We start from the raw sequence: 56,375 nt of genomic DNA, 5'->3' as shown, positions 1-56,375 counted from the left end.
GCCCAGCGGCGCAGTCATAGGCAAGGTGGGCACGCCGCCCATCTTGCGCGCCTCTTCGCTGTGCAGACCGGTGAGAAAGCCCTGCAGATACATTTGCTCGTGCGGTTCCAGGGCCGGGGTCGGCGCGGCTTCTATGCCCAGTAGCCGGGCCAGCGCGTTGATTTGCATGATGTGGTGCTCTCTTGCATGGATGTCCGCAGGATCGGTCGCCTCGCCCAGCATGGACGCCATTGCTGACACGGTGGCTTGCGGTGTGAATTCGCCCACCGGCTTGGCCGCTTCGGCGTCAATGGTGAGCGTGGGCTCGGGGGGCAGGCGGCAAAGCGCCACGGCGCTGAACTTGAATTCGGGTTGCTGCGACAGCGGGTCTATGGCGTCGCTGGTGACGGCGTTGATGGCGAGGTCCTCGCCGTACACGTCGCTCCAGTGAAACGGCGCGAAGCAGTTGCCCGCCCGCACGCGGTCGGTCACCACCGCCGGCAGCACGGCGCGCCCGCGCCGCGAGCGTATCTCGACGCGGTCCTTGCCGCGTATGCCCAGCGCGGCCGCATCCTCGGGATGGATCTCGACGAAAGGGCCGGGGTTGAGCTTGACCAGCGTGGGAATCTTGCCGGTCTTGGTCATGGTGTGCCACTGGTGCTGCAGGCGGCCGGTGTTCAGCACAAAGGGAAAGCCGGCATCGGGCATCTCGGCCGGGTCGCCGTGCGGCCGGGGGAAGAAGACCGCCTTGCCGCTGGGCGTGGCGAAGGCGATGCGCGGCTGCGTGCCATCGTCCCCGAGCTTGAGTGCCTGGCTGATGCCGTCGTTGATGTAGCGGATGGGGTGGCGGGTCTGCGCATCGTCCGCAGGGCAGGGCCACTGCAGCGGCGTCTCGCGCAGCCGGCCATAGCTTGCGCCGCGGATGTCGTAGCCGGTCTTGGGGTTCCAGAAGCGCTTGATTTCCTCGAACACTTCTTCGGCGCATCCATAGCTGAAAGCGTGGCCATAGCCCATTTCGCAGGCGACGCGGGCGATGATCTGCCAGTCGGGCAGGGCCTGGCCAGGCGGGTCTATGGCCTTTTGCATCAGCGTCAGGTTGCGCTCGGAGTTGATCATCACGCCTTCGCCCTCGGCCCACAGCGCGCCGGGCAGCAGGATGTCGGCATGGCGATTGGTCTCGGTCTCGAGGAAGGCGTCCTGGGTGATGACCAGTTCGGCCTTTTGCAGGCCTTCGATCACGTTCTTGCGATTGGGCACCGTCGCCACGGGGTTGGTGCAGATGATCCAGCAGGCCTTGATATCGCCGGCCCGCATGCGCTCGAACATCGCCACGGTGCCGCCGACGAGGCGGGTGTGCAGCGTGCCGCGCGGCACGCCCCAGACGTCTTCGACGAAATGGCGCTCGGCCTCGACCAGCACCGCGCGCTGGCCCGGCAGGCCGGGGCCCATGTAGCCCATCTCGCGCCCGCCCATGGCGTTGGGCTGGCCGGTGAGCGAGAAGGGCCCGCTGCCGGGCTTGCATATCGCACCGGTGGCCAGGTGCAGGTTGCAGATGGCGTTGGTGTTCCAGGTCCCATGGGTGCTCTGGTTCAGGCCCATGGTCCAGCAGCTCATCCAGGCCTTGGCCTCGCCAATCATCTGCGCCGCCTGGCGGATGTCGGCCTGCGCAATGCCGGTGATGGCGCTGACCTTGTCGGGGGTGTAGTCCGCCAGGAACCCGGGCATCGCGTCCCAGCCCTCGGTGAACTGCGCAATGAACTCGCCATCGGTATGGCCGTTGGCATGCAGCAGATGCAGCAGGCCATTGAGCAGCGCGAGGTCGGTGCCGGGCTTGATCTGCATGAACAGATGGGCCTTGTCCGCCGTGGTGTTGCGGCGCGGGTCCACCACGATGAGCTTGGCACCGGCCTTGACCCGGTCCATCATCCGCAGGAACAGGATGGGATGGCAATCGGCCATGTTCGCGCCGATCACGAAGAAGACATCGGCCTGGTCGAAGTCCTTGTACGAGCCGGGCGGGCCATCGGAGCCCAGCGAGAGCTTGTAGCCGCTGCCCGCACTGGCCATGCACAGGCGCGAGTTCGACTCGATCTGGTTGGTGCCTATATAGCCCTTGCACAGCTTGTTGGCGAGATACTGCGCCTCCAGCGACATCTGACCGGAGACATAGAAAGAGATCGCGTCGGGGCCGTGCGTGTCGAGAATGGCCTTCAGGCGCCGGGCGGTCTGCGTGATGGCCTCGTCCATCCTGATCTGCACCGGCTCGCGCTGGCGATCCGTGCGCGCGAAAGCCGCTTCCATGCGCCCGGATTCCCGCAGGGCCTGTGCGCTGGTCGACCCCTTGGTGCACAGCCGGCCGAAGTTGGTCGGGTGGTCCTTGAGCCCCACGACCTTGATGACCTTGGCATTGCTCACCTCCAAGGACATGCCGCAGCCTACCCCGCAATAGGGGCAGACGGTCTTCACAGACGTCGAGGTCAGCGCATTCATTCCATCCTCCGGAACAGCCCCCACCGATGCCGCAAAAGTCTTGCAATGAGCGGCTCGTAGGCTAATCACGTGCGAAAAAAAAGCGTCCGGACATTGTTCCCGCCGCGCGAAGCGGTGAGAGAAATGTACGGACGCCTTTGCCCTTTGGGGTGAGGCCCTGTGTCGGGCCTTCCCCAGCGATCCATGTGGACCTGAAAGGGTCGAAGCAAATCTTGTGCCATCGCTGTATCCAGCCGCGCATGGCGATGGTGAACCAGAACCTGTGCGCAGAGAGGGAAGGCATGCACCACAGCTGCGTCTGCAGGCGCTCGGTCTTGGTGCGCGCATTGCGCAATGCATCCATTCCTGCACCCTGAACAACGTGCTGCCAGAAAAGATGTGCCCATTGCTTCAGCAGCCCATTCGCAAAAGAAATCAGCGGCAGGACGTCTACGATATCTGGCGCTTGCTGGTGTCTGGGTCTGGGTTCGCTGCCGACATCACCTCAATGGCGTAGGAAGACGTGGTGGCCATGGTGCGCAACGGTTGCCAGGAACTGGCGGTCGGCGGGGATGGTCAGCCGGGGGCTGCGTTCAAGAGGGTGTTGGGTCAATGATCGTTAAATCAATCCTTCAGTCTTCTATGCTCGATTAGTCGAGCATAGGTGGATGCCCTGCCTTGATCAGGGTAAGATGATCGTAAAATCGAGCTTTATATCGATATTGAATGATTTTACGATCATGAAATTGCATCAGTCGGCAGTGCTGAGTCCACACCTCGCGCAGGAGCTTGTCCACCTCGGGCATCTTCTCGCACGCTTGCGCCAGGCGCGTAAGGTCAAGCAGGCCGATGCGGCGCTGCGCGCAGGACTTTCACGCAATACGGCCTACCGCCTGGAAAAGGGCGACCCCGGCCTGGCGGTTGGGCAAGTGCTTCGATACCTGGACGCCATCGCGCCAGGCGCCACGCTGGCAGACCTGCTGAGGCAAGCCGATCCCGCGCTGACTGCCCTGCAGGCTCGGGAATCGACGAAGCGCGTTCGTGACCTGAGCGCTGCGGAACTCGACGACTTGAACTTCTAAATCCAACCTCGTACCAGTAGTGCCTTTCATCTCAGCGGGATTTTCATGGCGGCCAAAGAACTGAAATTGATGACCTTCGCGTACCTGGGCGAAGGCTGGGCGCCTTGCGGTCAGCTCACGCTGACTGAGCAAGGCCATGAGTTGCTGGCATCGCGCTTCGCCTACGGTTTGAACTATCTGAATCGCACGGATGTTCTGGAGGTGGATCCGGTCAGCCTGGCTATCCGTGGGCCGCAGCCCGTAAAGGGCAAGCTGCTGCTACCCGCAAACAATTTGGTGAGCTTCGGCGGCATCCGCGACGCCGCACCAGACTCCTGGGGGCGCCGGGTGATCGAGGCCAAGCTCAAAGTACCTGCCAACAGCCTGGCGGAGTCGCAATACTTGCTTCACGCTGGCAGCGAGAGGGTCGGCGCGCTGGACATCCGTTCAAGCATTTCTGATGCGCCAACGGGCGCTACCAGCAGCGTTCACGCGCTCGCTTACTTGATGGAGGCCGCGGATCGCATCGAGGCCGGAGAGGATGTTCCGGCCCATCTCGAAACCATCTTCATGGCAGGGACAGCGCTTGGCGGCGCCCGGCCCAAGGCGTCCGTGCGCGATGAGAGCGGTGTCCTCTGGCTTGCGAAGTTTCAAAGCAGGAGCGACGCCTTCGATACCCCTGCGGTCGAATGTGCTGCGCTGGTGCTCGCCCGGGAGGCTGGCTTGAACGTGCCTCCCGTAACCACGCGCATTCTCGGTGATCGCCGCATCATGATGATTCGTCGTTTCGACCGCTACTGGCTGGCGCCGGGGACACTGCCCACCAGAACCACGGATTTGATGCTCCCGCCCACCGGCGGCTTGACCGAGCGCCGCATGGGTTTCGTGAGCGGTCTGACCCTGGTGGGATGTGAGGAGACCGAGTCGCGAACCAAATCGTATGCCGACCTGGCCGCTTCCGTGCGCCGATACTGTCATCCGAGCGTGATTCGCGCGGACAACGAAGAGCTTTTCAAGAGGATGGTATTCAACATCTTCGCGAGCAACGACGACGACCACCTGCGCAATCACGGCTTTCTCTGGGATCCCCGGTTGCCCGGATGGCGGCTCAGCCCCCTCTACGATGTACTGCCGCGGCCAAGCCTCGCGACCGAGCGCTTCCTCCACCTGGGTATAGGGTCCCAGGGCCGGCTCGGGACGCTTGACAACGCATTGGATGGGCACCAGATGTTCTCCTTGAGCCGGGCCCGCGCTTGTGAGCTGATTGACGAGGTCTGGCGGGTCCTCCGTGAGTGGAAGGTGTCGTTCGAGCGCTCGGGCGTCTCGGCCGACGACATTGCCAAGATTGCACCCGCATTCAGGCACCTGGATGACATTAGCACGGCGGGCACCCGCAAGCTGTTGCCTTGATGCGCCGCTCCCGGCCTGAACTCTCCCCACTGCAGTAGGCAAATGCCGGCCTCACGCCCGGGCGCGCTCAAACGCCTCGGGGCTGACGCCGCCCGGATAGTGCAAGTTTGCCCGGCTCGCTGGCAAGGGCTGAGTGCAGTGACTCATTGAACAGCGCTCCATGGCGCAGCCGGGAGCAATCCTTCGCGCTCGTAGAAGCGGATGGCCTCGATTTGCGGGGCAGCCAGCGCCGCCAGCTCGCCGATTTTCATGGCTACCCCCCTGAGTTGAGAAGATGGCTTGACTCTATAGCGACTACAGGGTTTTAAATCCAGCCATGGAAAAGACCTTGCCCCCTACCCACGGCTCAGACAACGCGTCAACGGCCTCATGCTGCAACGCTGCCTGCGCAAACGTGCCGCCCGCCGCCGCGCCCACCATGTCGTCCCTGATGCCCGGACTGCACCGCTACCGCATTGCCAACATGGACTGCGCGTCCGAAGAGTCGGAAATTCGCCACGCCCTGGAACCCATTGCCGGCATAAGGCAGCTGCGCTTTGATCTTGGGCAGCGGACGGTTTCCCTGGAGGCCGAGCCGGCTGTGCTGGCCGCTGCGCTCGCGGCGATTGAGCGCATAGGCTACAAGCCGCAGCCCCTGAACATCGCGGCGGCGGCCACCCAGCCTGGCGCGCAGGATGAACCTGATCTTCCGCAGGTGGCGTCAGGTCTTCCACGCCTGATCGCGGCCCTGGCATTTGCCGTGGCAGCTGAAGCCGTGGCTTTTTTTGCACCGGACACCGTGCTGCTCAAAGGTGTGCAGATGCTGCTCGCCCTCCTGGCTATCTTCCTGGCCGGTTTCGGCACCTATCAAAAAGGATTGCACGCCCTCAAGGCCGGGCGTCTCAACATCAATGCATTGATGACGGTTGCGGTCACAGGCGCCTTCGTGATCGGTCAATGGCCTGAGGCGGCCATGGTGATGGCGCTGTATGCCATTGCCGAGCTCATTGAAGCGCGCGCGGTGGACCGTGCCCGCAACGCCATCAAGAGCCTTTTGGACCTGACACCGCAGGATGCCGAGGTGCAGCAAGCCAAGGGGCAATGGCAGCGCATGCTCACCACGGCCGTGGCGGTGGGAGCCATCGTGCGCCTGCGGCCTGGCGAGCGGGTACCTCTGGACGGTGTCGTGACAGCGGGGGCCAGCGCCATTGATCAAGCACCGGTGACCGGTGAAAGCGTTCCTGTGGACAAAAGCGTCGGCGACGAAGTTTTTGCCGGCACGATCAACCAGAACGCCGCGCTGGAGTTTCGCGTCACCGCGCTGTCTGCCGATAGCACCCTGGCACGCATCATCCATGCCGTCGAAGAAGCGCAGGCCACGCGTGCGCCGACCCAGCGTTTCGTGGACCGTTTTGCCGCCATCTACACCCCCGGCGTATTCGTCCTGGCGCTGGCCGTGGCCGTGCTGACGCCCTGGTTGATGGACTGGACCTGGATGCAAGCGATATACAAGGCCTTGGTGCTGCTGGTGATTGCCTGCCCCTGCGCCCTGGTGATTTCTACGCCTGTGACCGTGGTCAGCGGCCTGGCGGCGGCGGCCCGCCGCGGCATCCTGATCAAGGGCGGCGTATATCTTGAGGAAGCCCGCGCACTCAAGGCGGTAGCGCTGGACAAGACCGGCACCATCACCGAAGGCAAGCCCAGGCTGGTTGCCCAGGAGCTCGTGCGCTCGGGCGTTGACCCGGCGCTGGTGGCGCAGGTCGCCTTGAGCATCTCTGCGCGATCTGACCACCCCGTCTCCAAAGCCATTGCCACGGGTCTCGCACAGCAGAGCGAAGCCGTCGAAGTCGCCGAGTTCACGGCTGTCGTGGGCCGGGGCGTCCAGGCCCGCCTGGGCGCGCAGGCCTATGTGCTTGGCAACCACCGCTGGATCGAAGAGCGCGGCCAGTGCTCTGCAGCCATTGAGGCGATGCTGCGCCAGCACGAGCAGGCCGGCCGCACGGTGACCCTGCTTGCAGATGAGCAAGGTGTGCTGATGCTGTTCGCCGTGGCAGACACGATCAAGCCGTCCTCGCGCAAGGCCGTGCTTGAACTGCTTGCGCTTGGCGTCACACCGGTGATGTTGACGGGCGACAACCAGGCCACAGCGCAGGCCATAGCCCACGAGGCTGGAGTCGCCCAAGTCCGCGGAAATCTGCTGCCGCAGGACAAGCTCGATGCCATCGTCGAACTGCAAAGCCGCTATGGACCGACCGCCATGACTGGCGACGGCATCAACGATGCGCCGGCCTTGGCCAAGGCCGACATTGGCTTTGCCATGGGCGGTGCGGGCACGCACACGGCAATGGAAGCCGCGGATGTGGTCGTGATGAATGATGACCTGCAGCGTCTGCCCGAAACCATACGCCTGTCGCGCCGCACGCATGCGGTGCTTTGGCAGAACATCAGCCTGGCTCTGGGCATCAAGGCGGTTTTCCTGGTAGCCGCGGTTTTTGGCAACGCAAGTATGTGGATGGCGGTGTTCGCGGACATGGGAGCCAGCCTATTGGTGGTGTTCAATGGCCTGCGATTGCTTCGCCACAAGGCATCCTCATGATTCATGATTGCCCGAAAGGCTGGGCGGCAGTTCCTCTGTCGTGATGGGGGCGCATGGAGGAAGCGCTTGGGCCCTGCGAACTGCACCGGCGATGCCGGCACCGTGCCCTGGGGCTTGTTGAGGAACACATCCCGCCACACGCTCAGTCCTGCGCCTCGACTGCGGACGAAAAAACGTACCCCTCGCTGCGCACGGTCTTGATGTACCGCGGCTCGCGCGCATCATCGCGCAGCCGCTGGCGCAGCCTGCTGACAAGCAGGTCGACCGACCGCTCGAAAAGCTCCGCATCGCGGCCTTGCGTCAAGCCCAGGAGCTGGTCGCGGCTCAGTACCTTCTGGGGGTGATCGAGAAACACGCGCAGAAGCCTGTATTCGGCGCCGCTGAGCGGGACCATGACGCCGCTCGCATCGATGAGATGCCGCTCGATGGTGTCCACCTGCCAATCACCGAACGCCAGCCTCTTCGCCGCGTCGGTTGACCGCATATTGGGCGGAAGCATGCGCGTGCGCCGCAGGACGGAGCGCACTCTTGCGAGCAGCTCCCGCGCGGCAAACGGCTTGACCAGGTAGTCGTCCGCTCCCATTTCGAGACCGAGAATCCGGTCGGCTTCCTCGCTGCGGGCCGTCAGCATCAGGATGGGAATGGTCTTGAACTTGCCCGAGCGCAGATCGCGGCACAGCGAAAGCCCGTCTTCGCCCGGAAGCATCAGGTCGAGAATGATCAGATCGAAGGGCCCCGACGTCTCCAGCGCCACCCGCATGTGGCGGCCCGTCGGTGCAGTCGCCACGCGTACCCCGTTCTTGGTCAGGTACATGCCGAGAAGGTCGCGGATTTCCCGGTCATCGTCGACGATGAGAACGTGATCGCTCGGTGCTGGGGTCATTGCATGGTGTCTCAAGGGGCGGTGGGTTGCAGGCAGGGCGTGGGGCCTCATGAGAGATGACTTATAGACCTTGGGAGAGTTCAAGTCCCTGATCCATGTATTCCTCTGTATCTGGCTGGCTGAAGCACACAGTAGGTTTCATACGCGTTCCCATGGGGCGGTGCCTTCAACTGCGCCCGACAGGTCCAGGTTGCCGCAATCAATCCCTCCATCGCAATACGATTTGTCGATATGCTAATCTTAGCACCATGAACGACCTGCTCAGCAAGGCCAGCGCGCTGTCCAACGCCAAACGCCTGCAAATACTCGAGTGGCTGAAGAACCCCAAGCAGCATTTCGGACCCGAGCAGCCGGTGGACGAGAGCGAGGGCGTGTGCGGCCTCTATATCGCGCAGAAGCTGGGCATCTCGCCTGCCACCGCGTCCGTACACCTCAAGGTCTTGACGCAGGCGGGCTTTGTTCGACCGCTGCGGATCGGCAAGTTCACCTACTTCAAGCGGGTCGAAACGGCATTCGCCGACTTCGCCCGCCTGATCCAGCAAGCCTGACGGCCCACCGGAAAAGAGCGATTCTGATGCACCACCCGCAAGGGCAAGGGCCTGCCGACGCCAGTCGCTGGATGGTCGTGCTGCTCGGATTTCTGACGCTGGCGTTCGCCTTCACGGTGCGCGGGTCGCTCTCGCTTGCCATGCCGGCCTGGCAGGCGGAGTTCGGCTGGTCGCGCAGCGCCATCTCCGGCATTGCTGCCGTCGCCTTGCTGGTGATGGCCACCGTCGCCCCGTTCGCGGGGCATCTGGTGGACCGCCACGGTTCCCGGCTACTGCTGGTCGCCGGCCTAGGCGCCATCGGCATCGGCGTGGGCATGGTCATCCTGGCGCGGCCGGGTGCCAGCGCCTGGCTCCTGCCCGTGGGCTTTGCGGCGGTGGCGGCGATCGGCTTCGGCACCATCGCGCAGCATGTGATCGCGGCGGCGATCGCCCAGCGCTTCGACCGGCATAGAGGTCTCGCCACCGGCATCGGAACGGCGGGCTCGACCGCCGGGCAACTGCTCCTGATGCCGGTGCTCGCCTGGCTGATGCAGGCAGGGCAATGGCGCAGCGCCTTCTGGCTGCTGGCGGCCGGCTGCTTCGCACTGATTCCGTTCGCGTGGTTCATGCTGCGAGAGGCTGGGCCGCAAGCAGCGACGAACGTCCGGTCCACTGCGTCCCATGCCGATGCGCGTGCCACAAGCCTGGGCGGGAACCTCGGGCTGATCCTGCGCAGCCCGGTGTTTCATGCCATCTTCTGGAGCTATGCCATCTGTGGCTTCACCACCAGCGGCGTCATTGAAACCCATCTCATGCCCTATGCCGCGATCTGCGGCTTCGGCCCTGTGCCCAGCGCCACAGCCTATGGCGTTCTGTCCGGCCTCAACCTCGTCGGCATGATCGCTGCCGGCTGGCTCTCCGACCGCATGCACAGGCCACGGCTGCTCGCGATCATCTATGTCGTGCGCGCCGTGAGCTTCCTGCTGCTGATGTTCGTGGCCGACAACTACCCGCTGCTCATCGTCTTCGCGATCCTGTTCGGTCTCGTCGACTATTCCACCGTGCCGGTGACGGCGAGCTACATCGCGAGCCGCCTCGGGCTCAAGGTGCTGGGTCTGTCAATGGGACTGCTCTCGGCGGGCCATGCCATAGGGGGTGCGGCTGGCGCATGGGCGGGCGGCGCGTTCTTCGATTGGAGCGGCAACTATGGCGTACTGTGGGGCCTTTCGACCACCATGGCCATCGCCGCCGCGGCGCTGGTGGTGGGGCTGAAGGACGAGGGGCGGCGCATGTTGATGGGCGCCGGCTTATCCCCCCGCCTCTCGGTCCGTGCCGAGGATGCATGACCGGCGGGGTAACGTAGTGTTTTTCACGCGAGCCACAGATACACCAGCATACGCAAGTCATGGCGATGCGCGAAGGCTTGGCCAAAGATCGTGCCCTCCCTCATCCGGTGCGCGGTCGCGCGTCCCGACGATGGAGTCGATTGCCACTTCCAGCCACAAAGGAGAGCTTCATGAGCCGCACGGTCGACTACTACATTGCCCCTATCAGCCCCTGGTCATATCTCGGGCATCAGCGTTTCACCGCCGTGGTGAAGGCCACGGGTGCCAGCGTCAGGGTCCGTCCCTTCGATATCGGTGCGGTGTTTGCGGCATCGGGTGGTGTGCCGAACGCCCAGCGGCCGGCGCAGCGCCAGGCCTATCGGCTTGTCGAAATCGCGCGCTTTTCCACGGCGCTCGAGATCCCTATGCATCTTCATCCGAAGTTCTTCCCCGTCCCCGGCGATGCCGCTGCGCGGCTGATCATTGCGGTCGAGCGCTTCGATGGGCAAGATGCGGCCCTGAGAATCACAGGCGCCGTATTCGCCGCGGTCTGGGCGCAGGAGCGCGACATTGCGAACCAGACCGTGCTGTCCGAGCTGCTCGCCGAATGCGGCCTGGCGGCCGAGCGAGCCCAGCAGGCGCAGGCTCCCGACATCCAGGCGCTGTACGAGGAGTTCACACGCCAGGCGATAGAGGCGCAGGTCTTCGGCGCTCCCAGCTATGTCATCGACGGCGAGATTTTCTGGGGCCAGGACCGCCTCGATTTTGTACGCAAGGCGCTGGGCGGCCAGCCATCACCCTGACCATTGAAGTGGAGCAAGCATGTCATTGACCGATTTTCCTAGCCTCGAACGATTTCCTAGAGTTCCATTGCTCGATGGGCCAACGCCCATTCAGCGCCTGCACCGGCTGGAAGCCGCGCTGGGGGATGCGCTCGGCGGCGTGCAGATATTCGTCAAACGGGACGATCACATGTCCCTCGGGGGCGGTGGCAACAAGCTGCGCAAGCTGGAGTACCTGATCGGCGCCGCGCAAGCCGAAGGGGCCGACACCATCGTGACCGTGGGTGGCCTGCAGTCCAACCATGCCCGCCTGACTGCGGCCGCGGCCGCACGCGCGGGGCTGGCGTGCGAGCTGGTGCTGGGACGGCCAGTGCCGCGCGACGATGGGGACTATGAGCGCAATGGCAATGTGTTGCTCAACGGAATCTTCGGGGCCACCGTGCACACCTTGCCACCGGGCGAGAACGCATTGGCTGCCGCGCAGATGCGTGCTGCTCAACTGCGGTCGCAAGGGCGCCGCGTCTTCCTCATGCCCACGGGCGGCTCCACCCCCGTGGGTGCCTTGGGCTACATGCGGTGCGCACAGGAAATAGGGGCGCAGGCGAAGGCCATCGGCGCCGAATTCGCAGAGATCGTTGTCGCCAATGGCAGCGCGGGAACACATGCCGGCCTGGCGGCGGGGCTTTACGCGGCGGGCAAGCCGGCTTCGACGGTGCGCTCCTTTTCCACCCTTGCCGATGGCGAGCAGGCCAGGCGCACTACCCTGGAACTGACAGAGGCGACATTGCGCCTGGTGGGCATCGAGGCCTCGCTGGGCGATGCGGACATCCAGGTCGATGGCCGCCAGCGCGGGGCGGGCTATGGGATCCCCACGGCGCAAATGCGCGATGCGCTCAGGATGATGGCGCGAACGCAAGGGCTGCTGCTCGATCCCGTCTATTCGGGCAAGGCCTTCGCCGGGCTGCTGGCGGATCTTCGCGCTGGCCGGTATGCGGCGGGCCGGCAGGTTCTGTTCGTGATGACGGGGGGGACGCCGGGCCTGTACGCCTACCGCAGCATCTTCGATGCGCAGTGAGAGCGGTCCACAGGCTGATGAATCCCCCACTTTTCAGGACATGATGACGAAGCGTATTGGCATGCTGGTTTTCCCCGGTTTCCAGATTCTGGACCTCGCCGCGGTCGCGGCCTTCGAGCTTGCGAACGCCTGCGTCGGCAAGCCCGTCTATGAGGTGGTGCTGCTTTCCGAAAACGGCGGTCTTGTGCCCAGCTCATCGGGTATTGCCACCGACACCCGCCGCTTCGATACGTCGAAGTTCGACACGCTGATCATGTGTGGCGGCCTGACCATCGCCCCCACATCGCCGGCCATGTGCGAGTTCCTGCGCGCCGGGCACCGCGCTTCTCGTCGCGTGGCGAGCATTTGCACGGGCGCATTCGGTCTGGCCGATGCCGGACTGCTCGACGGCCGCCGTGCGACCACGCATTGGGCCTTTGCCCAGGAGCTGCAAAAGCGCCACCCACTCGTCAACGTTCAGCCTGACCGCATCTTCATCAACGACGGTTCGCTGTGGACATCGGCCGGAATGACCGCAGGCATCGATCTCGTGTTGGCCCTCGTCGAAAACGACATCGGCGACGAAGCCGCACGCCTCATCGCCAAGAAGCTGGTGGTCTACCACCGCCGCGCGGGCGGGCAGTCGCAATACTCGGCCTTGCTTGAGCTGGAGCCCAAGTCGGACCGCATCCAGCGAACGCTGGCACATGCCAGGGCGAACCTGAGCGATCCGCTGTCGGTGGAAGACCTGGCCGAAGTTGCGCATCTGAGTCCCCGCCAGTTCAGCCGCGTGTTCAAGGCGGAAACAGGCTGGTCACCCGCGCATGCCGTCGAGAGCCTGCGCGTGGAGGCGGCACGGGCCATGATTGATGCGGGCAGCCTGACGCTGGGCGTGGTGGCCCAGGAAGCCGGATTCGGCGACCTCGAACGCATGCGCCGCGCCTTCCTGCGCACCCTGGGGGTGCCGCCGCAAAGCGTGCGCAGGAAGGCCAGGCAGCTGGCCGCCACCACGCATTGAAGGGGGGCTGGCATGTCATAAAAGGTGGCTTATATGACATTTACGCCATCCGGCATCAGGAGGAAGATTCTTGGGTCCACTTCACTATTACCCAAGGAAATCCCCATGACAGCAAGCAAGAAACCAGGAACAGCCCTGATCACCGGGGCTTCCTCCGGCATCGGCGCCGTGTATGCGCAACGCCTGGCGCGACGCGGCTATGACCTGGTTCTGGTCGCGCGCAATCGCAGCCGCCTCGATGCATTGGCCGGCAAGCTCAAGGAAGAAAGCGGGCGGCAGGTCGAGACGATTGCCGCGGACCTGACCAACAAGGCGGACATCGCACGCGTCGAGGCCGCCATTCGCGGCAACCGCGACCTGACGGTGCTGGTCAACAATGCCGGCGTCGGATCGGCTTCACCCTTGCTCGGCTCGGACATCGAGAAGATGGAAGCGATGATTGCGATCAACGTGAACGCGCTCACGCGCCTGACCTATGCGGCCGTGCCGGCCTTCGTCGACCGCAAGGCCGGGACCATCATCAACATCGCCTCCATCGTGGCGGTCTCGCCCGAGACGTTGAACGGCGTATACGGTGGCTCCAAGGCCTTTGTCCTGGCCTTCAGCCAGTCGTTGCAGCATGAGCTGGGCGACAAGGGCGTTCGGGTGCAGGCGGTTCTTCCCGGGGCGACGGCGACGGAGTTCTGGGGCATTGCGGGCGTGCCCATCGCGCATCTTCCCAAGGAGATCGTCATGAAGACCGACGACATGGTCGATGCGGCCCTGGCCGGCCTTGACCAGGGGGAGCAGGTCACCATTCCATCGCTGCCGGATCTGGCGGAATGGAGCGCATTCGACGCGGCGCGCCGTGCCATGTCGGACAAACTCTCCCGCGTGCTTCCCGCCGCGCGTTATGGCGTTGGCAGCGTTGCCGCCGCGGCCTGAGCCGTATGGAAGCGGGGGCCATGGCCACCCGCTTCACCAGGGGTGCTGCGCCAGACCCCTGCTACGTATGCCAGTAACGGGCCAGCAGCCGGTCCGCGCAGCGCGCGGATGGACATGTCCGCCCACAGCAAGGACCGCGCCTTGCTGCGGGCGCCAAGGTTCCGTGCGCCGTTGACGCCCACACCGAGCACCGCATCCCGTACGAAGCGCATCTTTTGCAGCTTCCGCCGTCGCAAGCCCCGCGTCTGCCTGCCTGTTGCCCGATAGCGCGCAGCTTGTCGCGCCGAAGATCCAGCCCGCAGCAGCCTGAGCGCAGTTCGCTGTCGCCACTTTCGGGATGTTCTCTGGCTCCGGCGCTTGCCCTCTCTGTTATCCACGATGGGCCCGGCTTGCACGGGACGCAGGCCGGGAAGGCCCTCTCGCCATCCGATGGCGCGCTCGCAGTGAAATGTATTGTGTTGCAGGCGCAGCTGGATACACGGGCGTACAAGCCACCGTGCTTTCCCGTGCTTCGCGGCTTATAAACCCATTTGTGTGATTCCTCGCACGCCTGGCGACTGATCTTCGGCAGTCAGGGAACCTTCGGAGCCACGCCTTATATGCACATCGAAGCCTTGGCGGGATTGCGGCGAGCCATCGTCCCCCGGTCCCTTTTTGCCCGCGTGACGCTGATCATCGTCGTGGGCCTGGCTGTGGCGCAACTGCTGACCTTCGCGCTGATCCGCTATGAGCGCGGGGTGGCGATGCGCGAACTGATGATGAGCGGACTGGAGCGCGATATCGCCAGCTCGATCGCGATCCTGGATCGCGTGCCCAGCGCAGAGCGCCCCAGTTGGCTGGATGGGCTGGAACGCCGCAACTACCGTTTCATGCTGGGGGGCAGCGTCGAAGGCCCGGAGCCCGAGGAGCCTATGCAGCAGCAATTCGCTGCCGCCATCGTCAACGCGCTGCGGCTGTTCGAGGTGGTGAAGGTGGCCCAGGTCGCCGAACCGTCCGCGGGCCTGCGGATTCAGGTCGGCTTGACGGACGGGAGCACCGTGATCGTCGATGCCCGGCGGGTGGACATGCCGGTCTCGCGCTGGGTCCTGTGGGTGCTGTTGACCCAGTTGGCCGTGCTTGCCTTGTGTGCCTGGCATGTGGTCCGACTGGTCACGCGGCCGCTGGCCCGACTCGCGGCGGCGGCCGACCGGCTGGGACCGGACCTCAAGGGCGAGACGCTGAGCGAGGATGGCCCCACGGAAGTGGCGCATGCCACGCGCGCATTCAACGCCATGCAGCAGCGCATTGGCGGCTACATGGCCGAGCGGGTGCAAATCCTGGCCGCGATCTCGCATGACCTGCAGACGCCGATCACCCGGCTGCGCTTGCGTACCGACCTGATGGACAACGAGGCAGACAGGGTGAAGTTCCGTCAGGATCTGGAGGCCATGAGCGCGCTCGTGCGGGAAGGCGTCACCTATGCGCGCACGCTCCACGGCGCAGCCGAACCACCGTGCCGCGTCGATGCCGATGCGCTCCTGGAAAGCATGGTCGCGGACTATGCCGATGCCGGCGAGGACGTGCAGCTGCAAGGGCGTGTCGGCTCTGCGATCGTGACGCGTCCGAATGCGCTGCGCCGCATCCTCATGAACCTGATCGACAACGCGGTGAAGTACGCCATCGACGTGCGGGTCGGCGTGCACGCCGATGCGGACCGCCTGGTCATCGTCGTGCTCGACAACGGCCCAGGCATCCCGCCCGATGAGCTGGACGCGGTGCTCAAGCCCTTCTATCGGGTAGAGGGGTCCCGCAACCGGAGCACCGGCGGCACAGGCCTCGGGCTTGCCATTGCGCACCAGTTGGCGCTGGCGGTGGGGGCAAGGCTGAGCTTGCACAACCGGGCCGAAGGCGGCCTGGAGGCCAGGCTTTGCATGGCCATCCGAGCCGACGACCCTGGCTGACGCGGCGCGGCTTCCCATTTCTCTTTCCACACCGACCAGCGCGACGCCTTTCGGGCACGCCGCGAAGGCCTCGCACATCCCAAAACATCCATCTCCATCACCAGGAACTCGACATGATCCACACAAGCAAACGCGTGTTCATCGCAGCCGGCGGCGCCACGCTTTTCTACGGCATGGCCAGCTTGTTCAACCCGGGACTGCGCTCGGCTGGCGCGGCGAACCGGAGAAGCTTTGCCGTGACCCGCACGGACGAAGAGTGGCGCAAGCTGTTGACGCCGCCGCAGTATGCGACCCTGCGCAAGGGGCAGACCGAACGTCCCTTCACCAGTGCGCTGAATGGCGAGCATCGGCCAGGCCGGTTCACCTGCGCCGGTTGCCAGGCCGACCTGTTCAACGCCAGCGCCAAGTTCGACAGCGGCACGGGCTGGCCGAGCTTCTGGCAGGCCTTGCCGAACGCGGTGCTCGAGCTCTCCGAAACGGCCAACCCGTTCTACGGCACCGAAGTCTTGTGCGCACACTGCGGCGGGCACCTCGGCCATGTGTTCAACGACGGACCGAAACCCACCGGCCTGCGCTACTGCATGAACGGTGTCGCCCTGGGTTTCAAGCCTGGCCCGGCCTGACGGTCCCATCCCGTCTCACGACATCGCCACAGAGCAGATCATGACCCTTCTCATCATTGCCTACCTCGGTGGGGTGCTGACCATTGTCAGCCCTTGCATTCTTCCTGTCCTGCCCTTCGTGTTCGCGCGCGCGGACAAGCCTTTCGTCCAGAGCGCACTGCCTTTGCTTGCCGGCATGGCACTGACCTTTGCGGCCGTGGCGTCGCTCGCTGCCGTGGGCGGCGGCTGGGCAGTGCAAGCCAATCAATACGGGCGCATCGCGGCCCTGGTGCTGATGGCCTTCTTCGGCCTGAGCCTGCTGGTTCCGCGCCTGGCCGATACGCTGACCCGGCCGCTGGTGGCGGCGGGGCACCGGCTGTCGCAATCGGCCGGACGCGACCCGAACCCGTCGTTCGTCTCCTCGGTGCTCCTCGGCGTCGCCACGGGCTTGCTGTGGGCGCCCTGTGCCGGACCGATCCTGGGCCTGGTGCTGACGGGCGCGGCGCTGAACGGCGCCAATGCACAGACCTCGCTCTTGCTGCTCGCCTACGCGGCGGGTGCGGCAACCTCCCTGGCTGCGGCGCTGACGGTGGGCGGACGTATTTTCACGGCGATGAAGAAATCCTTGGGTGCCGGTGAGTGGATACGGCGCGGCCTGGGGGTCGCGCTGCTGGGCAGCGTCGCCGCCATTGCGCTCGGCCTCGACACGGACGTACTGGCGCGGCTGTCACTCGGCACCACATCGACCGTCGAACAGGCGCTCATTGACAGGATCAAGCCGCAAGCCGCAGACGAAGCTATCGAGGCGGGGCCTGGCTCCACCGCGATGATGGCGGGCTCCAATGCCATGATGGTCGCCACCACGGCCATGTCCGGCAGCACGGCGATGTCCGCCCAGGGCGGCGTCGCGAATCTGCCCGTCGAATCCACCCGGCCCAGCCTGGGCGGCGCGGTGGAATGGCTCAATTCCCCGCCCTTGACGATGGAGTCCTTGCGCGGGAAGGTGGTGCTGGTCGACTTCTGGACCTACTCGTGCATCAACTGCCTGCGCACGCTGCCTTATGTCCGGGCCTGGGCGCAGAAGTACAAGGACCAGGGTCTCGTGGTCATCGGTGTGCACACGCCCGAGTTCGCCTTCGAGAAGAACATCGCAAACGTTCGCAAGGCGGCCAGGGATCTCCAGGTCGGCTACCCGATCGCGGTGGACAACGACTACGCCATCTGGCGGGCATTCCGCAACCGCTACTGGCCGGCACACTACTTCATCGATGCGCAGGGGCGGGTCCGCCATCACCACTTCGGTGAAGGCAGCTATGCGCAGTCCGAGCGGGTGATACAGCAGTTGCTGGCGGAGGCTGCAAGCACGGCGGCAACGCCCCTGGATCTCGTTACCGTCGATGCGGAGGGTGTCGCGCAAGCACCGGATATGGCCAATGTCCGTTCACCGGAAACCTACCTGGGCCACCAGAAGGCCGAGAACTTCATCTCGCCGGGCGGACTGGTTGCGGATGCTCCCCACACCTATACGGTCGGTACGCCGCGGTTGAACGAATGGGGGCTTGCCGGCGATTGGACCGTGCGGCCCGAACACGCCGAGTCGAACAAGAGCGCGGGTGCGGTTGCCTACCGGTTCCATGCACGCGACCTGCACCTCGTGCTCGGGCCTGGGGCAGACGGCAAACCCGTGCGTTTCCAGGTCACGATCGACGGCGCCGCACCGGGTGACAGCCATGGCGTGGACATCGGCGCCGACGGTACTGGCGTGGTCGAAGGACAGCGGCTGTACCAGCTCATACGCCAGGCCGGTCCGATCAGGGACCGCACATTCGAGATCCGATTCCTTGACCCGGGTGCCCAGGTCTTTGCCTTCACGTTTGGTTGATACGGGAGCGAAATCATGAACCCATTTAAGACATCTTCCGGCGGGCTGGTCCAGCCCGAACTCGCCGCACCGCGGCGGCGTGCGGTGCTGGCCATAGGCGCTGTCGTCGCCACGGCGTTTGGCGCCACCTTCTGGAATGGCGCAGCGGCGTCGAGCAAGGCGCGGGCCCTCCCGCCTTTCCCGTCCGGCGCAGCGCCCAGGGATCTACCGGCCTCCGAGGTCGCCGTGCTTGCCGGCGGCTGTTTCTGGGGAGTGCAGGGCGTTTTCCAGCACGTCAAGGGCGTCGCCAATGCAGTCTCCGGCTATGCCGGCGGCGAGAAGAAGACGGCCGTCTACGAGGTTGTCGGGTCTGGAACGACAGGACATGCGGAAGCTGTGCAGATCACCTTCGACCCGCGCCAAGTCAGCTACGCGCAGATCCTGCAGATCTTCTTCTCGGTCGCCCACGATCCTACGCAGTTGAACCGGCAGGGGCCGGACAGGGGGACGCAGTACCGCTCGGCGATCTTTCCACGGAGCGACGAACAGGAGCGCACTGCCAAGGCCTATATCGCGCAGCTCAATCAGGGGCGCGCATTCGAGGCGGCGATCGTGACCAGGATCGAAGCCGATCGGGTGTTCTATTCGGCGGAAACCTACCATCAGGATTTTCTGACCCGCAATCCAGGCCATCCCTACGTCGTCGTCAATGACCTGCCCAAGCTCGGCGCGTTGAAGAGGATTTTCCCCGACCGGTATCGGTCCGAGCCCGCCCTGGTCCTGGCAAGGCCCAGGTAACAGCGCCTGGAGCGGATTGCTGGGTCTGTGCGTCCGGCACGCTGCAGCTGTTCAGGAATGCGCGCGGTATTTCCGCTGAGCGTGCCAAGGAGCCCGAACGCAACGCCACTGCGAAAGAAGCCTGCGCTGCTGCCCGCTATCTGCCTGGGAGAATTCAGTGGACGGAATCAAGCACTGGATATTCTTCCCCATAGGTAGATAGTCCTACGGCAGACCGAGCGCTGCAGGAGGCCACGGCATTTTTTCCGGGATGCAAAATGGCATTGCATCGGAGGATGGATTATCCGTGATCCTGGCGGATGAAAAAAGAACAGGGCGGATTGCGAGCGGGTCGTTTGCCGGTGGCGGTGTCTTCGCTTGGTATTGAATCGCGAAGCAATGGTTTTCGTTCGCTTCACTGAAATGCCGGCAACAAGAAGCGATTGAATTCCACAGGGAATGTGAAATCAACTATACGTCTTGAAGGAATTTTCTATGGCAAAGACACAGCGTATCGCCGTGGTCACCGGTGGAACGGGAGGCCTGGGTGAGGCCACTTGCCGGCGACTGGCAGACGGCGGATTTGCTGTCATTCCCCTGCATTCTCCAGGAAACAAGCATGTCGCCGTCTGGTCGCAGGCGCAAAAGAGGCTGGGCTATGACTTCGCTGCGGTCGAGGTGGACGTCGCACATTTTGATTCCTGCGTCGTTGCCGTGGAGTCCATTCGTCGTCAATATGGTCCCATTTCGGTGCTGGTGAATAACGCGGGAATCACCATGGATGCGAGTTTCCGGAAAATGACGCCGCATATGTGGGATTCGGTGATTCGAACCAACCTCGATTCTATGTTCAACATGACAAAGCAGGTCATAGAGGACATGCTGTCGCTTGGGTGGGGGCGCATCATCAATATATCGTCCGTGAATGGACAGCGCGGCGCTTTTGGTCAAGCCAACTACGCGGCATCGAAGGCGGGCATTCATGGCTTCACGAAATCGCTGGCGATGGAGTTTTCCGGCAGACATATCACTGTCAATACGGTCTCGCCTGGCTACCTGAGAACGCGCATGACCGAGAAGGTGCCGCCCGACGTGATGGAGCAGCGAATCCTCCCCGAGATTCCGGTAGGCCGGCTCGGCGATCCGGTGGAGGTTGCGGAACTGGTCGCTTACCTCGCTTCGGAGCACGCGGGCTTTGTCACGGGGGCCGACCTGTCGATCAATGGAGGTCAGCATATGTACTGACCCGGCGCCGACCCGCCATTTCCGCCGTCGCTGCGCCACAGCCGGCAGGGTCAGGCCGTCGCGGGCTGCTCGTTGATACGGCCTAGGTCAAGCCTGCGGCGCGGTTGAAAGTATTCGGTTCAAGTGTTTGCCACCACCGAAAGGGATGTCCGATGATGCTTTCCAGTTTGTCCCCCCGGGGGCATGAACAGGTCCCGACAGAGCTTGCGCTGCATCGCTGGCTGGCCCGCCTGTCCCATGGAGTCTCGCCTGTCTCGGTGAGCCTGGCCTATGCCGACTGGTTCAACCATCTATTGCTTTCACCGTCCAAGCAGGTCGATCTGCTCTTCAGTGCCGTGTCGAAGTCGCTGGTTTGGCTGCAGTATGCCGCGCAGTCCTGGCAGGACGAGAGCGCTCCAAAGCTTGCGCCAACGCCGCGGGACAAGCGCTTTGTGCGAAGCGACTGGAGCCAGCCGCCGTTCAATTCCCTGGCCCAGGCGTTCTTGCTGCAGGACCAGTGGTGGGCCGAGGCCATGACCGGCGTTCGAGGCGTGTCCCGGCACCATGAGGAGGTGGCGGCATTCACCACGCGCCAGTGGCTGGATATCTGGTCACCTTCGAATTTCATCGCGACCAATCCCCGGGTGCTGCAGAAGACGCTGACCACGGGTGGTGAAAATCTGGTCAATGGATTTTCCAATTGGTGGCGTGATGCACTGGCCGTGCTGGGCGATGGAAAACCACGCGGTGTCGAGAAGTTCCTGCCGGGCCAGGCGGTGGCGCTGACACCGGGGAAGGTCGTATTCAAGAACCGGTTGATTGAGCTCATCCAGTACGAGCCTGCCACGGCCAATGTCCATAGGGAGCCGGTCGTCATTATTCCGTCGTGGATCATGAAATACTACATTCTTGACCTGACGCCCAATGACTCCCTGGCCGGCTATCTGGTTGAACAGGGGCATACCGTTTTCATGGTGTCCTGGAAAAACCCTGACGGGGATGACCGCAACCTGGGCCTGGACGACTATCTGGAGTGCGGCGTGATGGAAGCCATCCAGGCGATACAGTTGATTCGACCGCAGGCCCTCATCCATGCAATGGGTTACTGCCTGGGCGGCACGCTGCTGGCCATTGCCTCGGCAGCCTTGAGCGGCAGGGGTTGCCACCCATTCAAGACACTGACGCTGCTGGCGGCGCAGACTGATTTTCATGAACCCGGTGAATTGGGCCTGTTCATCGACGAAAGCCAGATATCTTTCCTCGAGGATCTGATGTCCGAGCGTGGCTATCTCGACGGCCGGCAAATGGCGGGCGCCTTTGCGCTGATCCGTTCCAAGGACCTGGTCTGGTCCAAGCTGGTGCATGAGTACCTGATGGGTGCGCATACGCCGATGACGGCCATGCGTGCCTGGAATGCCGATGCCACGCGCATGCCGCAACGCATGCACAGCGAATACCTGCGCCGCCTTTACCTGCACAATGACCTGGCGGAAGGGCGTTACCGTATTGCGGGAAAGACGATCAGTCTTGCAGACATCACTGTGCCGCTGTTCCTGGTCGCCACCGAGGCCGACCATGTCTCGCCATGGAAATCGGTATACAAGATCAGCGGTCTCGTGTCCGGTCCCGTGGATTTTGTGCTGAGCGCAGGCGGGCACAACGCCGGTATCGTCAATCCGCCTGCCGGCCCCGTTGCGCATTCACAGGCCGGCTTTCGCTGCGCTTCCCATGCGCCTGGCGAGGTACTCGACAACCCACAGGATTGGTTCGACGCGACGCCTGCGCGCCGCGGATCGTGGTGGCCTCGCTGGCATGAATGGCTGCACGCCCACTCTTCGGGAATGATCCAGCCCGCACCGATCAAGGCGCTGGCGTTCAATGGCGCGCCCCTGGCGGCGCCCGGGCTTTATGTGCACCTGAGCTAAGCCGGGGGGCAGGTCTGACTTTCTGCAAGGATTTCCCATGAGCGTTCGCAATCTCGAGGCCATTTTTCAGCCCGCTTCATTGGCGGTGATCGGTGCTTCCGACCGCGAGGGCAGCCTGGGGCTGCTGGTGCTGCGCAATCTCAAGCAGGGCGGCTTCAAGGGCCCGCTCTGGGCGGTCAACCGCCGCCATGTGCGTGTCGATGGCGAGCGGGCCTGGCCCGATATCGCCTCGCTGCCGCAGGCGCCCGACCTGGCCGTGATCTGCACGCCCGCATCCGCGGTGCCGGAGCTGATCGCTGCCCTTGGCCGCAAGGGCACACGCGCCGCCATCGTGCTGACGGCAGGGTTGAAGGCGACGACTGAAGGCGGCGTTTCGCTGGAGCAGGCCATGCTGGACGCGGCGCGCCCGCACCTGCTGCGCATCCTCGGGCCCAACTGCATTGGCGCACTGGTGCCCGGCGCAGGCCTGAACGCCAGCTTTGCTCCCGGCAATGCCTTGCCCGGCGCGCTGGCGTTTGTCACCCAGTCCGGAGCGTTGGCGACCGCGATGCTCGACTGGGCCAATAGCCGCGCCATCGGCTTTTCGAACTTCATCTCGTTGGGCGACAGCGTGGATGTGGATTTTGGCGACGTGATCGATTACCTCGCCAGCGATCCGGGCACGCGTGCGATCTTGCTGTACGCGGAATCGATCAAGAATGCACGAAAATTCATGTCGGCGGCGCGCGCGGCCTCGCGCAACAAACCGGTGATCGTGGTCAAGGCCGGGCGTGCGCCCGCTGGCGCCAGGGCCGCCGCATCGCATACCGGCGCCCTGGCGGGCTCCGACGCGGTGTTTGACGCCGCCGTCAGGCGGGCGGGCATGTTGCGCGTGGACAGCCTGGAGGCGCTGTTTGATGCGGCGGAGACCTTGGCGCATATGCGGCCCTGGCGTGGCGAGCGGCTGGCCATCCTCACCAATGGCGGGGGGGCTGGTGTGCTGGCGGCCGACGCGCTGGAGCTGGGGGGTGGCAAGCTTGCCAGCCTGAGCGCGCAGACCGTGGCCAGCTTGAGCCAATGCCTGCCGCCCACATGGTCGCACGGCAATCCCATTGACATCATTGGAGACGCGCCCGTCGCTCGCTACCAGGACGCATTGCGTGTGCTGCTGGCGGCGCCGGAGGTGGATGGCGTGCTTTTCATGCATGCGCCCACGGCCATCGTCGCGGCTGGCCAAATCGCCTTGTCCTGCTTGCCGCTGATGCAGACGGCGGACAAGCCGATACTGAGCTGCTGGCTGGGGGGCTTGACCGTGGAGGCCGCACGCCAGGCCAGCGCAAAAGCCGGCATCGCTTCCTACAACACGCCCGAGCGCGCGGTGGCGGCATGGTTGCAACGGCTCGACTACGCGCGCAATCAGCAAGCCCTGCAACAACTTCCCGCCGCCACGCTGGAAGATTTCACGCCGGATCGGGCGCAGGCCCAGTCACTGTACGAGCAGGCCCTGCGCGACGGTCGCGAGTGGCTCGACGGGGCGTCGGCCCAGGCACTGCTGCGGGCCTATGGCATTCCCACGGTTGCAACGATGCAGGTCAGCAGCCTGGAAGAGGCGGTCTCTGCCGCGAATCGAATCGGCTATCCCGTTGCCTTGAAAATCGTTTCGCCGCAAATCATCCACAAGTCCGATGTCGGCGGTGTGGCGCTCGGTCTGGTGTCTGCCGAATCGGTCAGGACTGCGGGGGAGAAAATGCTTGCGCAAGTGGCGCACCTGCTGCCCCAGGCCTCGGTGCAAGGCTTCACCGTGCAGGCCATGGCCCAGCGTCCCGGCGCCTACGAGCTGATCGTCGGCATTGCCACCGATGCGGTGTTCGGCCCGGCCCTGCTGTTTGGCGAGGGTGGCACCGCCGTCGAGTTGCGCAAGGACCATGTGGTCGCCCTGCCGCCGCTCAATGCGAGTCTGGCGCGCGACATGGTCGCCAGGAGCAGGATAGGGCCTTTGCTTGCCGGCTACCGGGGCCGCCCCGCCGTGGACGAGCAGGCATTGCTGGCCACGCTGCGAAAAGTCTCACAGATGGCCTGCGACCTGGCCTGGCTGGCCGAACTGGACATCAACCCGCTGCTCGCCGATGAGCGCGGCGTGCTGGCATTGGATGCGCGGGTCAAGCTGCGGGCGGTGGCTGCGGGCGAGGGCAGCCGGCTGGCCATCCGTGCGTACCCGTCGGCGCTGGAAGAGCGTATAGCGCTGGCAGGTCAGGAGCTGCTGCTGCGACCCATCCGTCCCGAGGACGGTGAGAGGCTGAAGGACTTTTATGCCGCAGCAGCGCCGGCGGACATGCGTTTGCGCTTCTTTCTGATGCGGCGCGAGGTGCCGCATTCCGAGCTGGCACGCTATAGCCAGATCGACTATGACCGGGAAATGACTTTCATCGCGTTGGCCGGCCAGACCATGGTGGCAGAGGTGCGGGCCGTGTGCGATCCCGACAATTTCCGGGCGGAGTTTGCCATCCAGGTGGCGTCTGACTGGCAAGGCAAGGGCCTGGGGCGTAGGCTGCTCGACAAGTTGATCGATTACCTGCGCGAGCGCGGCACCGCCGAGATCGTCGGGCAATGCCTGCCGGAAAACCGGGGGGTGGCGGCACTGGTTCGGCACGCTGGCTTTGAAGTCGTTGCCGATCCCTTGCAGGATGTCGTGGCACTGCGCCTGGCGTTGCGTTGATCGGGTGCGCGGCAAACATGCCATCGAGGGCATGGCCAAGCGTGCAGACGAGCAAGCCGTCCCGGGTGATTCGTCCAGACCTTGGTATCAGCCGCCAGGCCGGCGGGACACTCCTAGCATTGCATGAGCTGATTTAAATTTCAATCGAAAATTTATTTCGATTGAAATATACTATCTACTTCGAGCGCCACAAATACGCTGTACGCAACCTGGACTGCCTGTGGAAGGCGTCTTTTCGGGTGGCCAGCACGACCTCGCGCCAGGGATCGCTGCCTTGCTGTGTTCGCACCGTCTGCGAGCCTCGCGCTTTGCCTGGACTGAAGATCTGCGCCGTGTCAGCCACTTCTGGTCGCTGCAGACATTGATGCAGGCTTGTTCAAGAAATTCACACTGGATATCAAGTCGCTATTTTGAAAATCAGCAATTGTTTTTATTAATTTTAAAAAATGCCAAATTATAAAACAGAGAAGTATATTTATCACCTCACGCCTGTAGGTAATATTGACGGTATTCTAGCTTCGGGGCTTCTGGCTCGTGCTGAGTTGGATGATTTTGTAGATGTTGCAGGTAAATCAATAATAAGCAAAAGATCAGAGTACGGTTTGGATAAATATGTGCCGTTTCATTGGGTGTATGGGAGTCAATTTGATTACAGCGTACATAAAACCTACGTTGAGGAATTCTTGTATATCGCAATTGATCGTGGGGTCGCAAAAGACGATAGTTGGAAAGTGATCCCCAAGCACCCTTTGTCATATTCTGGAACACCGGAAATTCTCGATTATTCTGTGGGTTTTGAAAAAATCAATTGGTATAATATGAAGCCTCATTATGAACATTTTTACAGAAATTATAATTATAATTTCATTCATAAAGGCAAGTGCAACTTGACAACCATGGCTGAATGCCTTTCGCCAGATGCGGTACCTGCAAGCAAATTTTCCAAGATTTTTGTAAATAATGAAGATACAATGCATGACATATGCGACATGATTGAGGAGTTAGCCGTTGAGGCTGGGTTGGCAGCGCGAGAAAAAGAGGTGTGTGGTAATGAACTTCAATGGATTGGCGTAGAAGTTTATGAGATTGGAGAGGGGGTTGAGGTTGTTGGCTCTGGCATGAATTTCGGCATTGAAATTTCACCTAATATGTTTAGATATTATGAATAGAAGATGGTGAGGGGATTTTTATGAGCGGTCTTGGGTAGCAGACAGCCGTCTTGTATGAAAAGCTGTGCCGTAACCATAAAAGAATTAGCTGCGGACCCGCTTAACGCCGGCCTGCAAGGTTTCTCCGAGACGCCAGTTTCTGGGAAGATGGTTCCCGCTCCGAAGTGGATCCAATGGAAATTGGTCGATACACGGAAGAATCCTGCGTGCAGCGGATCGCACACGATGGCCGCAGCAGCCAAAAAACATAAGTCAGCGAGGCTGCCATTGCGCCGGGCGCAGGCACTTCGGCCAGATGGAATCCGCTCCCCCCAAGCTTCAGTCCGGCTTGCGCAGAAAGCCCTGGTTGCCGCCCTTGCGGTTGGGCGCGAAGCCATTGGCGGCCAGCGTCTGATCGGCGGTTTCGTAGAACACGTCCAGTTGCAGGATTTCGCGGGCCTGTTGGGCGCTGGCGATGGGGCGGCCGAATTCGCCGGCGATGCGCACCAGCTGCTTGATCTGTTCGACCGAGCTCATCTTGCCCGTGCGGGTCTGGTTCCACAGCACGTCCTCGATGCCGCAGCGCACATGCAGGCCCAGGGCCATGCCTATCATGTTGATGGGCAGCACGTTGAGCACCGAGCTTTCCACCGTGATCACGGCGTTGTCGGGCGCGGCGCGCAGGAAGTTGGCCAGGTTGTAGATGTTGGCCTGGTCCATGCCGCCGCTGATCGCCACCCAGTTCATCACCAGCGGGCCCTTGTAGACGCCGCGGCGGATCATGCGCTCTATGGTCTCGAAGCTGTTGATGTTGTAGCACTGGAATGCGCTCTGTATGCCGGCGGCGGACAGGCGGCGCACATGTTCCTCGGCCCAACTGGGGTTCGAGGGGACGATCATGTCCTTGTAGGTGTTGTAGAGGTGGGGGAAGCCGCGCGAGACGCCGCGGAAATCCTCTTCGCCCGCATGCTCGGTCACGTTCATCTGCGTGGTGTTGACGGTCACCGTCACCTGGTCGGGCCTGGGGCTGAGCTCGGCCAGCATGTGGCGCGTGTCGTCGGACAGCCACTTGGCGGCCGAGCCGTCGTCTTCGGGTGCGAAGCTGATGGAGCCGCCGACCTGGATGACCATTTCCGGCACGCGCTCGCGCACGCCGGCGATCAGTTCATTGAACATGGACAGGCGCTTGGAGCCCTTGCCGTCGGCTTCGCGCACATGCAGGTGCAGCACGGTGGCGCCGGCTTCGTAGCAGTCGACCGCCTTCTGGATCTGCTCTTCCATGGTGACCGGAATGTCTTCGGGAAAGTCCGAGGGAATCCAGCCCGGCGCGTAGGGCGCGGCGGTGATGATCAGCGGCTGCTGGTTTTCGGGATAGAGGTGGCCGTCGAGGAAGTTCATGCTGGGGTCTCCGGGGTGAAACGCGAACGTCGGGAATCTGTGGCCCCAGTGTCTGGCGCGCGCCGGCTTTGCACTTGCTTTTATGGGACGTAGAATTGCTTATTCGGGACAAATGCCGCGCGCGCAGCGCGCGGGCACCACAGGGACATGAAACAGATTTCGCATTTCGTGCGCAGCGGCAGCTTGAACGGTTATGTCGAGCTGGTGCAGTCGCTGGGCAGGGACCCCCATGTGTTCCTGCGCGCGGTGGGCCTGCAGCCGAAGTTTCTCCAGGACCCCGAACTTCTGATTCCCAGGGACGCCGTGCGCGAACTGCTGGAGATCACGGCCCGTGCCACGCACACCGAGGATCTGGCGCTGCGCCTGGCGGCCCGGCGCAGGCTTTCGGCGCTGGGCCCCATCAGCCTGGTGCTCAGAGAGGCGAGCACGCCCAGGGACGCGCTCGACACGCTGTGCCGCTATCTGAAGCTGGTGAATGCTTCGCTCATCCTCCATGTCGAGGATGCGGGCAGCGTGGTGATCATCCGCGAGGAGCTGCTGCCCACGCCCGGACTGCAGATGCGCCAGTCGGTGGAGCTCGCGGTGGGCGGCATGTTTCAGATGCTCAGCGAATTGATAGGCGCGCACTGGCAGCCGCTCGAAGTGTGCTTCACCCATCGCCCGCCCGAGGACGTGGGCGCGCACCGCGCATTTTTCCGGCGCAGCGTGAAGTTCAATCAGGAGTTCAACGGCCTGGTCTGCCGGGCGAGCGACCTGTCCCAGCCGCGCGAACTTGGCGACCAGGTCGCTGCGGGCTTTGTGCGCAAATACCTCGAAACGGCCCTCATGGACCGCAATGACAGCGTGCAGGAAACCTGTCGCCAGATCATGCTCGCACTGCTGCCCGGTGGCAGTTGCACGGCGTCGGAGCTGGCCCGCTTTCTGCACATCGATAGACGCACGCTGCACCGCCGGCTCGTGGCCGAGGGGCTCACATTCAGCGGCCTGCTCGACCAGGTGCGTTCGGACCTGGCCCGGCGCCATCTGCGCGAGAGCGACCGGCCGCTCGGAGAGGTCGCCGAGTTGCTGGGCTTTTCCCGGCCCAGCAGCTTCAGCCACTGGTTTGATCGCCAGTTCGGCTGCAGCGCCTCGCAGTGGAAAAAACAGGCGGCTGATTTTTAGCCGCTAAAAACGGCTAAAACGCGGCGGCGGCGCGGCAGTGCGCCAGGAAGTCCGTGGCCCCCCGGCCCAGCTTCTTTTCCCGGTGCAGCACGATGGCCAGCTTGCGCCTGGCCTTGGGCAGGCGGGTCTGCAGTTCGATCAGATGGCCGTCGGCAACGCTTTGCTCCACGGCGTGGCGTGAGAGGCAGCCCAGGCCATCGCTGGCCGCGACCACGCGCTTGATCGCCTCGTTGCTGCCCAGCTCGAAGCCTATGCGCACCTGTTCGAGGTTGTTCAGCAGCCATTCATCGGTGATCTGGCGTGTGCCCGAGCCGTGTTCCCGCACCACCCAGGTGGCCTGGGCCAGCTGCTGCGTCGTCGCGCATTGCTGCGCCAGCGCATGGCCCGGCGCCGCGATGACCACGATCTCGTCATCTCCCCAGGACTGCACCACCAGGTCGGAATGCGTCTGCGAGCCTTCCACGAAGCCGATGTCCACGTCCATGGCGGCGACGGCGTCTATGACTTCGCTGGTATTGCCTATGCGCAGATGGATCTTGCTTTTCGGGTGCAGCTGCGTCCAGCGCGACACCAGGCGCGGCAGCAGATATTCGCCTATCGTGAAGCTGGCCGCGACCCGCAGCGGCGCGGCGTGTTCGTGCATGAACAGGTCCTGGGCTTCTCCCGCCTGATCGACCAGCGCCTGCGCCTTGGGCAGCAGCGCGCGCCCGTTCTCGTTGAGCTGCAGCCGCCGGCCTATGCGATCGAACAGTTCGCAGCCCAACGCGGCTTCGAGTTCGGCCAGTGCCGCGCTGGCCGCGGATTGCGAGCGCGCGATGCGGTCGGCCGCGGCCCGGGTGCTGCCGCCGCGCGCCGTGGCCAGGAACACCTCGAGTTGGCGCAGGCTCAGGCGCAATCGCTGGTACGCGGGGTGAGTGGTTTTATCGATCATTCTGAGTGAAATTATCCGATTTTTTTCTTTATGAGTTTTTCGTATTATCAAATGCAGAAAGTGGCTAAGCACTTCAATACCCCCTGTTTGGAAGAGATTCAGCGTGCTCAATTTCCTGTCTCCCCGATTGCCTGCAGACCCCGCCCGGCCCGAAAGCGGTGTGCAGCGCCTGCTGCAATGCCTGCCCGGCACGGCCTTGTCCGCCGTGGTGGCCATGGCCGCCACGCTGGTGTCTCACTTGCACGGCGGCCCCCAACTGCTGTATGCGCTGTTCTTTGGCGTGGCTTTTCACTACCTCAGCGCCGACCCCAAGACCCGGCCCGGCATAGAGTTCTGCGCGCGCACCGTGCTGCGCCTGGGCGTGGGGCTGCTGGGCGCGCGCATCACGGCGAGCCAGATCGTGGGCCTGGGCTGGAGCACGGCGGCGATCGTGGTCGCTGCCGTGGTGAGCACGCTGCTGTGCGGGGTGTGGCTGGGGCGCCGTCTGGGCCTGAGCCGTGCGCAGTCCGTGTTGTCGGGCGGTGCGGTCGCGATCTGCGGCGCGTCGGCGGCCTTGGCGATTTCGGCGGTGCTGCCGCGCAACAGGGACAGTGAACGCTTCACGCTGATGGTGGTGGTCACGGTGACCGTGCTGTCCACCTTGTCCATGGTGATCTATCCGCTGATCGCGCGCTTGCTGCACTTGCCGCCCGAACTGGCCGGCCTGTTTCTGGGCGGGACCATCCATGATGTCGCCCAGGTCGTAGGTGCCGGCTTCATGCTGGGCCAGGAAACCGGTGACTATGCGACCATAGTCAAGCTGTTTCGCGTGTCCATGCTGGCCGTGGTGGTGGTGATCGTGTCCTCGCTGTTCAAGCGCCAGCGCGAGGCGGAAGGCGCGGACGCCGTGCAGAAGAAACAGCCGCTGGTGCCGTGGTTCCTGTGGGTGTTCGTGGCGCTGGTGATCGTCAATTCGGTGGGCGCCGTGCCGGCAGCGATCCAGACCGGTCTGAGCGACATCTCGCGCGAGTGCCTGGTCGTGGCGATTGCCGCGCTGGGCATGAAGACTTCCTTCAAGCAACTGGCCCGCGCCGGCTGGCGGCCGTTTGCGCTGCTGCTGGTGGAAACGCTGTGGATGGCGGGCTTTGTGCTCGCCGCCATCCATCTGCGGGCCTGAAACACCGCATCTCCTGCGCTACGCGCCCACGCGGCTGGCGGTGGGGCGTGGTCTCAGTCCGGTCCGCACAGGTGCTGCAGCCGCCACTGGCTGGGGCTTTGCTGGAAATGCTTGCTGAACCAGCGGGTGAACGAGCTGTTTTCCGCGAAACCTGACAGCGCGGCGGCCTCGCTGACCGAGAGATGCGGGTTCTTCAGGGCCCGGACTGCGGCCTGGCTGCGCACCGCATCCAGGGTTTCCTGGAAGCTGGTGTTGCGGCTCTCCAGTTGGCGTTGCAGGGAGCGGGAGGTGCAGCCCAGCGCGCTGGCGACCTGGGCGATGCCGTGGCGCCCGTGGGGCAGCAGGGATTGGAGCGTGCTTTGCACCCGCTGCTCCACGCCGTGGGTGGCGGGGCGCGGCGCATGGACGTCGATCAGCTGGCGCGCGTGGCCTTCCATGTGGCTGTCGTGTTCGGGGTCGAGCAATTGCAGGTCCTGGTTGCTCAGCACGATGCCGTCGAAGTTCGAGGCAAACACGGTTTCGCAGCCCAGCACGCGGCGATGGTGCGCTGAATTGGCGGGCGCGGCGTGCGTGAAGTGCACGCTGACCGGGTTCCAGTCGCGGCCGAGCTGGTGGCGGCACAGGCTCAGCAAGGCCGCGATGCCCAGCTCCATGGGATGGCGGCCCGGCGTGTCGCGCTCGGTACGCAGCTGCAGCTGGATTATGGACAGCCGCTGCTGGGTCACGATTTCCATGGTGATCGTGCTGCTGATCAGGTGCGGGTAGTCCTTGAGCGTTTGCAGCAGCGCGGCCAGGCTCGCCTGGTGCTGCAGCAGCAGGCTGATCGGGCCGAAGTCCGGCAGCCGCCAGCAGGCGCCCATGAGCAGACCCAGCGCGGCATTGCCGGCATGCGCCGAAGACGTTTCCAGCATCTGGGCGAAGGCGGTCTCGGGCACCAGCAGGTCGGGTGAATTGAGGCAGCTGTGGTCCAGTCCGGCCTGCCTGAGCATGCGCAACGGGTCCAGGCCGAACTCCTGCGCGACTTTCGCATATTTGTTCAGGCTGATGCTGCGGATGCGCGGCGTCATGTGGGGGGTGGGCATGGGCTCTTGGGGGGCGAAGGCCGTTTGGATGCGAGAGCGTGACCAGGCAACGGCCGTTGCCGGGCCCACTGTTCTTGATTGCGTCGAGGTATATCAATACCGGCCGCAGCGGTCAATGGTGGAAACACCGGCCGGCGCGAGGGCGCATACAAGCTCAGGGAAGACCCTGGGGGGAGTTTCCCGCTGGCGCGCGAGAGGACAACAGCCTGTCGCAATTGGTCAAGCAGTCGGGCCTCGTGTCGTCCGAGAATTTTCCCCAAGCGGCAGGCAATGGATAGCGCAGTGAAGCGCTTGCCGCAATGAACTTCAAGGAAACAGGCATGGCACAAATCATCACTTTCGCGCAGACCGGCGGCCCCGAGGTCCTGCAACTGCAGACCGTGAGCATCGGCGATCCCGGCCCGGGGCAGGTAAGGCTGCAGCAAAAAGCCGTCGGTCTGAACTATGCGGATACCTATTTCCGCTCCGGCATCTATCCCGTGCCCCTGCCCAGCGGCATGGGTGTCGAAGCCGCTGGCGTGGTCACCGCCGTGGGCGAGGGCGTGGACAACGTGGTGGTCGGCGACCGCGTGACCTATACCGGCTTCACCAACACCCTGGGCGCCTACAGCAGCGAGCGGCTGATTGCCGCCGCACCGCTGATCAAGCTGCCGGACGGCATCGATTTCGAGACCGCCGCCTGCATCACCATGCGTGGCCTGACCGCAGCCTACCTGATGCGCCGCATCTACCCGTTCCAGGGCAACGAGACCATCTTGCTGCATGCCGCCGCCGGTGGTGTCGGCCTCATCCTCACCCAATGGGCCAAGCTGCTGGGCCTGACGGTGATAGGCACGGTTTCCACCGATGCCAAGGCCGAAGTGGCGCGCGCCCACGGCTGCGACCACGTCATCAATTACAGCCACGAGGATGTCGTGGCGCGCGTGCGCGAAATCACCGGGGGCGTAGGCGTGTCCGTGGTGTTCGACAGCGTGGGCAAGGACACGTTCATGACTTCGCTCGACTGCCTCAAGCGCCGCGGCCTGCTGGTCTGCGTGGGCACGGCCTCGGGAACGATTGCGCCGTTCGACCCGGCCATCCTGGCACGCAAGGGTTCGCTGTACGTGACGCGTCCGGCGCTGGCCGACTACATCGCCGACCCGCTGGAAAAGCAGGCCCTGCTGGCGGAGTTGTTCGGGCATGTGGCGGCCGGCCGCATCCGCATCGCCATCCACAAGCGCTACGCGCTGGACCAGGCCCAGCAGGCCCACCGCGATCTCGAATCGCGCAAGACCGTGGGCGCTTCGGTGTTCAGCCTCTGAGGAGCAGACCATGAAAGTCGAACAACTGACCTGCACCATCGGTGCGGAAATTTCGGGCGTGAGCCTGGGCGATGCGTCGCGCGATCGGGGTCTGGCCAATGAACTCAAGGCCTTGCTGCTGGAGCACAAGGTGCTGTTCTTTCGCGACCAGGACATCACGCGCGCCGAGCATGTGGCGTTTGCCCGCCATTTCGGCGAGCTCGAAGACCACCCCGTGGCCGGCAGCGACCCCGACCATCCGGGCCTGGTGCAGATCTACCGCAACGACAGGCGCGAAAACTACGAAAACAGCTTTCACACCGACGGCCAGTGGCGCGAAACGCCGACCATGGGCTGCGTGCTGCGCTGCATAGAGTCCCCGCCGGTGGGGGGCGACACCATCTGGGTCAACATGGGCGAGGCCTACCGCAACCTGCCCGAAGACATCAAGACGAAGATCGCACCGCTCAAGGTCAAGTGCAGCATAGAGCACGGCTTCGGCGCGATCATGTCCGAAGAAAAGCGGCTGGCGCTGGGCAGGCAGCACCCGCCGGTGGAACACCCGGTGGTGCGCACCCACCCGGAAACCGGCGAGAAGATTCTCTATGTCTGCGGCTTCTCCACCCATTTCGCGAACTACCACACGCCGGACAACGTGCGCTACGGTCAGGACAAGACGCCGGGCGCCAGCCTGCTGCTGAACTACCTGCTGAGCCAGGCCACCATCCCCGAATACCACGTGCGCTTTCGCTGGAAGCCCAACAGCGTGGCCATGTGGGACAACCGCTGCACGCAGCATTACGCGGTCCAGGACTACTGGCCCGCCCCCCGCAAGATGGAACGCGCCGCCATTGTGGGCGACAAGCCGTTCTGAGCCGGGCACACCCATAACAGGAGACAAGCATGAAACAACAAAACAGTGCGTGGTGGCGCGGATGTGCCATGGCAGCCGGGTTGGGGCTCGTGGGCTGGGCCTCCCAGGTCCAGGCGCAGCAGCCATGGCCCAGCAAGCCCATACGCCTGGTGGTGGGCGCGCCCGCCGGTGGCAGCGCCGACGCCCTGGCGCGGCTGCTGGCCGAGGGCCTGCAGAATGAACTGGGCAAGCCCGTCATCGTGGAATCCAAGCCGGGCGCCGCCGGGGTGCTGGGCGTCAACGACCTGCTGGCCAACGGCAGGGATGGCCATACCTTTTTGGTCATCCAGGGCGGCATCGTGAGCGAGACGCCGCTGGCCTACAAGGTCAACTACGACCCTTTCAAGGACCTCATGCCCCTGGCGCAGCTGAGCCGCACGGGCCTGGTGCTGGTCGCCAACAAGGATGTGCCGGCAGCCAACCTGCAGGAGCTGCTGGCGTACGCCAAGACGCAAAAGGAGGGGCTGCACTTCGCATCCTACGCCACCGGCATGAAAGGCCACACTTCGGGGATGTTGCTGGGCCAGTTGACCCACATGGAGATGAAGCATGTGGGCTACAAAGGCTCGCCTCCGGGGCTGACCGATCTGATGGGCGGCCATGTGCCGCTGATGTTCGACGGGCTGCCCAGCTCGCTGCCGCTGATCAAGGCCGCAAGGATCAAGGCGATTGCCGTGAACTACCCGACGCGGATCGCCGAATTGCCGCAAGTGCCCACGTTCAAGGAACTGGGTTACCCGCAGTTGGCGCAAGCGGGCTGGTTTGCCGTCTGGTCGCGTCCCGATGCGCCGCAGGACGTGCAAAAGAAGATGCGCGATCTGACCATCAGGCACTTCCAGCAAGCCGCCGTGCAGAACCGCATCAGGGACATGGGCATGGACGCCCCTGGCGCCGCCACGTCGCAAGAGCTCATGGCCGACCTCAAGCAGGCCCACCAGCAGCAGGCGGCGCTGCTCAAGTCGATCAATTACCAGGCGCAATAAAGCGCTTTCTTCGGTTTTTTGAACTGACGGCCATGTCCTGCGGCATGGCTGGTGGTTCGCTGCGCGCAATTTTTACAGGGGACAACCGCGATGAATAAAAGAATACTGGGGAGCGCGCTGGCGCTGGCCTGCCCACTGGCCATGGCCCAATCGGGCGTGAGCGTCTATGGCGTGGTCGACTTGGCGCTTTCGTCCTATCGCGGCGAAGGCGCGGGGTCGCGCAGCATGCTGACGTCGAGCGGCAACCAGGCCAGCCGCCTGGGCTTCAAGGCGCGCGAGTCGCTGGGCGATGGCCTGTGGGCCGGTTTTGAAATGGAGTCGGGCCTCAATGCAGACACCGGCACGGGCCAGGCAAGCAACACCAACAACCAGCCTTCGGGGGCGGTGAATGCCAATGGGGGCATCACGTTCAACCGCAAGGCCTACGTCTATCTGGAAGGCAAGGACTGGGGCCAGCTGCGCCTGGGCCGTGATTACACGCCGGCGTTCTGGAACCTGTTTGCCTTCGACCCCTTCCGTGTGGGCGTGGGCATGAGCGGCCATGTGCTCAATGGCACGACGGCCACGGGCTTTCGCGCCTCGAATTCCGTGGGCTATTTCTCGCCGGGCTGCACGACGTTCCAGTGCAAGGGCCTGTTCTTCCAGGGCATGGTGGCGATGGGCGAGAACTCCACCAGCGATGCGACCAGGCGCGACGGCAACCTCCATGCCTGGCGCCTGGGCTATGGCGGCGCGAACTTCAACGTGGCCGTGGCTTCCGCCACCACCAGGAATGCGGCCGTGGGCGATTTCGTGCAGACCAACATCGGCGGCGCCTACCAGTGGCAGGGCCACCGCCTGATGGCGCTGGTGGGCGAAAACAAGACCGGCATCCCCGTTGCCGCGCTGTCCGGCACGAGCCGGGGCCGCTTCTGGCAGCTGGGCGCCTGGATTTCCACGGGCACGGGCTATATTCCCATCAGCTACATGCAGCTGCACCGCAATGATGCGGCCGACAGCGCGGCGCGCAAGATGGCCATAGGCTATGTGCATCCGCTGTCCAAGCGCACCACGCTGTACGGCGCCTATGCGCATGTCACCAACAAGGGCGCGCTGCGCCTGCCGGTGAGCTCGGGCGCCGCACAGGGCCCTGTGCCGGTGCCGGGCGGCAATGCATCGGGGTTCGATCTGGGCATTCGCCACGCTTTCTGAGCCTGCAGCCCAAGGCGCCGGCCATCATCGATGGTGGGCGCCGATTTTGCGGCGGCCGCATGCGGCCGCGTTTTACTTTCCATACCGGGTTTTCCTATGAACGGCGCAGAGAAGCTTGTCCACACACTGCTCGACCACCAGGTCGATATGTGTTTCACGAACCCCGGCACGTCAGAGATGCACTTTGTCGCCGCGCTCGACAAGATAGCCGGCATGCGCTGCGTGCTGGGCCTGCACGAAACCGTGGTCACGGGCGCGGCCGACGGCTATTACCGCATCGCGGACCGCCCGGCCGCCACCTTGCTCCATCTGGGCCCGGGGCTGGCCAACGGCCTGGCCAATCTGCACAATGCGAAAAAGGCGCGCTCGGGCATAGTCAACATCGTCGGCGACCATGCGGTCGAGCATCTGCAGCTCGATGCGCCGCTGACTTCCGATATCCATGGCATCGCGGCCCCCATGTCCGAATGGGTGCGCACCAGCCCCGGCGTCGATGCCATCGCGGCCGACGGCGCCGAGGCCGTGCGCCAGGCGAATGCGCGCCCGGGGCGCATCGCCACGCTGGTCCTGCCTGCCAATGTGGCCTGGTCCGAAGTGCCCGACGAGCCGGCGCCGGTTGCAGCCGTGGCTCCGGAGCCCGCGTCACACGGCGCGGCTGATTTCGACCGCATTGTCCAGGCGCTGCGCGATGAGCCCCGGTCCACCTTGCTGCTGCTGGGCGACCGCGCGCTGCGCGCAGCCTGCACGGATCTCGCGGGCCGCATCGTCGCGGCCACGGGCTGCGCCGTGCGCGCCGAGTTCTATACCGCGCGGCTGGAGCGCGGCGCGGGGCGCGTGCAGGTGCCGCGCCTGCCGTATGCGGTCGAGCCGGGCCTGGCGGCGCTGGCGGCGTTCAAGCGCATCGTTCTGGTTGGCGCCAAGGCGCCGGTGGCGTTCTTTGCCTACCCGAACAAGCCCGGGCGGCTGTCCGCGCCGGGCTGCGAATTCCTGACGCTGTCTACGCCCGGAGATGTGCCGCAGGACGCCCTGCAAGCCTTGTGCGCAGCGCTGGGCGCGCACAAGGCGCCGGCGGCCCATGGGGGCGCGCAGCAGGCGCAGCCGGCATTGGCGGGCGCGCTGACGCCCGAAGGCATAGGCCGCACGCTGGCCGCCACGCTGCCGGCCCAGGCCATCGTCGTCGAAGAGGCCATGACCACGGGCCGGGGCTTTGATGCGCTCACGGCCCAGGCCGCGCCCCATGACTGGCTGACCAGTTGCGGCGGCGCCATCGGCTTTGCGCTGCCCGCGGCCGTGGGCGCGGCCCTGGCCGCTCCTGGCCGGCGCGTGCTCGCGCTAGAAGGCGACGGCAGCGGCATGTATACGCTGCAAGCGCTGTGGACCATGGCGCGCGAGAGCCTGGACGTCACGGTGGTGATTTTCGTCAACCGCGCCTACGGCATCCTGCGCGGCGAACTCGCGGCCGTGGGCGCGGGCACGCCGAGCGTGCGCGCGCAGGACATGCTGTCGCTGCAGCGCCCGGACCTGGACTGGTCCAGCCTGGCCAAGGGCATGGGCGTGCCGGCGGTGCGCGTGGACGAACTCCAGTCGCTGGGCCAGGCGCTGCGCCGCTCTTACGCCACGCCGGGGCCGACGTTGATCGAAGCGATGCTGTAGCACCCGCGCTGGCGCGAAATGCCAAGTGGGCAGCGTGATCCGGCAACTGCTTGCCGGGGGGGCCGTCCTAAAGTGGTTGTGCTTGAAGCGTTCGACCGGCCAGGCCTGGCGGTCGAAGTCCGCCACCCCCTTGTTGGAGACAAACATGAACTTTCTCGACGGCCACCTGTTCCCCGAAAACCAGCAGCCCCTGATCATCACGGCCGCGCCGTATGCGCCGGGCTGGCTGCCCTCGGACTTCCCCGAAGACATTCCGGTCACCATGGAAGCGCAGATCCAGAAAGCCGTGGACTGCTATAACGCCGGCGCCACGGTGCTGCACCTGCATGTGCGCGAAATGGACGGCAAGGGCTCCAAGCGCCTGTCCAAGTTCAACGAGCTGATCGCCGGGGTGCGCAAGGCCGTGCCCGAGATGATCATCCAGGTTGGCGGCTCCATCAGCTTCGCGCCCGAGAACGAAGGCGAAATGGCCAAGTGGCTCAGCGACGACACGCGCCACATGCTGGCCGACCTGGACCCCGTGCCCGACCAGGTGACGGTCACCGTCAACACCTCGCAGATGAACGTCACCGACCAGGCCGAGGACGCCGACTTCCGTGGCACGTCGCGCGAGAACCCGGCGATCTTCAACGCCTACAAGGAAATGACCGTGCCCGCCCAGCCGGGCTGGGTCGAGGAACATGTGCGCCGCCTGACCAAGGCCGGCATCCAGAGCGCGTTCCAGTGCTACAACATCAACAGCTTTGAATCGGTGGAGCGCCTGATGCGCCGCGGCTTCTACATGGGCCCGCTGGTGATGAACTGGGTGGCGATTGGCGGCGGCATGGACATGCCCAGCCTCTACAGCCTGGCCAACTTCGTGCGCGCCGTGCCCGATGGCGCGGTGCTGACGGTGGAAAGCAATGTGCGCAACGTGCTGCCCGTGAACATGATGGGCATTGCCGCGGGCCTGCATGTGCGCTGCGGCACGGAAGACTGCCTGTGGAACCAGGACCGCAGCGCCAAGGCCAGCACGGTGTCGCAGATCGAGCAACTGGTGCGCATGTCGCTGGATTTCGGCCGCCCCATCGCCACCGCCAAACAGGCGCGCGAGATCAGCAAGATCGGCGTGTTCTACGACACGGTGGAAGAATCGCTGGCCGCCAACGGCTTTGCCCCCAACCGTAGCGGCGCCAACCAGGGCTTTTTGCGCAAGACCGCCTGAGGCTCGCGCCCCATGGCGGATGTCCAGTGGATCGCTGCCGGGCGCGCAGATGCCTTGGCGCCTGGCGCTCGCAAGCTGGTCTTCGTGCCCGGCGGCGTGTCCATCGTCGTCTATCACCACCAGGGTCGATTCTTTGCGCTGGAAAACAGCTGCCCGCACGCGGGCGCGGCGCTGAGCGCCAGCGCCTGCGAAGGCCATCTGATCAGCTGCCCCGCGCACGGCCTGCGCTTCGATGTGCGCAACGGCCAGTGCACGGCCTCGGCGGCGCTGCGCATCCCGACCTATGGCGTCGTCATGGAGGACGGCCAGCTGTGGCTGAGCCCGCCGCCCGCTGCTTGAGCGCGGTGACCGCCTGCACCTTGGCGCAGGCACAAGGCGCCTGGACTGCGGCCTATTCCGGCTGGTAGTTGATGGACTTGAGCAGCGCGGCCTGCCTGGTGGCGCCGTCCTTGAGGTCGGCGGTCATCTCGGCCGAGGTCAGCGGCAGGGGCGGCTCCATGCCCATGGCGCGGATCCGGGCGAGCACCGGCGCCTGCCTGAAATGCGCGACGGCGGCCTCACGCAGTTTTTGCTGTATGGCCTGGGGCGCATCCGGGTGGGACCAGACGGCGAACCAGCCGGCCTTGGCCATCTGCGGGTAGCCCAGCTCGGTGAACGTGGGTACCTCGGGCAGCTCGGACAGGCGCGTGGGATAGACCACGGCGATCGGCGTGATCTTGCCGGACTTGATCAGCGGCAAGGAGGTGGCCAGGCCGTCGAACATCAGCGGCACATGGCCGCCCATCAGATCGACCAGCGCGGGCGGCGAGCCCTTGTAGCCGACGTGGCGCATGTTCACCTGGGCCAGCTGGCCCAGCTGCATGCCCGAAGTGTGGCCCTTGAGGCCGGCCGAGTAGGACGCGAAGTCCAGTCCGTCCTTTTGCGCCTTGCCGTAGGTGATCAGCTCCTGCAGGTTGGTGATGGGTACCTTCTTGTTCGCCACCAGGACCAGGCCGGTGCGCGTCAGCTGCGCCAGGGGCTTCAAGTCCTTGAAAGGCTCGTAGCTGACCTTGTAGGCCAGCGGCGATTCGGTGACCGTGCCTTCCTGGATCACCAAAAACGTATAGCCATCCCGGCCTTTGGATTTCAGCTCCTGGATGGCAATGGCGCCCGATGCCCCGGGTTTGGACTCGACGATCACGGGCTGGCCCAGGCTGTGCTGCAGGCCGTCGGCCAGCAGACGCGCCAGGGCGTCGGCCGTGCCGCCCGCGGGGCCGGCAACGAGCAGGCGAATCGGCTTGCCGGGCCATGGCGCTTGCGCCAGCACGCTCTGCCAGCCGCCGAGGGCGCCAAGACCTATGGCCAGGGCAATGGCGATCGAATGCCTTTTTTGGGGGGGTCGTGGGGTCATGGTGTTGTCTCCTGGGGGTACAGGCCCGCGCATGGGTTTTCAGGGCATGCGGGCCGGGGTTTCAAGCGGGGTTGGGGGTCATCGCCAGCAACTGCTGAAGCAGCGCCTGCGCCTGCGGCCAGTGGCCGTGGCCTGACGCCGGGTTCACATGGCCGACGGGCCCGAGTTCGACCACGCGGCTGCCCCAGTCGCTGGCGAAGCCGCGGGTACGCGCCAGCCGGGCCAGCGGGTCGTTGCTGCTGGCCGCGACCAGGCTGGTGAAAGGAAGGGGGGCGCGCGGCACGGGCAGCCAGCCATGGCGCTCCAGCAGGTCCACGGTGGGATAGCCTTCGGGCATGGGCGTCTCCAGGTCGGCGGGCGCGACCAGCAAGGCCGCCTGGACGCGGCGCAGGTCGTCAGGCGCGGCCGGCTGAGGCGCGGCCGGCTGAGGGGCCCGCTGAGACGCGGCCTGTTGCGCCCAGTGCGCCACCATCATGCAGCCGGCGCTGTGCGCGACCATGACCACGGGGCCCTCGATGCCGGCCAGCGCCTGGGTGATGGCATCAACGCGGGCCGCGCAACTGAGCTTGTCCCGCTCCAGCGGCGCAACGATGCTTGCCTTTGGCAGCTCGGCGGCGAGCAGTGTCTGCCAGTGCGTTGCTACATGGTCGCGCAGGCCGGGAACGATCAGGAAAGTGGGGGCGTGGGACATGGCGGTCTCAGAAAGTGCGGTCGCCGATGATGGCCGTGCGTTCCATCTTGCGATGGCAGGGCGGGTAGTCCATGACGGCGTAATGCTGGGTCGAACGGTTGTCCCAGAAGGCGACGCTGTCGGGCTTCCAGCGAAAGCGCACCTGGTATTCGGGAATGCTGGCCTGGCTCACGAGGTAGCTCAGCAGTTGCGCCGAGCCGGGTGCCTTGTCCAGGCCGAAGCGCACATTGGCCGGGGTGTTGTAGTTGGTGAAATGCGTGGTGAAGCTGCCGTTGACGAACAGGATCTTCTCGCCGGTTTCGGGGTGGATGCGCACCACCGGATGCTCGGCATCGGGGTAGCGGGCCTTGAGCGCCAGCCGCTTTTCCACCGGCATGGCGGCGCCGAAGCTGGCTTCTATGCTGTGGCGCGCGCGCAGGGGGGCGATCTTCGCCTTGATGTCCTCGGGTAGCTGGGCGTAGGCTTGGGCCATGTCGACCCACATGGTGTCGCCGCCGACCGGCGGGCATTCGAGGCAGCGCAGCACGCAGCCCATGGGCGGCTGGTCGCGCCAGGTGGCGTCGGTATGCCAGGAGTTCTCGTGGCGGTCCTGCGGGCTGTCGGGTGTCTTGAAGATCTGCACCAGGCCCCGGTGCTCGGGGTGGCTGCCGACCACGGGATGGTCCTCCAATTCACCAAAACGGCGGGCAAACGCCACATGCTGGGCACGCGTGATGTCCTGATCGCGAAAGAAAAGCACGCGGTGCTCGAGCAGCAGGGTGCGGATTTCGGCGAGCAGCCCATCGTCTTCGGCGGCCGCGCCAATATGGACATCACCGAGTTCGGCGCCAATCGTGCAGGTCAGTGGATTGACCTTGATGGATCGGGTCAGCGAGGCGGCACGCACCAGTGCGGGGGCAGCTCCAAGGGCGTTCATAATGTTCGTCTCCCACGTAGAATGAATCAATGACTTCAGTGTGTGAATCTTTTGCCCATTGCGCTTTTCATTACGTGACGGCTGTTTGGCATTTCACGCCAAAGACTTGATCCCGATGACGTCTCTTGTTCGTGCCGCCTGCCTGACCAACTACCGTGAAGTCGCCCAGGCTTCGGGGTTGGACCCGGTCCGCATGTTGCTGGACGCCAATTTGAGTCCCAGCGTGCTCGATGAGCCGGATCTGATGATTCCGGTGGAGCGCGTGGGGCGTCTGCTGCAGGCATCGGCCACGGTGTCCGGCAACGAGAGCTTTGGCCTGTGCATGGCGCGCTCGCGCCTGCTGTCCAATCTGGGCGCGGTGGGCCTGCTGATGCGTGACCAGCAAAGCCTGCGCGATTCGCTGAAACTGCTGATGCGCTATCAGGCGTTCCTGAACGGCGCGCTCACGCTGTCCATCGAGGAAAACGGCAACACGGTGGTGATCCGCGAATTGCTGATGGCGGGCAGCACCCACCAGCCCACGCGCCAAAGAGTGGAACTGGCCCTGGGCGTGATGGTGCGCCTGATTCGCCAACTGATAGGCCGCGACTGGCAGCCCCGGCGCGTGTGCTTCGAGCACTCGGCGCCGCGTGACCTGAGCGTGCATACCCAGCTGCTGGGCCGGCATGTGGAGTTCGATTTCGAATTCAATTGCATTGTCTGCACCAGGAGCGATCTCGATGCGCGCAACGAGTTCGCCGATCCGGCCATGGTCCGCTATGCCCAGCAACTGCTCGATGCCTTGCTCAAGCCCAGCGATGAAACCATGCTCGACGAAGTGCGCCGCACGATGTTCCTGCTGCTGCCCAGCGGGCGCTGCAGCATCGAAAAAGTCAGCGAGCATCTGGGCGTGGTGCCGCGCACGCTGCAGCGGCGATTGACGGACAAAGGCCAGAGCTTCTCGTCGCTGATGAACGATATTCGCAAGGAGCAGGCGAGCCGCTATGTGGTGGAAGGCAGCCGGTCGCTGAGGGAGGTCGCGCAGCTGCTGGGCTTTACCGCGCCCAGCAGTTTCTCGCGCTGGTACCAGCTGCAGTTCGGCTGGAGTGCCAAGGAAAGCCGTACCAGGGCGCTGGCGGCGCAGCGCGCAAAAGACGCTGCGCCGTGATGCGTTCCCAGGTTCACCGGGGCGTGGTCGGCAGATTGAGCCTGAGCAGGATCTTGCGGTTTTGCTCCACGGTGTCGGCCATTTTCTGCTGCAGCGCTTCAAACGTGCTTTCCTGGGGCGCGTCATAGCCTTGGGCCGCCATCATGGCGCGGAACCTGGGCGCGCGCATGACGTTCTCGATCTCGCGCCGGACCTGCTCTATCCTGGCCGCAGGCATGCTGCTGAGCACGAAGACCCCGACGCTGGCATCGGGCATGACGAAATCGCTCATCCCCTGCTCCGCGAAGCTGGGCACGTCAGGCAGATGCTGCGAGCGTGTGGCCGAGACCACCGCCAGGCCCTTGAGCTTGCCGGCCTTGATCAGCGGGGCCACGTTGCTCACCACTTCAAACGTCAGCTGCACCTGGTTGCCGATCAAGTCCACCATGGCGGGCGCCGATCCTTTGTAGGGAACGATCAGGATGTTGCGGCCGCTTTTGTCGCTGAGCAATTCACCCAGCAGATTGGAGCGCGTGCCCGAGCTCAGATTGGCGACGCTGACCGCGTTCCTGTTGCGCTGCGCATGGGCAAGGATCTCCTGCGGCGTGTCGGGCGGGTAGCTGGTGTTGGCGACCAGCACATGGACCATGCTGGCCACGTCGGCCACATAGGTGAACGTCTTGTGCGGATCGAAAGGCGTCTTGACCGAGAACGGGAAATCGGTCCAGACACTGGACGGCCCGACCATCAAGGTGTGGCCATCGGCGGCGGCGCTCATCAGGGCGCGCTCGGCGATGACGGCCGAGCCGCCGGGCTTGTTGTCCACGATGACCGGCTGGCCCAGGTTGACGCGCAACTGCTCGCCGATGAGGCGGGCGACGCCGTCGCTGATCCCGCCTGGAGGTGCGGGCACGATGATGCGTATGGGCTTGGTCGGCCATTCCTGGGCCGAAGCAAAAGACACGGCCACGACCGAGGAAAGCACAGCTATCGCGAGAGTGGGCAGGTGCAAGAGTGGATTTTTCATGATGATTCACCGGGAAGTGCAGGGCGGTTTCAGAGGACGAAGATCGAAGAATCCTTGGTCTTTCGGCCTTGCGGAGCGCGGCGCGTCCGTGGGGCGTCTTCCAGATCCGCCGCCACATGGTGCAGGCGCGCCTCGCCTGCTCCCGGTTCACCCACCTCAAGGTCTTTGAAGCGCAATACTTCGGTCCCGCCAATTGCGTCAGATTTCACGATTCTTGCCATGTTGTCTCCTGGGGTTGTGCAATCAGATGCCGTGCACGGCATCAACGACGGCTTCATGATCGCGGGGCCCGGCCCGCCCCACTTGGCGTTTGGTGTCGCCGACTTCGCATTTCGTGACGCACGCCCCCCGCGAAAACCCGATGCAAAGCTGCGCCGCCGTGCCCCTTCACCCAGAACCCGCGCGGCATGTCATAGTGGGTGGGACGCACGGCGCATGCGCGCGCCTGGCGGATGGAAAAGCACGTCGCCACACGGGGCTGTCATGCCGCGTCCTGGCCTTTTGCAAGCAACGGGAAAGTGACACCATGGGCAAAAAAGACCACAGGAAATCCGAGAAATCGAAGAATTCCGAAGCGCAATGCGCGGCTGCGGCGCCCGAGGACGATTCGATTTCAGTCCAGGACTATGAAGCGCAACTGCACCTGCTGCAGATCGAGCTGGTCAAGCTGCAACGCCACTTCATCGAATGTGGCGACAAGATCCTGGTCGTGATCGAGGGGCGTGATGCTGCCGGGAAAGATGGCAGCATCAAGCGCATCGTCGAGCACCTGAGCCCGCGCGAGACGCGCGTGGTGGCGCTGGGCGCACCTTCGGATCGTGACCGCAGCGCCTGGTTCTTCCAGCGCTACGTGGCGCACCTGCCCACGGCCCAGGAATTCGTGCTCTTCAACCGCAGCTGGTACAACCGCGCGGGCGTGGAAAAGGTCATGGGGTTCTGCACCAAGGCCCAGCACGCGCAGTTCATGCAGTCGGTGGGGCCCTTCGAGGAGATGCTGGTCAACTCGGGCATCAAGCTGCTCAAGTACTACCTCGATATCAGCAAGAGCGAGCAAAAGCGCCGGCTCGAGGACCGCCGCCGCGACCCGCTCAAGCAGTGGAAGATCGGGGCGATCGATGCCGTGGCCATCAAGCACTGGAAAGCGTACTCGTCGGCGCGCGATGAAATGCTGCTGCACACGCATACCGCCTCCGTGCCGTGGCACATCGTGCGCGCCGACAACAAGCGCCTGGCGCGCCTGAACCTGATCCGCGATATCCTGTTGCGGCTCGACTACGCCGGCAAGAACCATGGGCTGCTCAAGCCGGACCGGGACATCGTGTTCGAATTCTCCGCGGACTGTTTCGCCGACCAGCGCCTGGCGCGCTGAACCAGAGCGGCGCCATGCCCGGGCCCCTGCAAGGGGGGCGCCATGACAGCTGCCGGCTAGCTGAAGCGCAGCGTCGCCACCCCGGCGACCACCAGCGCAGTGCCTGCTGCGCGCGCCCAGCCGAAGCGTTCGCCCAGGAACCAGGTGCCTATCAGTGCCGCAAAGATCACCGAGGTTTCGCGCAAGGCAGCCACCAGGGCCACCGGTACGTGCAGCATGGCCCACAGCGCAATGGCGTAACTGCCCAGTGATGCGGCCGTGCCGGCAAGGGCCAGCGGAGCGCGCGCCCGCATATAGCGCAAGGCCTCGCCGCGCCGCGGCCCCGCACGCCACAGTACCAGTGCCATATAGGGCAGGCCGTCGAACAGGAAGAGGGCTGCGGCGTACGAAAAAGCATCGCCTGCGGCGCGCACGCCCATGCCGTCGATCACGGTGTAGCTGGCGATGATGCAGGCGTTGGCCAGCGCAAAGCCCAGTGCCTTGCGGCGGTTGCCGGCGTTCGCTGCATCGTGACCGGCGCGCGCAAGTCCCACGATCAGCACGCCCGCCGACAGCACGACCACCCCCAGCCAGGCCTGTGGCGACAAATGCTCGCCGAGCAGCAGCGCGCTCACCACGGCCACCAGCAAGGGGGCCGATCCGCGCATGATGGGGTAGGTCAGTCCCAGATCGCCGTAGCGATAGGCGCCCGCCAGTGCCACATAGTAGGCGACATGGATCAGGGACGAGGCCGCAATGAAGGGCCAGGCCGAGGCCGGCGGCAAGCCAAACCAGAGTACGGCGGGAAGCGCGAAGAACACGCCCAGGCTGTGGATCAGCGCGGTATCCAGCGACTTGTCGCCGCCGGACTTGATGAGCGCGTTCCAGCTGGCGTGCAGCAGCGCCGCGAACAGTATGGCCAGAACCAGGAAGACGCCCAGGCTCATGGCTGGGGGCGCATATGACCGAGGCGGCAGCGCGCAGCGATGGCCAGATAGTGGTCCAGGCCCGGCGTGGGCAAGGCTTTGATCTTGGCCTGGTCGTCCCACAGGCGCAGCCGCACCGCTTCTTCGGCATGCGGCCGGGCGATGAAGGCCTGGGCCTGGGCCGGCGAGAACACGCCGCCCTGCAGCGCCAGGCTGCGCTGGGAGTCGGCCGACAGCGCGGCCTGGTAGTGGGCGCGCGTCGCGCACAGATAGCGCTTGGCGTCTACATGCCAGCGTATGGCGTCCAGCACTCTTTCGCCAAACAGCCCGCGCAGAAAAGGCAGGACGCTGAACTGGTGCAGGTCGTCTATGCCGCGCGCGGTCGGGGTGTCGACCTGGTCGTGCAGCAGGTGGCCCAGGTCATGCAGCAGCGCTGCCGTGATGAGCTGCTCGTGCGCGCCCGACTGCTCGGCGAACCAGGCGGTCTGCAGCGCATGTTCGGTCTGGGTGACCGGCTCACCGCTGTATTGCGTGCTGTCGTGGCGTGCGAACAGCAGGGCGATGTCGTCGAATGCCAGTGCCATGTTCAGGCCTGGGCCGCAGAGCGCAGCGCGCGCTTGCGCGCGGGCGCGGCAGCGGGCTGCGGCGCGGGCGCTGCCAGCTCGGCGCTGTAGTTGTGCAGCGTGCGTTCGCGGCTGTTCATCACATGGTCGAACATGGCGCGGCCCGCGGCCTCGGCGTCGCGCGCGGCGATGGCCTTGACGATCTGCCGGTGCTCGCGCGCATAGACCACCATGGTTTCCACGGTGAGGTTCTTGCGCCGGATCAGCGACAGCTCCTTGATCAGGCGGCGGTAGTTGGCGGTGAACTTGGCGTTGCCCGCGAGCTGCAGCAGGCTGTCGTGAAACTCCAGGTTGCTGCGGTGAAAGGCCTGGGCATCGCCGGCCTTGGCGGCCGCGTCCATGGCGTCGACCAGCTGGCGCAATGCCCTGGTCTGTGCGGCGGTGCAGGTTTCGGCGAGCTTGCGGCCGATATACATCTCCATCACGGCGCGCAGCTCGAAGATTTCCAGCGCTTCGTCGAGCGCGATGGCGCGCACGAAAACGCCGCGGTTCTTCTCGGTGCGCACCAGGCCGGCCTCGTCGAGCATGCGAAAGGCCTCGCGCACCGGGCCGCGCGATACGCCCAGTTGCGTGGCGATGGTCGACTCGGTCAGCTTGGCGCCAGGCTGCAGCTCGCCGGCCAGGATCATGCGTTCGACTTCGTTGTGCACCAAACCGGCGAGCGAGTTGCCCTGCAGTTGTGCAATGGCGTCGTTGATGGGGCTTGAAACGGTCATGGGCAGTTCTCAAAAATCGGTGTTTTGTAGATTGTCTACGATCTACGAAAAACAATCTACAAATCTTGGCCTGCATTTTGCTTGAAGAAAATGTCACAGTCATGACATATGCAACCGCCAAAGTTCGACCCGTTCAACACTTGGAGCAGCTCAATGAAATACGCAGCCCGGCATATCCTTGCCGCCACTCTCGGATTCGTGCTCGCAGCGCCGGCTTACGCGCAAAAGCAGCAACTGGTTGTCTATACCGCGCTGGAAACGGACCAGCTCAAGGCCTATCAGGAGGCCTTCGTGGCTTCTCATCCGGACATCGAGATCAAGTGGGTGCGCGACTCCACCGGCGTGATCACCGCCAAGCTGCTGGCCGAGAAGGCCAACCCCCAGGCCGACGTCGTCATGGGCGTGGCCGCCACCAGCCTGGCGTTGTTCGACCGCAACGGCATGCTCGAACCCTATGCGCCGCTGAACATCGACGCCATCATGCCGGCCTACCGCGACAAGAAGAATCCGCCCGCCTGGTTCGGCATGAATGTCTTCGGCGCCACGGTGTGCTTCAACACCGTCGAGGCCAGGAAGCGCAACATCGCGATTCCGACCACCTGGAAAGACCTCACCAAGCCCGAGTTCAAGGGCCAGGTGGTCATGCCCAACCCGGCGTCGTCCGGCACGGGCTATCTCGATGTGGTTTCCTGGCTGCAGATGTGGGGCGATGACGGCGGCAAGGGCGGCGGCTGGAAGTACATGGATGCGCTGCACCAGAACATCGCGCAATACACCCACTCCGGCTCCAAGCCCTGCAACATGGCGGCGGCCGGTGAATACGTGGCCGGCATCTCCTTCGAATACCGCGGCCACACCAACAAGGCCAAGGGCGCGCCCATCGAGCTGGTGTTTCCGAAGGAAGGTCTGGGATGGGACCTCGAAGGCTTCGCCATCTACAAGGGCACGAAGAAGCTCGAGGCCGCGAAGAAACTCGCCAACTGGGCTTCGTCCAAGGACGCGATGCGTCTTTACGGCAAGAACTTCGCGATCACCGCCCAGCCCGGCATCGCGCCCAAGCTGGCCGGCATTCCGGACGACTACGAGTCGCGCCTGATCAAGCTCGATTTCGACAAGGCCGCGGCCAGCCGCGATGCGACCCTGGCCGAGTGGTCCAGGCGCTACGACAGCAAGACCGAGGCCAGGAAGTAAGCACCATGGACGACTCCTACCTCGCGCTGCGCGGCATCCACAAAAGCTTTGGCGCGTTCACTGCGCTGGAAAGCATCGATCTGAACATCCGCAAGGGGGAGTTTGTCTGCTTTCTCGGGCCCTCGGGCTGCGGCAAGACCACGCTGCTGCGCATCATCGCGGGGCTGGAGGCGCAGACTTCGGGTGCCATCGTGCAGGGCGGGTTCGACATTTCCACGGCGCCGCCCGCCGAGCGCGACTACGGCATCATGTTCCAGTCGTATGCGCTGTTTCCCAACCTGACGGTGGCGCAGAACGTGGGCTACGGCCTGGTCAACGGCCGGCAGTCGCGCGCGTCCATAGCGGCGCGCGTGGACGAACTGCTGCATCTGGTGGGCCTGGGCGGCAGCGGCGTGAAATACCCGGCGCAGATGTCCGGCGGCCAGCAGCAGCGCATTGCGCTGGCGCGCGCGCTGGCCACTTCGCCCGGCCTGCTGCTGCTCGACGAGCCGCTGTCGGCGCTGGACGCCACCGTGCGCGGTCACCTGCGCAACGAGCTGCGTTCGCTGCAGCGCCGCCTGGGCGTGACCACCATCATGGTGACCCACGACCAGGAGGAGGCGCTGTCGGTGGCCGACCGCATCGTGGTGATGAACCACGGCGTGATCGAACAGGTGGGCACGCCGCTGCAGGTGTACCGCGAGCCGGCTTCGCCCTTTGTCGCGGACTTCGTCGGCAAGGTCAACCGCCTGCAGGCCGTGGCCGAAGGCGATCACTGGTTTCGCTGCGGCGACAAACGTCTGCGCTGCGCGCCGCAATCGGGCGCGGATTTCCGGCCCGGCAGCGCCGTTTCGCTGTACCTGCGGCCCGAGGACCGGGTGGTGGGCGCGGTCGACGTCGACGACCCGCTGCATTGCGCCGGCACGGTGCGCCATATCGAGTTCCTCGGCGGAAACTGCCTGGCCGAAGTGGATGTCGAAGGCCTGGCCGGCCAGCCGCTGCAATTGCAGTATTCGCTCAACCAGATGGACGAATTCGGCGTGCGCGAAGGCGCGCGCGTGCGTTTCGCGCTGCGCGCCGACCGGCTGCGCGTGTTCCCCGCGGGAGCCAGCGCATGAACGCCATGGCTGCTGTCGTACGACGGACCCCTTTGCGCCAGCGGGTGCACTGGAACGAGCGCGTGGGCCACCTGGGCCTGTGGGCCGTGGTGCTGCTGCTGGGCATAGGCCTGGTGGCGCCGCTGCTGCTCATCCTGTCAAAGGCGCTGGAGGTGCAAGACGGCGGCACCAGCTCGGGATGGGGCGCCTTCGCCGCCTACCTGAGCTCGCCGGCGCTGCTGAGCAGCCTGTGGCAAAGCATCTGGGTGTCGCTGCTGGTGACGGCCATTGTCCTGCCGCTGGCCTTCACTTTCGCCTATGCGCTCACGCGCAGCTGCATGCCGGCCAAGCCCTTGCTGCGCACGGTGATGCTGCTGCCGCTGCTGGCGCCTTCGCTGCTGTCGGCGATTTCGCTGATCTACTGGTTTGGCAACCAGGGCGTGGCCAAGGACTTCTGGCTGGCACTGGGTTTTACCGGCATCTACGGCGCGCCTGGCATCGTGCTGGCCGAGTGCTTTGCGGTCTTTCCGCATGTGCTGATGATTCTCGTGACGGCGCTGTCGCTCGCGGATGCGCGCCTGTACGAAGCCGCCGATGCCCTGGGCACCAGCACCGTGCGCAAGTTCTTCACCATCACATTGCCGGGCGCCAAGTACGGCTTGATCTCCGCAGGCCTGGTGTGCTTCACGCTGGTCATCACCGACTTCGGCATTCCCAAGGTGGTGGGCGGCAATTTCAACGTGCTGGCCACCGATGTCTTCAAGCTGGTCATAGGCCAGCACGATTTCCAGCGCGGCGCGGTGGTGGCGCTGCTGCTGCTCCTGCCCGCGGTGCTGACCTTCGGCATCGACTGGTGGGTGCAGCGCAAGCAGACCGCGACCCTCACGGCCCGCGCCGTGGCGCTGGTGCCAAAGCCGTCGCGCGGCTTTGACGCGGCCATGACACTCTACTGCCTGCTCATCGTCGCCCTGGTTCTGGCCATGTTCGGCATGGCGGTGTTCGCCTCGTTTGCGACGCTGTGGCCCTATAACCTCGCGCCCAGCCTGAATCATTACCTGTCCGGGCTTGTCGATGCCGAGCTGGGCGAGGCGCTGGTCAACAGCCTCAAACTCGCGGCCAGCACCGCGGTGGTCGGCACGCTGGTGGTGTTTGTCGGCGCCTATCTGCTGGAGAAGACGCGCGGCCTGGACATGCTGCGGCCCGTGGTGCGGCTGATGGCCATGCTGCCCATGGCCGTGCCCGGCCTGGTGCTGGGCCTGGGCTATATCTTCTTCTTCAACGCGCCGGGCAACCCCCTGGGCGGGCTGTACCAGACGCTGCCGCTGATGGTGCTGTGCACCGTGGTGCATTTCTACACCACCGGGCACCTGACCATAGTGACGGCCTTGAAGGCGCTCGATGCCGAGTTCGAGGCGGTGTCGGCCTCGCTCAAGGTGCCGCTCTACAAGACTTTCTGGCGGGTCACGCTGCCGATCTGCCTGCCGGTGCTGCTGGACGTGTCGCGCTACTTCTTCATCAGCGCGATGACCACCATCTCGGCCGTGGTCTTTCTGTACTCGCCCGACACCAAGCTGGCTTCGGTGGCCATTCTCAACCTGGACGAAGCTGGCGAGACCGGCCAGGCCGCGGCCATGGCGGTGCTGATCGCCGCGACCTCGGCCGTGGTCACGCTGCTGTACCTGGCCGCGGGCAAGCTGGTCGACCGGCACACCCAGGTGTGGCGGGCACCGGCGCGATGAGCCGGCCCGCGTATTCCTTTTTCCTTGCGATCTGAACCCATGAATTCACCCAATACATTCGACTTGATCGTGGTCGGCGCCGGCATTGTCGGCCTGGCCCATGCCTATACCGCGGCGAAACGCGGGCTCAAGGTCTGCGTGGTGGAGCGCGATGCGGCCTGCGTCGGCGCCTCCATCCGCAACTTCGGCTTCATCACCGTCACCGGCCAGGGTGCGGGCGACACCTGGCGGCGCGCGCGCCGCGCGCGCGAAGTCTGGGGCGAAGTCGCGCCGCAGGCCGGCATTGAAGCGTTGCACCACGGCCTGTACCTCACGGCCTTTCGCCCCCGGGCGCTCGAGGTGCTCGAAGAGTTCATGGGCACCGAGATGGGCGAGGCCTGTGAACTGCTCGATGTGCAGGAGGCGGCACGCCGCGCGCCGGTGCTGCAGCTCGATGGCGTCCAGGGCGTGCTCTACAGCCCGCACGAGATGCGCGTGGAGTCGCGCACCGCCATCGGCCTGCTGGCGCAATGGCTGGCCCAGGCGCATGGCGTGGCGTTCCGCTTTGGCGAAGCGGTGCTCGAAGTCGCCACGCCGCGCGTGCGCACTGCGCGCGGCCTGCTGCACGCCGAGCGCGTAGTCGTCTGCACCAACACCGACATCAACGGTCTGTTTGCCGAGCGCCTTGCGCCGCACCAACTGCGGCTGTGCCAGCTGCACATGCTGCGCGTCATGCCCGAGCCGGGCTTCAAGCTGCCGGGCTCGGTGATGGCCGACCTCAGTCTGGTGCGCTACCACGGCTACAGCAAGCTGCCCGCGGCCGCTGCGCTGCTGGAACAGTTGAAGCAGGAAGAGGCCGAATCGCTGGACAACGGCATCCATCTGATCGTGGTGCAAAGCGCCGACGGCTCGCTGGTGGTGGGCGATTCGCACCATTACAGCGCAGCGCCCGAACCGTTTGCCGACCAGCGCGTGGACGATCTCATCCTGCGCCACCTGCACCAAACCCTCCAGCTCAGGACGGCACAGGTCACCGAGCGCTGGGTGGGCATCTATCCATCGTCGGCCAGCACCGACTGCCTGATCGACCAACCCGATGACGCCACGCGGCTGGTGCTGGTCACCAGTGGCACGGGAGCCAGCACCGCCTTCGGCATTGCCGAGGACACCTTTGGCGACTGGTAAGCCATCCCTTTCAACGGAACCAAAAAATGAGCAGCACGCAAGCTTCCTCCACCGAACTGTCGGCCGTCGTCTTCGACTGGGCGGGCACCATTCTCGACTTCGGCTCCTGCGCGCCCATGGGCGCCTTCGTACGGCTGTTCGAGAAGTTCGGCATCACGATCAGCATCGAGCAGGCACGCGGCCCCATGGGCGTCGCCAAGTGGGACCACATCAAGGCGCTGAGCCTGCTGCCCGAGGTGGCCGCGCAGTGGGAGCGCCAGCAGGGCCGGCCGTTCACCGATGCGGACATCGATCATCTCTATGAAGTGTTCACGCCCATGAACGCGGCGGTGGTGGCCGATTTCGCGGACTTCATTCCGGGGGCGCTGGAAACCGTAGCTGCCCTGCGCGCGCGCGGCCTGAAGATAGGCTCGACCACGGGCTACAACCGGCCCATCATGGACATCGTGTCGCCCATTGCCGCGGCTGCGGGTTACCTGCCCGACAACCTGGTGTGCGCGGGCGACCTGAGCGCGGGACGCCCCGCGCCGCTGATGATGTACCGCTGCTTTGCCGAGCTGGGCGTGTGGTGGCCGGCCACGGTGGTGAAGGTCGACGACACCGATGTAGGCATTCTCGAAGGCCTCAACGCCGGGAGCTGGACCGTGGGCGTGGCCGTCAGTGGCAATGCCATGGGCCTGCAACTGCACGAATGGAATGCGCTTCCCGTGGCGGAGCAGCAGCTGCGCCGTGAAGCCGCGGCCAGCAAGCTGCGCGCGGCGGGTGCGCACTATGTGATTGATTCGGTTGCGGATCTGCTGCCGGTGCTCGACGACATCAGCGAAAAACTGGCCCGGGGCATCAAGCCCTGAGCCCTGGGGACTGCCGGGCTCAGCCCAGGCCCGCGGGCAGACGCGCGTTCCAGTCGGTCGCCTGCTCGTAGGCCCAGCCTATGCGCAGCGCCAGGTCTTCGTGCTGGCCGCGGCAGACGATCTGCAGCGAAGTGGGCAGGCCCTGGGCGTCGACACCGTTGGGCAGCGACAGCCCGCACAGATCCAGATAATTGCCAAAGCGCGTGTAGTGCGCGGGCGCCTTGGTCTGGTCCACTTCGCTCAGCGGCAAGGCCGTGGTCATGGTGCTGGGCGTGAGCAGGGCGTCGATGCCTTGCATGGCCAGCGCGAATTGCTGCTTCATCACGCTGCGCTGCTGCATGGCTTCGAGATAGGCGCGCGCGCTGATGTCTTTGCCGGCCGCGATGCGCGGACGCACATCGGGGTCCAGCGGCGCGGCGGGGTCGTCGATCAGCGCATGGTAGAGCGCATAGCTTTCGGCCGCCATGATGCGCATGTTGAACGCCGCGACATCCTCGAAGCGAAACGGCAGCGCCAGCGTCACGATCTCGGCGCCCAGCGACTCCAGCACCTGCAGCGATGCGTCATAGGCTTCGAGCACCTCTGCCGACGCATAGCCGCGCTCGCTGTCGGGCATGCGCGCCAGCCTCAGGCCCCGGATGCCGCGCTGCAGCGCGGGCATGGGATCGACGTAGGAAAGTCCTGCCGTCAGCGGATCGAGCGGGTCCTGGCCCTGCATGGCGGCATACAGCAAGGCCACGTCTTCGACACAGCGCGCCATGGGGCCGGGGGTGTCCAGCGTAGGGCTCAGCGGCTGTATGCCGTAGCCGCTGATGCGCCCAATGGTGGTTTTCAGGCCGGTGATGCCGCACCACGATGCGGGCATGCGGATAGAGCCGCCGGTGTCCGTGCCCACGGCCCAGGGCACGAGGCGGCCCGCCACGGCCACGGCCGAGCCGTTGCTCGAGCCGCCGGGCGTGCGCTGCACGCTCATGTCCCAGGGGTTCCAGGGCGTGCCGCGGCGCGTGTTGGTGCCCCAGCCGCCCATGGCGAATTCCACGGTGTGCGTCTTGCCCAGAACGATCACGCCTTGCGAAACAAGTCTGCGCGCCAGCGTGGCGCTGCGCGTGGCCTGGCGGTCCTTGAAGGCTTCGCTGCCGCCGGTGAAGACCTGGCCCTCGATCTCGATCAGGTCTTTGAGTGCAATGGGAATGCCGTGCAGCGGCCCCACCGAATGGCCGACGCGGATGGCGGATTCGGCCGCTTGCGCGGCCAGGCGGGCCGCACCGGCATGGACGGCGACAAAGGCCTGGAGCCTGGGTTCGCGCCGGGCAATGTTCTGCAGGCAGGAATCCACCAGTTCAACCGGCGAGATTTCGCGCTGCACTATCAATCGGGACAGCTGATGCACGGGCAGGGTGGCAAGTTGATCGTGGCTCATGCGCTGACCCCTTGCATCTGGAAGCCGTGGTTTTCCAGCGCGGCCACCAGGGCGTGCTCCTGCTGCGCGGACAGCGCCGTCAGCGGCGGGCGCAGCGTGCGCCAGGAATCGACGCCGCTGAAGCGCGCGACCGCGGCCTTCATCGCCGGGATCATGTTGTGCTTCTGGAAGATGGCGCGCGTGGCGTCAAGTGCCGCCTGCCGGGCATCGGCATTGCCTTGCGTCCAGCTGTTGAACAGCTCCACCATGGGTGCCGGGTTGACATTGCCCGTGGCCGTGATGCAGCCCGCGCCGCCCGCGCGCAGCGTGCGCAGCAAGAACACTTCGCTGCCCGCGAACACGTCGAAGCCCTGCGCGCCGAATGCGCGCTGCATGGCCTCGGTATTGCTCCAGTCGCCCGAGCTGTCCTTGATGCCGGCAATGGTGCCGGGATAGGCCTTGAGCAGCCGCTCTATCAATGGCAGGCTGATGGCCACCTGGGCCACGGGCGGGATGTGGTACAGATAGACGCGCAGGCGGCTGTCGCCCACGCGCTCTATCACTTCGGCGTAGCTGCGGAACAGGCCGTCGTCCGAGACGCCCTTGTAATAGAACGGCGGCAGCATCAGCACGCCGCCCACGCCCGCGGCCGTCGCGTGGCGTGTGAGTTCCACCGTGTCGGTCAGCGCGCAGCAGCCGGTGCCGGGCAGCAGGCGCGCGGGCGGCGCGCCCGATGCAAGCAGGGCATCGAGCAGCTCCTTGCGCTCGCCCACCGACAGCGAGTTGGCTTCCGAATTCGTGCCGAACACCGCCAGCCCCACGTCCTGGCCCAGCAGCCATTGGCAATGGCGCACGAACTCGGCAACGTCGGGGGAAAGGTCGGCCTTGAACGGCGTCAGAACCGGGGAGTAGATGCCTTGCAGATGGTGCGGCGTGGCCATGTTTTTGTCTCCTGATGAACGAAATGAATGGCGCGGGCTAGCTGTGCCCCAGCACGGGGCGGGGCGCGTAGCCGCGGTCGAGCTGGGCGATTTCCTCGGGCGCGAGCGCCACCGACGTGG

Annotated in this window: 51 protein-coding genes (2 of these 51 running past the window's edge); 34 read left to right on the top strand and 17 right to left on the bottom strand. The window is 64.8% G+C overall.

The annotated features are described in order from the left end of the window. Window positions 1-2,469 carry the 5' portion of a bifunctional nitrate reductase/sulfite reductase flavoprotein subunit alpha gene (locus GVL12_RS13240; RefSeq protein ID WP_159914680.1) on the bottom strand. 1,800 nt of this gene lie to the left of the window's left edge, so only the first 2,469 of its 4,269 coding nucleotides appear in the window; it begins with the start codon at window positions 2,467-2,469; its stop codon lies off the left edge, out of view. A gap of 719 nt (window positions 2,470-3,188) precedes the next feature. On the opposite strand from GVL12_RS13240, the gene GVL12_RS13235 reads away from it, so the two are divergent. Both GVL12_RS13235 and GVL12_RS13230 read left to right on the top strand, forming a co-directional pair. Next, a complete protein-coding gene (locus tag GVL12_RS13235) occupies window positions 3,189-3,530 on the top strand; it encodes a helix-turn-helix domain-containing protein (RefSeq protein ID WP_159914679.1) in 342 nt (113 codons plus the stop codon). Between the two features lie 45 nt (window positions 3,531-3,575). Next, the gene (locus tag GVL12_RS13230; RefSeq protein ID WP_159914678.1) at window positions 3,576-4,919 is read left to right on the top strand and encodes a type II toxin-antitoxin system HipA family toxin; all 1,344 of its coding nucleotides are present in this window, start codon (window positions 3,576-3,578) and stop codon (window positions 4,917-4,919) included. A 143-nt stretch (window positions 4,920-5,062) separates the two neighbouring features. Here the strand turns inward: GVL12_RS13230 and GVL12_RS13225 are convergent, their stop codons facing one another. After that, window positions 5,063-5,170: a MerR family DNA-binding transcriptional regulator gene (locus GVL12_RS13225; RefSeq protein ID WP_200843734.1), complete on the bottom strand. Its 108-nt coding sequence runs from the start codon at window positions 5,168-5,170 to the stop codon at window positions 5,063-5,065. A gap of 167 nt (window positions 5,171-5,337) precedes the next feature. On the opposite strand from GVL12_RS13225, the gene GVL12_RS13220 reads away from it, so the two are divergent. After that, a complete protein-coding gene (locus tag GVL12_RS13220) occupies window positions 5,338-7,494 on the top strand; it encodes a cation-translocating P-type ATPase (RefSeq protein WP_200843733.1) in 2,157 nt (718 codons plus the stop codon). Between the two features lie 142 nt (window positions 7,495-7,636). Here the strand turns inward: GVL12_RS13220 and GVL12_RS13215 are convergent, their stop codons facing one another. Beyond that, window positions 7,637-8,377: a response regulator gene (locus GVL12_RS13215; protein WP_159914676.1), complete on the bottom strand. Its 741-nt coding sequence runs from the start codon at window positions 8,375-8,377 to the stop codon at window positions 7,637-7,639. A 248-nt stretch (window positions 8,378-8,625) separates the two neighbouring features. Between GVL12_RS13215 and GVL12_RS13210 the strand changes: the two genes are divergently transcribed. From GVL12_RS13210 to GVL12_RS13140, 15 genes are all read left to right on the top strand, one after another. Further along, entirely contained in the window at window positions 8,626-8,925 is a 300-nt protein-coding gene (locus tag GVL12_RS13210) for a helix-turn-helix transcriptional regulator (protein ID WP_159914675.1), read from the top strand. A gap of 26 nt (window positions 8,926-8,951) precedes the next feature. Beyond that, a complete protein-coding gene (locus GVL12_RS13205; protein ID WP_159914674.1) occupies window positions 8,952-10,250 on the top strand; it encodes an MFS transporter in 1,299 nt (432 codons plus the stop codon). A 170-nt stretch (window positions 10,251-10,420) separates the two neighbouring features. Next, the gene (locus tag GVL12_RS13200) at window positions 10,421-11,032 is read left to right on the top strand and encodes a 2-hydroxychromene-2-carboxylate isomerase (RefSeq protein WP_159914673.1); all 612 of its coding nucleotides are present in this window, start codon (window positions 10,421-10,423) and stop codon (window positions 11,030-11,032) included. A 19-nt stretch (window positions 11,033-11,051) separates the two neighbouring features. Continuing rightward, entirely contained in the window at window positions 11,052-12,086 is a 1,035-nt protein-coding gene (locus GVL12_RS13195; protein WP_159914671.1) for a D-cysteine desulfhydrase family protein, read from the top strand. Next, the gene (locus GVL12_RS13190; protein ID WP_235033863.1) at window positions 12,076-13,083 is read left to right on the top strand and encodes a GlxA family transcriptional regulator; all 1,008 of its coding nucleotides are present in this window, start codon (window positions 12,076-12,078) and stop codon (window positions 13,081-13,083) included. The genes GVL12_RS13195 and GVL12_RS13190 overlap by 11 nt, the downstream gene beginning before the upstream one ends. 105 nt (window positions 13,084-13,188) lie before the next feature. After that, window positions 13,189-14,007: an SDR family oxidoreductase gene (locus GVL12_RS13185; protein WP_159914669.1), complete on the top strand. Its 819-nt coding sequence runs from the start codon at window positions 13,189-13,191 to the stop codon at window positions 14,005-14,007. Between the two features lie 599 nt (window positions 14,008-14,606). Beyond that, on the top strand, window positions 14,607-15,947 hold the full coding sequence (locus GVL12_RS13180; RefSeq protein ID WP_159914667.1) for an ATP-binding protein: 1,341 nt from the start codon (window positions 14,607-14,609) through the stop codon (window positions 15,945-15,947). A 113-nt stretch (window positions 15,948-16,060) separates the two neighbouring features. Continuing rightward, window positions 16,061-16,570, top strand: coding sequence for a peptide-methionine (R)-S-oxide reductase MsrB (msrB, locus tag GVL12_RS13175; RefSeq protein ID WP_159914665.1), 510 nt, complete (start codon window positions 16,061-16,063; stop codon window positions 16,568-16,570). 40 nt (window positions 16,571-16,610) lie between these two features. Continuing rightward, complete coding sequence (locus GVL12_RS13170) at window positions 16,611-18,431, top strand: cytochrome c biogenesis protein DipZ (protein ID WP_159914663.1); 1,821 nt, start codon at window positions 16,611-16,613, stop codon at window positions 18,429-18,431. Window positions 18,432-18,446: 15 nt separating this feature from the next. Next, window positions 18,447-19,208: a peptide-methionine (S)-S-oxide reductase MsrA gene (msrA, locus tag GVL12_RS13165; RefSeq protein ID WP_159914661.1), complete on the top strand. Its 762-nt coding sequence runs from the start codon at window positions 18,447-18,449 to the stop codon at window positions 19,206-19,208. Window positions 19,209-19,682: 474 nt separating this feature from the next. After that, entirely contained in the window at window positions 19,683-20,432 is a 750-nt protein-coding gene (gene phbB, locus GVL12_RS13160; RefSeq protein WP_159914659.1) for an acetoacetyl-CoA reductase, read from the top strand. 104 nt (window positions 20,433-20,536) lie between these two features. Then, the gene (locus GVL12_RS13155; protein WP_200843732.1) at window positions 20,537-22,336 is read left to right on the top strand and encodes an alpha/beta hydrolase; all 1,800 of its coding nucleotides are present in this window, start codon (window positions 20,537-20,539) and stop codon (window positions 22,334-22,336) included. 37 nt (window positions 22,337-22,373) lie between these two features. Beyond that, window positions 22,374-25,031: a bifunctional acetate--CoA ligase family protein/GNAT family N-acetyltransferase gene (locus GVL12_RS13150; RefSeq protein WP_159914657.1), complete on the top strand. Its 2,658-nt coding sequence runs from the start codon at window positions 22,374-22,376 to the stop codon at window positions 25,029-25,031. A 220-nt stretch (window positions 25,032-25,251) separates the two neighbouring features. After that, window positions 25,252-25,491: a hypothetical protein gene (locus GVL12_RS13145; protein WP_159914655.1), complete on the top strand. Its 240-nt coding sequence runs from the start codon at window positions 25,252-25,254 to the stop codon at window positions 25,489-25,491. Further along, the gene (locus GVL12_RS13140; RefSeq protein ID WP_159914653.1) at window positions 25,478-26,200 is read left to right on the top strand and encodes a DarT ssDNA thymidine ADP-ribosyltransferase family protein; all 723 of its coding nucleotides are present in this window, start codon (window positions 25,478-25,480) and stop codon (window positions 26,198-26,200) included. Before GVL12_RS13145 ends, GVL12_RS13140 begins: the two co-directional genes overlap by 14 nt. A gap of 318 nt (window positions 26,201-26,518) precedes the next feature. On the opposite strand, the gene GVL12_RS13135 is transcribed toward GVL12_RS13140, so the two are convergent. After that, window positions 26,519-27,577, bottom strand: coding sequence for a 3-keto-5-aminohexanoate cleavage protein (locus tag GVL12_RS13135; RefSeq protein ID WP_159914651.1), 1,059 nt, complete (start codon window positions 27,575-27,577; stop codon window positions 26,519-26,521). Window positions 27,578-27,724: 147 nt separating this feature from the next. On the opposite strand from GVL12_RS13135, the gene GVL12_RS13130 reads away from it, so the two are divergent. After that, window positions 27,725-28,738 (top strand): AraC family transcriptional regulator, encoded by a 1,014-nt coding sequence (locus GVL12_RS13130; protein ID WP_159914649.1) that lies wholly within the window; start codon window positions 27,725-27,727, stop codon window positions 28,736-28,738. 13 nt (window positions 28,739-28,751) lie between these two features. Here the strand turns inward: GVL12_RS13130 and GVL12_RS13125 are convergent, their stop codons facing one another. Further along, the gene (locus tag GVL12_RS13125; RefSeq protein ID WP_159914647.1) at window positions 28,752-29,669 is read right to left on the bottom strand and encodes a LysR family transcriptional regulator; all 918 of its coding nucleotides are present in this window, start codon (window positions 29,667-29,669) and stop codon (window positions 28,752-28,754) included. A gap of 103 nt (window positions 29,670-29,772) precedes the next feature. On the opposite strand from GVL12_RS13125, the gene GVL12_RS13120 reads away from it, so the two are divergent. Next, window positions 29,773-30,825, top strand: coding sequence for a YeiH family protein (locus GVL12_RS13120; protein WP_200843731.1), 1,053 nt, complete (start codon window positions 29,773-29,775; stop codon window positions 30,823-30,825). A gap of 53 nt (window positions 30,826-30,878) precedes the next feature. Here the strand turns inward: GVL12_RS13120 and GVL12_RS13115 are convergent, their stop codons facing one another. Then, on the bottom strand, window positions 30,879-31,907 hold the full coding sequence (locus tag GVL12_RS13115) for an AraC family transcriptional regulator (protein ID WP_200843730.1): 1,029 nt from the start codon (window positions 31,905-31,907) through the stop codon (window positions 30,879-30,881). Window positions 31,908-32,227: 320 nt separating this feature from the next. Between GVL12_RS13115 and GVL12_RS13110 the strand changes: the two genes are divergently transcribed. The 7 genes from GVL12_RS13110 (at window position 32,228) to GVL12_RS13080 (ending at window position 39,470) form a co-directional block, all read left to right on the top strand. Further along, complete coding sequence (locus GVL12_RS13110) at window positions 32,228-33,208, top strand: quinone oxidoreductase (RefSeq protein ID WP_159914645.1); 981 nt, start codon at window positions 32,228-32,230, stop codon at window positions 33,206-33,208. A gap of 10 nt (window positions 33,209-33,218) precedes the next feature. Beyond that, on the top strand, window positions 33,219-34,061 hold the full coding sequence (locus tag GVL12_RS13105) for a TauD/TfdA family dioxygenase (protein ID WP_159914643.1): 843 nt from the start codon (window positions 33,219-33,221) through the stop codon (window positions 34,059-34,061). Window positions 34,062-34,090: 29 nt separating this feature from the next. Further along, window positions 34,091-35,083, top strand: coding sequence for a tripartite tricarboxylate transporter substrate binding protein (locus tag GVL12_RS13100; RefSeq protein WP_159914641.1), 993 nt, complete (start codon window positions 34,091-34,093; stop codon window positions 35,081-35,083). 90 nt (window positions 35,084-35,173) lie between these two features. Next, window positions 35,174-36,274 carry a porin gene (locus GVL12_RS13095; protein ID WP_159914639.1) on the top strand — a complete coding sequence of 367 codons (1,101 nt, stop codon included), beginning with the start codon at window positions 35,174-35,176 and terminating at the stop codon, window positions 36,272-36,274. 96 nt (window positions 36,275-36,370) lie between these two features. Continuing rightward, the gene (locus GVL12_RS13090) at window positions 36,371-37,927 is read left to right on the top strand and encodes an acetolactate synthase large subunit (RefSeq protein ID WP_159914637.1); all 1,557 of its coding nucleotides are present in this window, start codon (window positions 36,371-36,373) and stop codon (window positions 37,925-37,927) included. A 145-nt stretch (window positions 37,928-38,072) separates the two neighbouring features. Continuing rightward, window positions 38,073-39,131 (top strand): 3-keto-5-aminohexanoate cleavage protein, encoded by a 1,059-nt coding sequence (locus tag GVL12_RS13085; protein WP_159914635.1) that lies wholly within the window; start codon window positions 38,073-38,075, stop codon window positions 39,129-39,131. A 12-nt stretch (window positions 39,132-39,143) separates the two neighbouring features. Beyond that, window positions 39,144-39,470: a Rieske 2Fe-2S domain-containing protein gene (locus tag GVL12_RS13080; RefSeq protein ID WP_159914633.1), complete on the top strand. Its 327-nt coding sequence runs from the start codon at window positions 39,144-39,146 to the stop codon at window positions 39,468-39,470. 52 nt (window positions 39,471-39,522) lie between these two features. On the opposite strand, the gene GVL12_RS13075 is transcribed toward GVL12_RS13080, so the two are convergent. The 3 genes from GVL12_RS13075 to GVL12_RS13065 all read right to left on the bottom strand — a co-directional run bounded on the left by GVL12_RS13075 (window position 39,523) and on the right by GVL12_RS13065 (window position 42,128). Next, window positions 39,523-40,521 (bottom strand): tripartite tricarboxylate transporter substrate binding protein, encoded by a 999-nt coding sequence (locus GVL12_RS13075; RefSeq protein ID WP_200843729.1) that lies wholly within the window; start codon window positions 40,519-40,521, stop codon window positions 39,523-39,525. A gap of 61 nt (window positions 40,522-40,582) precedes the next feature. Next, window positions 40,583-41,212 (bottom strand): alpha/beta hydrolase, encoded by a 630-nt coding sequence (locus GVL12_RS13070; RefSeq protein WP_159914629.1) that lies wholly within the window; start codon window positions 41,210-41,212, stop codon window positions 40,583-40,585. Between the two features lie 7 nt (window positions 41,213-41,219). Next, window positions 41,220-42,128, bottom strand: coding sequence for a TauD/TfdA family dioxygenase (locus GVL12_RS13065; RefSeq protein WP_235033862.1), 909 nt, complete (start codon window positions 42,126-42,128; stop codon window positions 41,220-41,222). 115 nt (window positions 42,129-42,243) lie between these two features. Between GVL12_RS13065 and GVL12_RS13060 the strand changes: the two genes are divergently transcribed. Continuing rightward, on the top strand, window positions 42,244-43,275 hold the full coding sequence (locus tag GVL12_RS13060) for an AraC family transcriptional regulator (protein WP_159914627.1): 1,032 nt from the start codon (window positions 42,244-42,246) through the stop codon (window positions 43,273-43,275). 13 nt (window positions 43,276-43,288) lie between these two features. Here the strand turns inward: GVL12_RS13060 and GVL12_RS13055 are convergent, their stop codons facing one another. Beyond that, complete coding sequence (locus tag GVL12_RS13055) at window positions 43,289-44,281, bottom strand: tripartite tricarboxylate transporter substrate binding protein (RefSeq protein WP_159914625.1); 993 nt, start codon at window positions 44,279-44,281, stop codon at window positions 43,289-43,291. Between the two features lie 29 nt (window positions 44,282-44,310). Beyond that, window positions 44,311-44,502 (bottom strand): hypothetical protein, encoded by a 192-nt coding sequence (locus GVL12_RS13050; RefSeq protein ID WP_159914623.1) that lies wholly within the window; start codon window positions 44,500-44,502, stop codon window positions 44,311-44,313. A 305-nt stretch (window positions 44,503-44,807) separates the two neighbouring features. Here GVL12_RS13050 and ppk2 point away from each other — a divergent pair, with 305 nt between their 5' ends. Then, on the top strand, window positions 44,808-45,650 hold the full coding sequence (gene ppk2 / locus GVL12_RS13045) for a polyphosphate kinase 2 (protein ID WP_159914621.1): 843 nt from the start codon (window positions 44,808-44,810) through the stop codon (window positions 45,648-45,650). Between the two features lie 56 nt (window positions 45,651-45,706). Here ppk2 and GVL12_RS13040 read toward each other — a convergent pair whose 3' ends face one another. The 3 genes from GVL12_RS13040 to GVL12_RS13030 are packed head-to-tail and all read right to left on the bottom strand — an operon-like array spanning window position 45,707 to window position 47,894. Further along, window positions 45,707-46,576, bottom strand: a complete 870-nt coding sequence (locus tag GVL12_RS13040) for an EamA family transporter (RefSeq protein WP_159914619.1) — start codon at window positions 46,574-46,576, stop codon at window positions 45,707-45,709. After that, on the bottom strand, window positions 46,573-47,139 hold the full coding sequence (locus tag GVL12_RS13035; protein WP_159914617.1) for a phosphonate degradation HD-domain oxygenase: 567 nt from the start codon (window positions 47,137-47,139) through the stop codon (window positions 46,573-46,575). The genes GVL12_RS13040 and GVL12_RS13035 overlap by 4 nt, the downstream gene beginning before the upstream one ends. Window positions 47,140-47,141: 2 nt before the next feature. After that, window positions 47,142-47,894, bottom strand: a complete 753-nt coding sequence (locus GVL12_RS13030; protein WP_159914615.1) for a phosphonate utilization associated transcriptional regulator — start codon at window positions 47,892-47,894, stop codon at window positions 47,142-47,144. Between the two features lie 153 nt (window positions 47,895-48,047). Between GVL12_RS13030 and GVL12_RS13025 the strand changes: the two genes are divergently transcribed. Genes GVL12_RS13025 through phnX form a run of 5 tightly spaced genes read left to right on the top strand, consistent with a single transcriptional unit; the run spans window position 48,048 to window position 53,915 of the window. Further along, on the top strand, window positions 48,048-49,085 hold the full coding sequence (locus tag GVL12_RS13025; protein ID WP_159914613.1) for a putative 2-aminoethylphosphonate ABC transporter substrate-binding protein: 1,038 nt from the start codon (window positions 48,048-48,050) through the stop codon (window positions 49,083-49,085). 5 nt (window positions 49,086-49,090) lie between these two features. Next, window positions 49,091-50,182: a putative 2-aminoethylphosphonate ABC transporter ATP-binding protein gene (locus GVL12_RS13020; RefSeq protein ID WP_159914611.1), complete on the top strand. Its 1,092-nt coding sequence runs from the start codon at window positions 49,091-49,093 to the stop codon at window positions 50,180-50,182. A 5-nt stretch (window positions 50,183-50,187) separates the two neighbouring features. Further along, on the top strand, window positions 50,188-51,900 hold the full coding sequence (locus GVL12_RS13015) for a putative 2-aminoethylphosphonate ABC transporter permease subunit (RefSeq protein ID WP_200843728.1): 1,713 nt from the start codon (window positions 50,188-50,190) through the stop codon (window positions 51,898-51,900). A gap of 39 nt (window positions 51,901-51,939) precedes the next feature. After that, on the top strand, window positions 51,940-53,064 hold the full coding sequence (locus GVL12_RS13010) for a TIGR03364 family FAD-dependent oxidoreductase (RefSeq protein ID WP_159914607.1): 1,125 nt from the start codon (window positions 51,940-51,942) through the stop codon (window positions 53,062-53,064). Between the two features lie 26 nt (window positions 53,065-53,090). After that, the gene (gene phnX / locus GVL12_RS13005; protein ID WP_159914605.1) at window positions 53,091-53,915 is read left to right on the top strand and encodes a phosphonoacetaldehyde hydrolase; all 825 of its coding nucleotides are present in this window, start codon (window positions 53,091-53,093) and stop codon (window positions 53,913-53,915) included. Between the two features lie 19 nt (window positions 53,916-53,934). Here phnX and GVL12_RS13000 read toward each other — a convergent pair whose 3' ends face one another. The 3 genes in view from GVL12_RS13000 to GVL12_RS12990 are tightly spaced (at most 37 nt apart) and all read right to left on the bottom strand, a layout consistent with a single transcriptional unit that may run on beyond the window. Further along, window positions 53,935-55,335, bottom strand: coding sequence for an amidase (locus GVL12_RS13000; RefSeq protein WP_159914603.1), 1,401 nt, complete (start codon window positions 55,333-55,335; stop codon window positions 53,935-53,937). Continuing rightward, window positions 55,332-56,255, bottom strand: coding sequence for a dihydrodipicolinate synthase family protein (locus tag GVL12_RS12995; RefSeq protein ID WP_159914601.1), 924 nt, complete (start codon window positions 56,253-56,255; stop codon window positions 55,332-55,334). Before GVL12_RS12995 ends, GVL12_RS13000 begins: the two co-directional genes overlap by 4 nt. A gap of 37 nt (window positions 56,256-56,292) precedes the next feature. Next, window positions 56,293-56,375, bottom strand: partial view of an aldo/keto reductase gene (locus GVL12_RS12990; protein WP_159914599.1) — the end only. 934 nt of this gene lie beyond the right edge of the window; only the last 83 of its 1,017 coding nucleotides appear in the window; its start codon lies off the right edge, out of view; the stop codon is at window positions 56,293-56,295.

The sequence above is a fragment of the Pantoea sp. 18069 genome, assembly GCF_902706035.1.
Classification (GTDB): Bacteria; Pseudomonadota; Gammaproteobacteria; order Burkholderiales; family Burkholderiaceae_C; genus Comamonas.
Note: the sequence above shows the minus strand (reverse complement) of the source record. Positions and strands in the feature narration are given on the sequence as shown.

Bases quoted from the DNA above. Each gene is read 5' to 3' on its own strand.
- GVL12_RS13075 (WP_200843729.1), bottom strand. From the start codon at position 40,521: ATGACCCCACGACCCCCCCAAAAAAGGCATTCGATCGCCATTGCCCTG.
- GVL12_RS13080 (WP_159914633.1), top strand. From the start codon at position 39,144: ATGGCGGATGTCCAGTGGATCGCTGCCGGGCGCGCAGATGCCTTGGCG.
- GVL12_RS13110 (WP_159914645.1), top strand. From the start codon at position 32,228: ATGGCACAAATCATCACTTTCGCGCAGACCGGCGGCCCCGAGGTCCTG.
- GVL12_RS13135 (WP_159914651.1), bottom strand. From the start codon at position 27,577: ATGAACTTCCTCGACGGCCACCTCTATCCCGAAAACCAGCAGCCGCTG.
- GVL12_RS13170 (WP_159914663.1), top strand. From the start codon at position 16,611: ATGACCCTTCTCATCATTGCCTACCTCGGTGGGGTGCTGACCATTGTC.
- GVL12_RS13130 (WP_159914649.1), top strand. From the start codon at position 27,725: ATGAAACAGATTTCGCATTTCGTGCGCAGCGGCAGCTTGAACGGTTAT.
- GVL12_RS13185 (WP_159914669.1), top strand. From the start codon at position 13,189: ATGACAGCAAGCAAGAAACCAGGAACAGCCCTGATCACCGGGGCTTCC.
- GVL12_RS13195 (WP_159914671.1), top strand. From the start codon at position 11,052: ATGTCATTGACCGATTTTCCTAGCCTCGAACGATTTCCTAGAGTTCCA.
- GVL12_RS13100 (WP_159914641.1), top strand. From the start codon at position 34,091: ATGAAACAACAAAACAGTGCGTGGTGGCGCGGATGTGCCATGGCAGCC.
- GVL12_RS13205 (WP_159914674.1), top strand. From the start codon at position 8,952: ATGCACCACCCGCAAGGGCAAGGGCCTGCCGACGCCAGTCGCTGGATG.
- ppk2 (WP_159914621.1), top strand. From the start codon at position 44,808: ATGGGCAAAAAAGACCACAGGAAATCCGAGAAATCGAAGAATTCCGAA.
- GVL12_RS12995 (WP_159914601.1), bottom strand. From the start codon at position 56,255: ATGGCCACGCCGCACCATCTGCAAGGCATCTACTCCCCGGTTCTGACG.
- GVL12_RS13090 (WP_159914637.1), top strand. From the start codon at position 36,371: ATGAACGGCGCAGAGAAGCTTGTCCACACACTGCTCGACCACCAGGTC.
- GVL12_RS13210 (WP_159914675.1), top strand. From the start codon at position 8,626: ATGAACGACCTGCTCAGCAAGGCCAGCGCGCTGTCCAACGCCAAACGC.
- GVL12_RS13180 (WP_159914667.1), top strand. From the start codon at position 14,607: ATGCACATCGAAGCCTTGGCGGGATTGCGGCGAGCCATCGTCCCCCGG.
- GVL12_RS13225 (WP_200843734.1), bottom strand. From the start codon at position 5,170: ATGAAAATCGGCGAGCTGGCGGCGCTGGCTGCCCCGCAAATCGAGGCC.
- phbB (WP_159914659.1), top strand. From the start codon at position 19,683: ATGGCAAAGACACAGCGTATCGCCGTGGTCACCGGTGGAACGGGAGGC.
- GVL12_RS13230 (WP_159914678.1), top strand. From the start codon at position 3,576: ATGGCGGCCAAAGAACTGAAATTGATGACCTTCGCGTACCTGGGCGAA.
- GVL12_RS13055 (WP_159914625.1), bottom strand. From the start codon at position 44,281: ATGAAAAATCCACTCTTGCACCTGCCCACTCTCGCGATAGCTGTGCTT.
- GVL12_RS13050 (WP_159914623.1), bottom strand. From the start codon at position 44,502: ATGGCAAGAATCGTGAAATCTGACGCAATTGGCGGGACCGAAGTATTG.
- GVL12_RS13065 (WP_235033862.1), bottom strand. From the start codon at position 42,128: ATGAACGCCCTTGGAGCTGCCCCCGCACTGGTGCGTGCCGCCTCGCTG.
- GVL12_RS13220 (WP_200843733.1), top strand. From the start codon at position 5,338: ATGTCGTCCCTGATGCCCGGACTGCACCGCTACCGCATTGCCAACATG.
- GVL12_RS13030 (WP_159914615.1), bottom strand. From the start codon at position 47,894: ATGACCGTTTCAAGCCCCATCAACGACGCCATTGCACAACTGCAGGGC.
- GVL12_RS13015 (WP_200843728.1), top strand. From the start codon at position 50,188: ATGGCTGCTGTCGTACGACGGACCCCTTTGCGCCAGCGGGTGCACTGG.
- GVL12_RS13095 (WP_159914639.1), top strand. From the start codon at position 35,174: ATGAATAAAAGAATACTGGGGAGCGCGCTGGCGCTGGCCTGCCCACTG.
- GVL12_RS13000 (WP_159914603.1), bottom strand. From the start codon at position 55,335: ATGAGCCACGATCAACTTGCCACCCTGCCCGTGCATCAGCTGTCCCGA.
- phnX (WP_159914605.1), top strand. From the start codon at position 53,091: ATGAGCAGCACGCAAGCTTCCTCCACCGAACTGTCGGCCGTCGTCTTC.
- msrB (WP_159914665.1), top strand. From the start codon at position 16,061: ATGATCCACACAAGCAAACGCGTGTTCATCGCAGCCGGCGGCGCCACG.
- msrA (WP_159914661.1), top strand. From the start codon at position 18,447: ATGAACCCATTTAAGACATCTTCCGGCGGGCTGGTCCAGCCCGAACTC.
- GVL12_RS13190 (WP_235033863.1), top strand. From the start codon at position 12,076: ATGCGCAGTGAGAGCGGTCCACAGGCTGATGAATCCCCCACTTTTCAG.
- GVL12_RS13235 (WP_159914679.1), top strand. From the start codon at position 3,189: ATGAAATTGCATCAGTCGGCAGTGCTGAGTCCACACCTCGCGCAGGAG.
- GVL12_RS13040 (WP_159914619.1), bottom strand. From the start codon at position 46,576: ATGAGCCTGGGCGTCTTCCTGGTTCTGGCCATACTGTTCGCGGCGCTG.
- GVL12_RS13140 (WP_159914653.1), top strand. From the start codon at position 25,478: ATGCCAAATTATAAAACAGAGAAGTATATTTATCACCTCACGCCTGTA.
- GVL12_RS13200 (WP_159914673.1), top strand. From the start codon at position 10,421: ATGAGCCGCACGGTCGACTACTACATTGCCCCTATCAGCCCCTGGTCA.
- GVL12_RS13105 (WP_159914643.1), top strand. From the start codon at position 33,219: ATGAAAGTCGAACAACTGACCTGCACCATCGGTGCGGAAATTTCGGGC.
- GVL12_RS13215 (WP_159914676.1), bottom strand. From the start codon at position 8,377: ATGACCCCAGCACCGAGCGATCACGTTCTCATCGTCGACGATGACCGG.
- GVL12_RS13025 (WP_159914613.1), top strand. From the start codon at position 48,048: ATGAAATACGCAGCCCGGCATATCCTTGCCGCCACTCTCGGATTCGTG.
- GVL12_RS13020 (WP_159914611.1), top strand. From the start codon at position 49,091: ATGGACGACTCCTACCTCGCGCTGCGCGGCATCCACAAAAGCTTTGGC.
- GVL12_RS13125 (WP_159914647.1), bottom strand. From the start codon at position 29,669: ATGATCGATAAAACCACTCACCCCGCGTACCAGCGATTGCGCCTGAGC.
- GVL12_RS13085 (WP_159914635.1), top strand. From the start codon at position 38,073: ATGAACTTTCTCGACGGCCACCTGTTCCCCGAAAACCAGCAGCCCCTG.
- GVL12_RS13060 (WP_159914627.1), top strand. From the start codon at position 42,244: ATGACGTCTCTTGTTCGTGCCGCCTGCCTGACCAACTACCGTGAAGTC.
- GVL12_RS13010 (WP_159914607.1), top strand. From the start codon at position 51,940: ATGAATTCACCCAATACATTCGACTTGATCGTGGTCGGCGCCGGCATT.
- GVL12_RS13070 (WP_159914629.1), bottom strand. From the start codon at position 41,212: ATGTCCCACGCCCCCACTTTCCTGATCGTTCCCGGCCTGCGCGACCAT.
- GVL12_RS13035 (WP_159914617.1), bottom strand. From the start codon at position 47,139: ATGGCACTGGCATTCGACGACATCGCCCTGCTGTTCGCACGCCACGAC.
- GVL12_RS13115 (WP_200843730.1), bottom strand. From the start codon at position 31,907: ATGCCCACCCCCCACATGACGCCGCGCATCCGCAGCATCAGCCTGAAC.
- GVL12_RS13150 (WP_159914657.1), top strand. From the start codon at position 22,374: ATGAGCGTTCGCAATCTCGAGGCCATTTTTCAGCCCGCTTCATTGGCG.